This window comes from Jannaschia seohaensis (assembly GCF_900116765.1).
In the GTDB taxonomy this organism is placed as follows: domain Bacteria; phylum Pseudomonadota; class Alphaproteobacteria; order Rhodobacterales; family Rhodobacteraceae; genus Jannaschia; species Jannaschia seohaensis.
Window position 1 is genome coordinate 1 of record NZ_UETC01000014.1, and the last position, 56,922, is coordinate 56,922.

Here is a 56,922-nt window from a genome sequence, read left to right on the forward strand (position 1 = left end):
GCCTCGGCGTATTTTGCGATGGCGGAGCTCGACCGCCGGTCGAAGTGATGGTGGATTTCATCGAGGCGCATCGTGATGCGCATGGGGTCGAGGCGCGCGTTCGTCGCGCCCCTTTCGCGCGCGATCTCGATCAAAGGGCCGTTTTACCGCGCCGGGCTGGCGCGAGGCGACGATGCTGGCATCTTCGGTCATAAGCGTAACGCTCCCTCGGGAGGTTGTGGCAGAGTTCATCACCCGCCTCGATACGCCGCCTACTCAACCCTTATCATCCCTCCTCGGCCCTAGCTCTCGTTTGGCGGAGGAGGCCCAGGCCATTGGGTACGCATTCTCAAGGCCCTGGCCGATCCAGGCGGCCCACCCGGGCCACGTTCCCTTCGCTCAGCTCTCCGCAAAGACCTCGTCAATCATTTGTGCGTAGCGTGCCGCCGAGCCGGGCATCTCTCCTCCGAGCGGGGGGCGGGACCGCGGCGCGCGCGCCAGGACCGCGCGCACCCGATCCACGAAGTCCTGCCGGTCAGAGGCGACCTGGACATCCTCATGCTCCGACATCCCCGAGACCTCGGTGGTCACGACGGGCAGGTTGTAGGCGCGGTACATCTCCAGCTTGAGCGGGTTCATGAACCGTGAGACCTCGTCGTCGAGATGCGGGATGATCGCCACGTCGCAGCGCAGGCACAGCGAGGCGGTCTGAAGCTCTGTGAGCGCGCCCCAGTAGACCACGTTGTTGTTGTCTTTCAGCGCCGCCTCGATCTGCGCCGTGGCGCGACGGCCGCTGCCCGCTATGTGTAGCCGCGCGCCGTCCAGCATCGCGCTCAGCATCTCTATGAGCTTCCAGTCGATCCGGTCGTTCAGATTGCCGCTGTAGAAGATATCGGCGGGGCCCTCAGTCCTGAGAGCGGGCATAGGAAGCGACAGCGCGTCGTCCGGCACCTGATACCAGTTGGGGATCACCGAGAGGCGCGCACCAACCTCGGGGGGCACGAAGCCCGCATCGGAGAAGAAGGTCCGGTTGTTCTCGGAGTTGAACACCGTCCGCCGCGACGACCGCAGCAGGGCAGCGTATTGCATCACGCTGTCGGCATGGGTGTTGGTCTGCCAGGAGAAGTGGTTGTCGACCACGTCCGCGATCACTCGATAATCGTCGAGGATGCGGGCGATGTGCTTGTACATCCTGATGATCGGAAACAGGATCATCACCCCGTTGTCGGGGAAGATCCGCTCCTCCATGAGGTAGTCCGAGAACCTGTCCTCGACCTCCGAAAGTCTGGAGCACGAGATGCTGTGATACTCCACGCCGTCGGTGCCGAACGGCCTGCGCCGGTCCTTGTCACGCATGGCCTGCGCCTGGATGTGGAAGTCTGAGTTGAACTCCCCGCGGCCCGCAAGGAGGCTCTCAGCGGTGGTGTTGTGGCTCAGTTCCAGCACGATAACCCGAGCGGCGGGATCAGTTCGCTTGTAGGAGCGCGCGATCTGGTCGATGCGGCGCCCGTAGATCCCTGCATCGGTCTGCTTCCAGATCAGCAGCACCGTCTTTCGCAGCGGGCCGCGCGTGGGTGTGTCATTGACGGCGAGCGTGTGCAGAAGCTCGGTGCCCCCGCGCGCTGCCTCCGAACCAGCGACGCGCTCGAAGACCTCCGAGGCTCCCTCCACCGAGAAGTCGCGGGGCAGCGTCGGCGGCGTCTTGCGCGAGAGCGCGGCCCCGAGCTGCTGGGTGAAGTCCTGCGGTGAGAACAGGTAGACCCCGTCGATCCCCGCGAGATCGGCCACGCTTTCGGAGCGGGGCACGAGCACCGGCTTGCCATGGGCCAGCCCATCCCCGATTTTGGAAGAAATCTGGTAGGTCTGGACCGCGGCGTCGTCGGCGCTGGTCGGATAGCCGGTCAGCACTGCGTCGAAGGTCGCGATGTTGCGGGAGAGCTCATCATAGGGGATCGTACCCTTGGTCGTCGCACCGAGCTCCTCCAGGGTCTGGCGCAGCGCCGGGGGATTATAGGTCCCATAGATGTGGAGCGCGATCTTGCGCCCTGTCCGCCAGCTGAAGTGCTTGATCGCGCGAGCGGCTTCGATCAGGCCCTTATGCGGGCGCACCGTGCCGATGAAGCCGACTGTCGCGAAGACCTCCTCCTCCGCCTCCTCGGGCATGGCGGGCGCGTTGCTATCTTCGGCGGCGGCCGCCACGCTCTCCTCGGAGTCTGGCGCCGTCTCTGGTGGCTGCGGCGCGGGCTCGGGCGGCGGCAGGTCGGAGATGTCGACCTCGCGGCGCGCGTGGCGCACCAGCTCGGCGCCGCGCTCCTGCGCCAGGGTGGCGCTGGCGGCGGTATGGCAGGCGAACTCGCGCGACAGCACCTCGGTGAGCGGGGTCGTCAGCCGCCCGTAGAAGCGCAGTCGCGCGGCGTTGCTCGACGAGAAATGCGCTTCGTTGTCGTCATGGTCGACGATGACACGGGTGTTTTCGCCAATCAGTTGGCTGGCTAGTTCGAAGGCGGGCAGGCGTTCCTTACTGATCCAGACCGTGTCGAACACGACCCCGCGGGCGCGCAGCGCGCGGTGGAAGACGTGCCGCTCGACCCATGGAATCGCCAGCAGGGTGATGTTCTCGCGCAGTAGCGGCTCCCATATGCGGGTCCCAAACTCTTCGAACTGATAGGTGATCAGCACGGTGGGCCGGGTCTCGCGGGCGATGTCGTAGAGCACCTTGGCCCGCCCGATCGGGTTGTGTCCGCCCTCCCAGCAGACGATCGCCGTTGCGCCGGGTTCGCGCGAGAGGCGCGCGACCTGGTTCAACTGGCTCAGGACGTTCTGGGCGAGTTTGGTGGCCTGGGCGATTTTTTCGGCTATCTTGAGCAGGCGGCCGCCGTCGAACCCGAAGAGTTCGACCCGCTCGCCGGGGGCGATCCGCGAGATTAGGAACTCGAAGCCGCTGTTGGGATGCAGGCCCGTCACTTCTTCGACATCGGGGCGGGGTTGGCCGTGAGCCTGCGGAAAGGCGTAGCGGCCGCCTATCAGCAGCACGGGCGTCACGTTTCCGGTTACCGAGGATATCCAGCCGATGATCCGGTCCTCGCCGATGGCTTCAATACGTCCGTCGACCGAGTTCTCGATAAATTTCTTCAATTCAATCTACCTTCCGAAGAGCCATTCAACGATCCGGGGCCGGCGGATGCGGGGCGCGCCCACGCTTGGCCCGCGTCCGGGACTACGCGGCGGGCTGAGTGGCGGCAACCGCGAAGCGCTGCCTTCGGCCGTGCGCGGGCCTGCATCGCCTCGCATAGGGCCGGGTCGCGGGCGGCGGTTTGGCACCTGCCGCCGGAACTGAGTGCGGCGCGCAGCCGGGCGACGGTACTCTTTGATCCGGCGCGGCCCTCGAACATTCGGCGGTCCTCCTCCTCAATCGTGGCCCGCTTCTGCTCTCGATGGGATTCAAGCATCGTGATGCGCTCCATGACGTCGCGATCGACGGTGTCGGCGCTCTGCTGGTGACACTCGGGCTTGGCGCAGCGGGTCACGTGGACCCGGCGCTGTTCCGACAGATCGGCGTCGGCGGCGCGAAGGCGCGCGACCTCGGGGCGCAACTCCACGAGTTGACCCTGCGCCGCCGCCTCCGTGCTGACGCCCAGCGTGACCAAGCTTTGCGGGCGCAGGTCGTCCATCGGCGAGAACAGCGGCGGAAAATCCGCCTGGAACTCGAAAGCGGCGATGCATTTCCGACGCCAATCGATTTCGCTGCGCGAGACGGGAAGCATGGTGTCCAGGCTGGGCGGCGAGGCTTCCGGCTTGGGTGCGGTCTTGGGGCTCATCTCGCAGGCTCTCGGGCAGAGGGTCTGGGGCAGCGCCCCTTCGAGGAGCGTGCGCATGTCGAGGCATCATAGACGGATATTATGTCGAGGTGCGCAAGGCCTATCTGGGCGCCCATCTGGACCATCACAGGATGCGGACCGAGGGGCGGCGGAGGGGGCCTTGCGCTGGCCCGGCGACCCGGACGAACGGCCCTCTCTAGTGCCCGCGTTGATGCGGCCGGACCACGCCCGCGCGGCAGTCTTCCGCCCACGGCGGACACGTCGTGGTTGGAGAGCAGCCGATCATGGTCCGCGGCCTGAGCAGAAACGCCGACCGCGCTCTCCGGTGAGGGCGCGCGTGTCGATCAGGACTTGCCAGAGGAGGCGAGCGCCGGGCCGCTCCGTCTGCTCAGGCGCTGAACGGGTCTTGCGTCACGGCTTCGCCCTCGAAGGTCACGTGGGGGAAGTGGTCCCGCATGCTGTGCATGTAGACCCCCGAGATTTTACCGTAGTTATTGTCGAGGAGGACCGTCTCGATCCCTGCCAGCCCCGCGGCGATGCCGACATGCAGGCGGTTCGTCCTGACCGTCCGTCCAAGCCTGACGAACTCGGCCAGCATCCAGGCGGCCTTCTCGGCACCTCCGGGCAAGACGCCGAAGCGGAAATAGGTCGAAGCGTCGAAGTTCCGCCCCTGGCGCTTGACCGTCCCTTCGGCGCCACCGCGGATGCAGGACAGGTCCTTGCCGCGCAGCGCTTCGGGCGAGATGCCGGCCTTCTCGGCAACCATCTCGGCAAATTCCCCCGCGAAGCCCTCCGCCTGCGCCTGCGCGTCGAGCAGATCGAGATCAGCATAGAGCCCCAGGTCGTGTCCGAAGTGCACTTGGGCCCGGGCGGCATGACGCCTGGCATGTTCGAAGCTCAACGCCTCGCGGCAGAACAGGACGGTCTCGGGCGGAAGCTCGGCAAGGAGTTCCTCGTTGCCGCGCACCGAGTGCGGCAGCAGGACGACGCGGTTGGCGCGCCCGATGGCGGCGCGCATCAGGGTGGCCATGGTGCTGTAGAGCGGGACGAGGTTTCCGCCCCCGCCCAGGAGGATCGTCCGGCCCTCGACCCGCGCTAGGTGCTGCGGCGCGCTCATGACCTCGTACTCGACGCCGTAAGTCGCCAGCAGCTGGTAGGTCGCCGCGGCGATCAGCGAGTCGCCGGCATTGCCGTGATTGGGGACGTAGATCACTGTCTCGCCCGACAGCTCCTTCAGGAGCGCGACGAGATCGGCGTTCTGATCCTCGAAGCGGGAGCGGAGCGCGGTCATATCACGAGCCCTGTTCGGATGGCTGCACAAGCGACCATTCGTTGACCTGCTTATCCTCCATACCGGGGCGCGACTTCACGTTCATCCAGATGTCGGCGATGCTGCCGACATCGATGGCGATGCCGCCGCGTTGCTTGATGAGGGTGCAGTAGCTCTTCGAGAGGATGCCCGCAGCGACGATGTAAATCGTGCCCGGCGCGGGCGGGGCGATCTCCTCGCAGATCTTCTCGTAGACCTCCGGGTAGTGGCCGATATCGCCGTCCAGGCCCCGGCGGCGCTTGGTCTGGTGAGCGATCGAGGCCTGCATCGGGGTCAGGTGCTCGGTGACGGCCCCGATGTTGCAGCGCGCCTTCATCAACCCGGCCAGTTCCTCGTAGCAGGTGATGAAGCCGACATGCGGCCGGTCGGCGAGCAAGGTGAAGTAATGCGGCAGCAGCGAGCGGCTGACCCAGGTCGAGGTCCAGCTAGCCTGCGACAGTCGGGTCAGGTCGTAGCCCTGGCCGAAATAGTTATAGACCCCGCGGAAGCCGCATTTGCCGCGAACGTCGTAGGTCTCGCCATAGCCCGAGAAGCTCTTCTCGACCGAGTTGCGCTCGGGCGCGCCGATGCCGTCGGCCGCCTCGCAGGCCTCGACCACGATCCGGGTGAAGGTCTCCAGTTTGTCGACCATCAGGTCCTTGTTGCCGAAGTAGATGCTGGAGATCTTGGCCAAGTTGTAGCGCGCCAGATCGGGATAGATCCCGAGGCTGGAGAACAGGACGTTGCCGTCGGCATCGCCCAGCCGGATGTAAGATCCGGGCTCGCCCTTGTCGGCCTTCTCCTGGATCTCCTTGAGATAGGCCACGCCGCTCTGCGCGTTGGGGATCACCGCTCGGCAGGCGGCGTGGACGCGATCGACCTGGGCGAGCGTCTCATCCAGGTCGATCTCCTTTGAATAGGAGAAGAATTGCTCGGCTGCCTTTTCGGGCGGCGGGCCCCAGAGGCCGGTCCCGAGACCATAGCTGTTTGTCAACTGGTTTCTCCTCCCTGGAGGTGTGAAACGTAGGCTCAGACGGGTTGCGCCGTCATTCCCGCATGCCGCGGCCGGAAGAAGGCGGTCGTTCCCGCCCCTCCCCGGAGGCGTGGCGCGCGCGACACAACGGAAATGTCGCCCGGTAAGGCTCCACCCGATCGGGGGCCGGCCACGTCTGCCTAAGTTTCAAGGGTTTGTTCCGTTCGTAGAGGGTGCCTCGACTGCGCGGACACTGGCGTATTGCGGATATGGGGTCAAGTGGCCCCCCCGGGGGGGCGGAGGGCCCTGTCAGAAGGGTGTCCCGACGCCTTCGGGGACGCGACGCAGGAGGTGGGCGACCCGCTCGGCGAGCGCGCGGGGGCGGTCGCCGAGCGGCCCGGCAGGGACGTGGACCCACTGGCCGGAGACGTCCAGCACTGAGATCTCGGCGGCCGCAGGCAGGCCGACGATCAGGCTGTGGCTGAAGCGTCCGTCGAAGGCCGTGTGCACATAGGCGCGTAGGAGCAGGTTCGCGAAGGGCCGGTGCGCGCCGGTCTGCGGGGATCGACTTAGCCGGGAAGGGCTTGACCTCGGCGCTTTCGTCCGACCGCAGAGCGGGCAGGCACCCGTGATTCTGGTCTCGAGCGCGGCCGGCGGCGGCGGCATTCGCATCCGCACACAACCGCCCCCGTTCGCCGTGCGGGTCAGCCGAGTGTCGACCCGGACGGGCGACCCGCCCGGACCGGGCCTCAACTCGGTGGGCAGCCCGTCCTCCAGGACGATCTCGCTCTCGGCGGGACACCGGCCCCTGCGTGCGGGTCGTGCGGCTTGAGGGGGCCGAATTCTGTTTGACCATCCCTCGGACCGATGTCGGGGGAGGGGGCGCCGGGGTCCAGGAGCGCGTGTTGCATCGTCGAAACCCGATCTATACGAGTCGGCCCATGCCGTTCTTTCGCTCGGGCGATAAGCTCATATACTTCATACACGTACCGAAATGCGCTGGGACGTCGGTCGAGTTCTATCTGGCCGAGCGGTTCGGACCGCTGGCTTTCAAGGACTCGGAGCACTACCGCCGCCCCGAACGCGAGCGATGGTCCAAGAGCTCGCCGCAACACGTCTTGCTGCCCGATCTGACCCGGCTCGTCCCGCTCGAGATGTTCGACGCGATGTTCGCGGTGGTGCGCCACCCGGTCGACCGCATGGCCTCGGCCTATCTCTTCAAACGCGAGGTCGAGCGCCAGGTCCCGCCCGAAATGAGCTTCGATGCCTGGCTCGATGGGCTTGAGGCCGTGCGCGCGGAGGATCCCTACGCCCTCGATAACCATGTCTGCGCGGCCGTGGAGTTCGTGCCCGAGGAGGGGGCTGCGGTCTTCCGCCTCGAGGATGGTCTCGGCGCGCTGGTCGAATGGCTCGACACGCAGGTTGGCTCGGCCGACGGGCCGCGCGAGATCGGGCACAAGCAGAACCGCGCCAACTGGTACGCCCGCCGCAACAAGCCCACCGCGGAGTTCTCTGTCGGCCCCGAGGCACGTGCGCGTATCCGCGAGATGTACGCCCTAGACTTCGAGCGCTTCGGCTATGGGATCGACGACGAAACCGCCTACTGAGAGCGCCGATCAAGATCTCGATTGGGGCATTTGGTGGTATCGCCTTTGTCCTTCCTGAGGCCGCCCTGAGTATCACGGTGGGCGCATGATCTGACGGCTCGACTGCTTTGGGTTGAGCTGCCGCTGACCATTACGCTCAAAAGGTATCCCTCGGATGGGGGCGTGACAAAGGTTGGCGGAGCGACTGCAATCCGGCATGCTCGGGCGCGGCAGTCGATCCGCTTTCGCGGCTAGGTTTCCTGTTTGGGTGTGCTGGCGATAGCACGGTCGGGTTGATGCGCGGGTTCGGACTTCGCGGGTGACCCCGCTCGACGGCATCACTTTCGCGACCGGCATCATCGGCTCGGTCGAGTTGACCGCCGAGGCGCTGGGCGTGATGCCCACCGGCGCAACCGATGGCCCCGGCGGACAGACCGCCTATGTCGCGACCGGCTCCCACGGGCTGGCCATCGTGGACACTGCCGGCTTCCGGGCTCCGATCCTCCAGGCCGAGCTCGACCTGCCTGCCATTGCCGAGCAGGTCGCCGTCGATGCGGCGCGATGCCGAGCCTATGTCGCGATTGGCGCGGGCGGATTGCAGGTGATCAATGTGATGCCCTTCAACGCCAGGGGCGTGGGCCCCAGCGTCAGTTTCGATGTCGAGGCCGCGGATGCGGATCCCGGCCGCGCCGGAATCCAGGTCGAGGAGGGCGCGCAGATCTGCCTGTCGCGCGACATTTCCGACGATGTGCAGTTGCGCAATGTCGAGTTGCCGCTCGACGGCCGGGTCTTCGTAAACGACGTCTCTGCGCCGTTCGAGCTGGCCTCCGACGTGCCGACGCTGGCCAGCCTCGCGGATGATCGGATGGAGATCCTGCTGCGGGCGACGGATACCGGCGGCAACGCGACCGTCACTGATTTCGCCACGGTGCTGGTGATCGAGGACATCACCGCGCCCGCGTTGTCGGCGCGACGCCCGAAGGCGAGCAGCTTGTGTTGACGCGGACCGACGCGATCACCGTCGCCTTCTCGGAGCGGATCGACTGGGGCACGCTCGGTGCGGCGGACTTCGCCCTGACCCGCGTGGGCGGACGGGGCCGAGATCGTCGCCAAGGCGGTCGCCTGTCTGGTCGGCCTGCCGGAACGGGCGCTCGGCCGCCATGAGATCACCATCGACCTGGATGGCGTGACCGACCTCGCGGGCAACGAGATCGGCCTGCGGGGTATCCCGCGGCTTCAAGGTCGTGGACGCGACCTCCGTTTGGCAGAGCCCCGCCGGCGGTGTCTGGGAAGACCTGACCAATTGGAGTGGGAACCGCCTGTCCACGGCCGAGGATGTCGTCGCCATCGTTCTCTTGGACGGGGGCAAAGCGAGGCTGCGGACGGAGGCGGAGGTCGCGTGGCTGCGGCTCGACGGCGGGCTGCGCGTCACCAATGGCAGCCTGACGACGACGGACCTGGAAGACGCACGGGGCGCTCTGATCCTGGATGGCGGCGGCCTGGCCCATGCGACCGTGACCGGCCGCAATGGTTTCTCGGTCGAGTTCGAAGGGTTCAGCATCGTGCTCCGGGACGTGACGTCGGAGGTCGACGCGACGGCCGGGCGCAGGACCGAAATCGACATGCTCTATGTCGAGGACTCTATGTCGAGGAGGGTTTGACCGTGAACGGCACGCCCGCGGTCAGGATGGAGGATTCGGTCCCGACCAACCTGCAATTCGAGGGCGCGCAATCGCTGGACGGTGGCGGAGAGGTCCTGCTTCGGGACGACGAGGCCTATGTGTCGCCCAACCGTCAGACGTTCGGCACGCCCGAGCGTCTGGCCATCGGGCCGGACATCGCCGTCCGCGGGGACGGGGCGCTTTTCGTCTACGATGTCGAGGATGCGATCTTGATTCTGGGCGCCGCGGGGGGGCGCGACCCTGGCCAGCCGGGACGCCTTCGTCCTGACCGGCGCGGCGCGGACGGAGATCGGGCTGGATGCGGAGGGGTCGGGACGGCTCGACCTCTCGGGCGCGGCGACCCTGGCGCTGGAGATTGCGGAGAGGGTCACGGCAGTCCTCGGCGACCGGTTCGAGAGCGCGCAGCTCACGGGCGACCGGACGGGTGCGTTCACGTCCTTCGAAGGGTTCGAGCTGGAGGGCGATCTGGCCTGCGTGCTTTTGACCGAGACCGACAGCTTGAGCCTGGAGGTCACGACCTAGACTGCCGCCTTCCTCTGAGCCGAGCTGGGGCAGCGCGCTCGGCCTGCGCATCTCTCCAAGTTTTGTTGATTGACTGGTCAATCAATATCCGGCAGAGCTCTCCGCAGGAGGGCCGCCATGCCGAGAACAGGAACCGAAGCGCCGCGCCGGGCGGCTCTGGTCGATGCGACGATCGCCGAGATCGGCGCTTGCGGGTCGCTCGAGGTCACGGTGGGTTCCATCGCGCGCCGCGCCGGCATGTCCACGGCCCTGGCGCATCACTATTTCGGCTCCAAGGACCGCATCCTGGCCGCCGCCCTGCGCCACCTTTTGGTCGAGCTCGACGCCGCCCACCGCGCCGCCCGCGCCGGCGCCCGCACGCCCCGCGCGCGGCTCGGCGCGGTGATCCGCGCCTGTTTCGCGCCCGAGAGCTTCCGCCCCGACGCGGTCGCGGCTTGGCTGGCCTTCTATGTCTCCGCGCAGGCCGGAGGGGAGGCGCGGCGGCTCCTGCGGGTCTACCGCGCGCGGCTGCGGTCCAACCTAGTGGCGGCGCTCCGGCCCCTGACGGACCGGCCCGAGGACTTGGCCGAGACGGCGGCCGCCTTGATCGACGGCCACTACATCCGCGAGGCGCTGCGCGACGAACCCGCCGACGGCGCCCGGCTCGCGGCGCGGGTGGAGGCGGCCATGGACCGGCTGCTGACATGAGCGGGGGCAGGGGGGCTTTGCCCCCCGTCGGCCGGGGGCCGACTCCCCCCAGAGTATTTTTGGCCAGAAGAAGGAGCATCGGATGATCGCCCAGCCTGTCGCCAGCCATTTCATAGATGGCGCCTATGTCGAGGACGCCACCGGGGCGGAGCTCCTGTCGCTCTACCCGGCCACCGGCGCGCCGGTCGCGCGGCTGCACGAGGCGACGCCGGCCCTGATCGACCGCGCGCTCGCTGCCGCTCAACGCGCGCAGGCCGAATGGGCCGCGACCGATCCGACCGCGCGCGGCCGCATTCTGCGCCGGGCCGCGGATCTGATGCGCGCCCGCAACCGGGAGCTGTCGGAGTTGGAGACGCTCGATACCGGCAAGCCGCTCCAGGAGACGCTGGTGGCCGACGCGACCTCCGGCGCGGATGCGTTCGAGTTCTTCGGTGGCCTCGCGGCGGATCTGCGCGGCGACACGATGGGGTTCGGGGGCGACTGGGCCTATACGCTGCGCCGCCCCTTGGGGGTCTGCGTCGGGATCGGGGCTTGGAACTACCCAACGCAGATCGCCTGCTGGAAGGGCGCGCCGGCGCTCGCCGTGGGCTGCGCGATGGTCTTCAAACCCTCCGAGACGACGCCGCTCTGCGCGCTCAAGGTGGCGGAGATCCTGACCGAGGCCGGGCTGCCGGCAGGGCTCTATAACGTGGTGCAGGGGCGCGGCGAGGTCGGCGCCGCGCTGACCGCCGATCCCCGCGTGGCCAAGGTGTCGCTGACCGGCTCTGTGCCCACGGGACGCCGCGTCTACGCCGCCGCCGCCGCCGAGATGAAGCAGGTCACCATGGAGCTGGGCGGCAAGTCGCCGCTGCTGATCTTCGACGATGCCGACCTGGAGGATGCCGTCTCCGGCGCGATAAACGGGAATTTCTATTCCTCGGGGCAGGTCTGCTCCAACGGCACGCGAGTTTTCGTGCAGGCGGGGCTGCGTGACGCTTTCCTGGCCCGCCTGACCGAGCGGCTGGCGGGCGTCGTCACCGGGGATCCGTTGGATGAGGCCACGAATTTCGGGCCGATGACCACCGAGGCGCAGATGAACATCGTGTTGGACCACCTGGAGCGCGCCCGGGCCGAGGGGGCCCGGGTCGTCGCGGGCGGAGGGCGCATGGAGCGGGAAGGCTGGTGGATCGAGCCCACGGTCCTGACCGACCTGACCGACGACATGATCTGCGTCCGTGAGGAGATCTTCGGGCCGGTCATGTCGGTCCTCAGTTTCGACACCGAGGAGGAGGCCGTGGCCCGGGCCAACGACACGCCCTTCGGACTTTCGGCCGGCGTCTTCACCCGCGATCTGGCGCGCGCGCATCGGGTCGTCGCGCGGCTCAAGGCCGGATCCTGCTGGATCAACCAATACAATCTGACGCCCGCCGGTCTGCCCTTCGGCGGCTCCAAGGCGTCGGGGATCGGGCGGGAGAACGCGCGGGTCACCTTGGATCACTTCACCGAGGTGCAGTCGGTTTATGTCGGCATGGGCAAGGTGGAGTCCGCCTTCTGATGCGGGCCGATTACGTCATCGTCGGCGCCGGCTCCGCCGGTTGCGCCATCGCCTACCGGCTGGCGGAGGCCGGAAAGTCCGTGCTGGTGCTGGAGCATGGCGGCACCGATGCCGGCCCGTTCATCCAGATGCCGGGGGCGCTCAGCTTTCCGATGAACATGGCGCGCTACGATTGGGGCTACCGGAGCGATCCGGAGCCGCATCTGGGCGGCCGCCGTCTTGCCTGCCCGCGCGGCAAGGTCATCGGCGGGTCCAGCAGCATCAACGGCATGGTCTATGTTCGCGGTCATGCCCGCGACTTCGACCATTGGGCGGAGCAGGGGGCCGATGGCTGGGCCTACGCGGACGTGCTCCCCTACTTCAAGCGGATGGAGAACTGGGACGATGGCGGCCATGGTGGCGATCCGGCCTGGCGCGGCACCGACGGGCCGCTGCACGTCACCCGCGGCGCGCGGGAGAACCCGTTGGTGCGGGCCTTCGTCGAGGCGGGGGTGCAGGCGGGCTTCGGCGAGACGCGCGACTACAACGGCGAACGGCAGGAGGGCGTCGGCCCCTTCGAGATGACGGTGAAGGGCGGGCGCCGCTGGTCGGCGGCTAATGCCTATCTGAAACCCGCGCTGCGCCGTCCGAATTGCGACCTGATCCGCGCCTTCGTGCGCCGCGTGGTGATCCGCGAGGGCCGTGCGGTGGGGGTGGAGATTGCTCGGGGCGGCCGCGTCGAGACGGTCGAGGCGGGGGAGGAGGTGATCCTCGCCGCCTCCGCCATCAACTCGCCGAAGGTCCTGATGCTGTCGGGCGTCGGCCCCGCCGGCCATCTGGCCGAGCATGGCATCCCGCTCGTCGCCGACCGGCCTGGCGTGGGCGCCAACCTGCAAGACCACCTGGAGGTCTATGTGCAGCAGGCCGCCAGCCAACCCGTCAGCCTGTTCCGCTACTGGAACCTGCTCGGCAAGGGCTATGTCGGCGCGCGCTGGCTGTTGACGCGCACGGGGCCGGGCGCGTCGAACCAGTTCGAGAGCTGCGGCTTCGTGCGGTCGCGCGCGGGGGTCGACTACCCGGACGTGCAGTTCCACTTCCTGCCCATCGCCGTGCGCTACGATGGGCAGGCGGCGGCGGAGGGGCATGGCTTCCAGATCCATACCGGCCCGATGCGCTCCGAGAGCCGGGGCCGGGTGCGTCTGACCTCCGCCGATCCCGAGGCCGCCCCCTCGATCTTGTTCAACTACATGAGCTGCGAGAGCGATTGGCGCGATTTCCGCACCGCGATCCGGCTGGCGCGGGAGATCATCGCCCAGCCGGCCTTCGACCCGTATCGGGGGCATGAGATCCAACCGGGAGAGGCCGCGCAGTCCGACGCCGAGATCGACGCCTTCGTCCGGGAGCATGCCGAGAGCGCCTATCACCCCTGCGGCACCGCCCGTATGGGGCGCCGGTCCGATCCGGACGCGGTCGTCGATCCGGAGTGCCGGGTGATCGGCGTGGCGGGCCTGCGCCTGGCGGACAGTTCGATCTTTCCGCGGATCACGAACGGCAACCTCAATGCGCCCTCGATCATGGTGGGGGAGAAGGCGGCGGATCACATCCTCGGCCGCGCGCCGCTCTCGCCCTTGAACGCGCAGCCTTGGATCCATCCGGAGTGGCGGACCGCGCAGCGATAAAGACGGGTCAGGTCTCGTCGATGGGGGAAGACGGGCGGGAAGTCGAGCCTTTCCGGGATCGGCCTTCTATCCGCGTTGCGCGGCATGCGTCCCTCCGTCGCCAGCATCTCGGAACGCTTCCAGGTTCGGCTCGCCGCTGTCCCGCGGGCGGGGCAAGCAGCCGCTCCGGGTTCGGTTTCGGGCACGCCTTCGCGCATTGCGGTGAGAGCTCTCTGCCGCGATGACCCGCAGCGACAGGCCGTCGAGCCTGAAGTCATTGAGGATCTCAAGCCAGGCGGCGACCAGGGCTGGTTTGAGAGCCCCGTGGTGACAGGTCTTTCTCCGCAGGCTCGGATGCCTGCACTTTTCTTCGCCCGAGCGGGGACGGCGGCGATGACCGGATGAACTGTGCTGCGCCTGCCGCTGCTCCCGCTCGGCTGAAAGACGGGCCAGGCGTCAGTAGGTCGCCCGACCGCCCGAAAGGTCGAAGGCCGCCCCGGTCGTGAAGGAATTCGCCGGAGAGACCGCCCAGACGATCATCTCGGCGGCTTCCTCGACCTCCAGGAAGCGGCCACGCGGGATCTTGGAGAGCATGTAGTCGATATGCTCCTGGCTCATCTGGTCGAAGATCGGCGTGCGGGCGGCGGCGGGGGTCACGCAGTTCACGGCGATGTCCATGTCGGCCAGCTCCTTGCCGAGCGACTTGGTGAAGCCGATCACCCCGGCCTTTGAGGCGGAATAGGCGCAGGCGTTCGGGTTGCCCTCCTTGCCCGCGACCGAGGCGATGTTGAGGATCCGGCCATAACCCTGCGCGCGCATCCCCGGCACCAGGGCGCGGTTGACGTGGAAGGTGCCGGTCAGGTTGACGGCGACGATGCGCGCCCAGTCCTCCAGCCCATACTCGGCGACGGGCGCGTTCGGCCCCGCGATTCCGGCGGAGTTCACCAGGATCTGGGGCTGGCCCAACGCTGCGACCGTCTCGGCCAGCGCCGCCTCGACCGACGCATAGTCGCTCACGTCGCAGGTCACCGGCACCACGCCTTCGGCGGCGGCGGCCGCGTTGCGCTCGGCATTGGCGTCCCAGGACGCAACGCGCACGCCCTCCGCCCGCAGCCGCGCCACGACCGCAAGTCCGATTCCCTGCGCGCCGCCCGTGACGACCGCCACCTGATCCTTCATGTCCATAGGCTCCTCCGTTTTCGCCGCGACCATAGGCCGGGGGAAATCGGCGGTCGACCGGTGATCGCGCGCCGGCCGGTTCGGGCCTCAGCCTAGGCCCGCGCGCGTCTCGGTGGAGAGACGGTCGATCTCGTCGGTCTGCACGAAGCCTTCCGCGTCGCCGAGGAACAGGCCGATGCGGCGCAGGCGCGGGACGGAGTCGCAGACCACCTTGACGACGATCAGCATCGGCACGGCCACGACCATGCCCATCACCGACCAGATCCAGGCGAAGAACGCCACGGCCAGGAACACCGCCACCACGTTCAGGCGCAGGCGCTGGCCCACCAGGGTCGGCGTCACCAGCTGACCCTCGATGGCGGTCAGCGCGTAATAGGTCGCGCAGATCAGGAGCGCCGTCCACAGGCTGCCCCATTCCACGAAGGCGATCACGGCCACGACCAGCGCGCCGACCACGGCCCCGACGAAGGGAACGAAGTTCAGCGCCATCGCCATCGCGCCGATCATGACGGGAGTGGGCATCCCCCACACCCACATCGCCAGACCGATCACGAGGCCAAGCCCGGCGTTGATCAGCGTGATCGCGCCGAGGTAATTGCCCAGCCGCGCTTCGATCATCCGGATCGTCGTGAGGGTGTTGCGCTTGTCCTCGAACCGGTCGGCCGCCTGAACCGCCTTCTGGATGAACAGATCCCCGGAGGCGACCAGGAAGTAGAGCAGCACGACGGATAGGACGAGCTGGCTGAGCAGGCCGGGCGCCAGGCTCACGACCGAGCCGCCGAGCCCCTGTCCCTCGTTGACGACCTCGACGGCCAGGGGCGCCGCTTCGCCGCGCGCGGACTGCGCCTCGCGCATGGCCGCCTCGGTCGCGTCCGCCGCGCGGGAGAATGGCTCCAGAAAGCCGCCGGGACCCTGCAAGCTGGCGAGGCCCTCCTGCAGGAGGACCGGGATATCGGTCACGAACGCATACATCGGGTCGGCCAGGGCCAGACCGCCCAGAAACAGCGCCGCCACCAGCAGGATCGCGAAGAACGCGGCGGAAACGGCGTCCGGCACGCCCAGACGCGCCAACCAGCGTCGTGGCGCGTTCAGCAGGAAATATCCCAGGATCGACGCGGTGATCGGCACCAGCAGCTCCGACGCGAAGATGAGCGCGTGGATCATCAGAATCCAGAAGATGCCCCAGATCGGAAAGGACAGCCGTGTCAGCCGCCCGACCAGGAGATCGGTCGGATCGGGACGGTCCGGCAGGTCGGGCCGTGGCGGCACGCCGCCGATGTCGTCACTGCGCCGCGCCAAGCTCGCCCGCCTTCCTTGCGCCCCGTTCGCCCCCGGGCGCGTTCGCGCCCACCGTCGTGTCGTGGCGCGTCTGCGCCTCCATTTCCGCATTCACCTCGGCTGCGATCAGCCCGATATGGGCCGACAGCCATATCCAGGTCAGCAGCAGCACTACCCCGGCGAGGGAGCCGAAGGTCTCGTTGTAGCTGTCGAAATGGCCGACGTAGATCGGGACGCCGACCGACATGGCGCGCCACAGGCTCAGCGCCGCCGCGGCCAAGATCCCCAGAAGCACCCTTGGCGTCCACCCGCCCATCTGCGACTCGCTCACGGTCGTCGCCTGGTTCAGCAGGATCGTCGAGACCTCGCCGGGGTCCAGGGGGGAGACGTGCTCCAGGGCGCCGACCACCTCACCGGGGTCCAGCACGAGACCGGCGATGGAGAGCAGAGGGGGCAGTGCGGGGAACACGGCGAGCAGGCCTTAGGACGCAGATCCGGAGGCGCCGAGTTCGACGCGATCAGCTGAAAGCTGGCGCTCCCCGCGCGGCAGGATGCCCTTCCATCCCGGGCTCGGGATCTCGGCCGGCGTGGTCGCGGCGCGGCCGCGAGCCTCCGGGCGTTCATCCAGTCGGATGTTGTGGGAAGGGGCGGCGGAGCGGTCCATGGGGGCCTCGGGATGCGAACGGTCTTCAGGAAACGCTGTTCGGGCCGCGTTGTTCCGTTGCAGGCGGGATTTGGAAATGCTCGCGGAGCAGGGCGACGTTGCGCTGGTTCGACTTCAGCCAGATGTCGAGGAGATCCCCCAGTAGAGGTACGCTGTCCACCAGCCAGTCCAGCGCGGTATGCGCCGCCATCCGTAGCGTGACGCGGGGCGGCGCCCCCATCCGGTGCGCTTCCAGCAGGATGTAGGCGGCCGGACCCAGGGCGGCGGCGTCGCCGATGCCGGGAATCAGGCCGAGCAGCACATCCAAGCCGAAGCGGATGCCCGGGACGCCGAACCGGCTATCCAGAGAGGTGGCTAGTCGGTCCAGGCGGTCGAGACGCCGGGCAAGCGCCTCCTGCGACGGGGGTATGACGGCCTCGGCTTGGGTCATGGAGGCGAGACGACCGGGGGGCTGCCTGCGCATCCCTCCGGGAGTCCGCGCCCACGGACCGGCCGGGGCTAGCGCCGGCCATGCATGCGTTTCAGAACGCTTGCGGTCGTTTGAAATGGTGGGCGACCCTGGATCGCCTACCATCCCAATAAGCCATTGAACCTGTTGCAGCCGCCGAGCGGGCAGGTTGCGATTTGTCCCACCTGTATGGCCCACCGTCCGAATCGAGGCAAATACTACGGCCATCTACTCCAACCTGCCGTTGGACCGGCTGCCGACGAGTGGAGACGATGTCGGTGCGACTTTTCCAGCGAACGTTTGCCGCCGACGGCACGCGACCGTGCAGTAACGGACGCCGTCAACTGAGAGCGCGCGCGCATCCGTGGGCATGGCACTTAGTAGGGGCTTCTTCTCGTCGGATTTTAGATCTTCCCCTTGGTCATGCAGCTTTAGGTGGGCCGATCGGATTGTTCGGCGTTGGGTCATATCCTATCCCGATACCTTCAGACTACCGAGCACCGCGACAGGACAGCCTGCAATGATCCCCACAACTGTGAACTCACCCAACCCTTTGATTGACGGCAATCCCGACATCGCCGCCCTCGCGGATGGCCGGGCTGCGATCGCCTATCAGTCTCGGCGTGCGGACGACGAGTTCGACATCATGCTCCGGCTGCGCGAGGCAGACGGAAGCCTGGGGCCAGAGACGCGGCTGGATGGCGACTGGACGCGGGCGCGGGTGCCCGAAGCGACCACACTGAGCGATGGATCGATCCTGCTGACGTGGACCGCGGACGTGTCTTCGGCGGAGGGGCTCCGGTCTCAGGTGCTGGCCCAGCGCTTCGACGCAGAGACCGGGCTTGGCTTCTCGGGCGTGTTCGTCGTGGCCGACCGCGCCGTGGAGGCCGGGCGCTTCGTCGACATTTCCGTCACTGCTCGGCCCGAGGGCGGGTTCGTGGCGAACCTCACGCAGGAGGTCGACGCGGATACGGTCTTCGCAGTCGATCCCCGCTCGTCCAGATTTCCCGACCGCTTCACCCGGGTCGAGTTCGACGCGGACGATGCGCTCTTCCCGTCTGAGACGGGAAGAGCGCACGAGATCCCGCTCGCGGATGGCGGTCGAGCGACGATCGCAAACATCAAAGCTTGGGACCAGGCGGATCGTGTCTTGATCGCTTCTCCGGATGATGAACCCTATTCCGGAATAAATTACGGTATTTTACCGCGCTATGAGCGGAACCTGACCTGGGAGTACGTGGATACCAGCGATGACGGGGGCTGGCGGGTCCCGTTGCTCGTGGATGTCGATCGCCGCATCGTCGCACTCGACGACGGGACGGCCGTCCTGGTCGTCGACAACCCGATATTGTCGCCCGGGCCCAACTTCGCGTCGTTGCACGCCTTCATCCTGGATCGCGAGGAGCCGGCCTATTGGCAGGACTATAAGTACCCCGCGATCACGTTCATCCCCGAGGATCGCATCCGCCGAGAGCCGATGGAGTCCTATGACGTGGCCCCGCTCGACGGCGGGGGGTTCGCCGCCGTGTGGAGCGACGGCGCTGACATCCGTGCGCAGCTCTTCAACGCGGAGGGCGCCCCGATCGGGGACAACTACGTCGTCGCCGCCACAGACTTCCCCGAGGCCCGGCCTTCGGTTACGCAACTGAGCGACGGCGACCTTCTCTTCGGATGGCAGCAGAACCGGGACGGCGACGTCGACGTTCTCGCCCGCGAGGTGGCCTATACCGACATGGCTGAGGGCACCTATACCGTTGTCGGCGTGCCGTTCCTCGAGGTCGAGGGGGAAATCGTCGGGGTCCCGCGCGCGGAGGAGACCCTTCGCGCCGCGGGCGAGGTCGACACCAACTACGGGATCGCCGGCTTCGAGGCGCAGTGGTTCCGCCGGTTGCCGGAAAATTCCGAGTGGGAGGCGATCTCCGGCGCGACCGAGCTGACCTACACGCTGGGCGCCGCCGATATCGGCCACGTCATCAAGCTGGAGGGCACGGTCTTCGGCAAGACCGGCCTTGAGACGCCCTTCCAGGAGGAGTTCCAGGCGGATGGGCAGCTGGCGGAGATCGGCCCGGCCGCGCAGGTCGTGCAGCGTGTCGTCGAGATCGAGGGCAGCGCCATGCCGGGCGCGACGCTGATGGCCCGGGCGATGCTCGTGGATCCGGACGGCCCCATCGTCGGCCCCTACTTCTATCAGTGGTTCCGCGACGACGCGCCCATCCCTGGCGGGTTTCGCCCGACATACACGGTCACGCCCGATGACGCGGGCGCCGAACTCACGGTCACGATCCGGTTCGAGAGCGAGCCGGGCGAGCGGGAGACGGTCGAGGCGGAGCCGCTCAAGATCGCCGGAGACCCGAGCCCGGACGACGACCTAATCATCGGCAGTGACGGTGCCGATCGGCTCGACGGCCTCGCGGGCGCGGATACGATCGACGGTGGCGGAGGCGACGACGTATTGATCGCGAATGGCGCGGACGTCATGACGGGCGGGTCCGGAGCCGACGTTTTCGCCTTCGTGCTCGGCGCGGATCCGGGACCAGCGCGGATCGCGGATTTTGTGTCGATCGGGCCCGAGGCTGATCGCATCGCCATCGACGACCGCTTCCTGGGTCTCGGCGATGGCTCGGTACAGCCGCGTCCGGTGTCCTGGCCGGAGATCCGCGATGCGCTCGCAGCGGCCCGGCTCGACTGGTCAGCAACCGACGCGTCGCGCACAGAGTTCGTCATGTCGCTCGAGATGGGTGGCTCGGCAGGCGCCGTTACAGTGGCGACGGTGGTGGGCGCGGACGGCGGTCCGATCGACCTCGGGCTGGAGAATGTCCTGATCTTCTGACCGACCTTACGGATTACCTCAGGGCAGCAGTGCCTCTTTTCCTGGGTCTTGCATGTCCGAAGCCAGCGGACGTTGTCCGGCCTTTTTGCGCGGATCCCCTGAGGGACCGAGCGCCTCTTCGGACGGGCAAGCCTAGTGACCATCGTGTGGCGCAGGCAGTGAAACACAAGACCTTTCCCGCCTAGCTCAAGCTCCACAAGCAGGCGTTCGTTAAACCAGCGGCCCGCATTGCGGCCATATCCGTTTTGCCGTGAGTAAGTGAGCGTGGGGAAAAGGCGGGCATGCCCTTGTTCCCTCTGCGACCTGCAAAAGTCGAGGAAGCCTTCCTCCGCAAGTCTGTCATGTACTGGAACGCGGCGCTTTGATGACGCACTCTTGAGGCGCTTATTGTCATCACCGTCTGGCGTAACGTTGATGCACCATACTCCGTCTTTGAACTCGACGTCCTGGGTCTCTAGTTGAGCAATCTCATTGAGTCTCATCCCGGTGAACATGCCGATCAGCGCGGGCCACTTGTGTATATCCTTGCGGACAAGCCTGCTGTTGGGGTCGGTAAGGTTCGTGAAGATGAGCCGGAGTTGGTCGGCCGAGAAGGCCATTCGGCCTTCGCTGCTATTCCGGGATGTCCTTCTAATACGGAGGCCCTGAAACACGTTCTCGGAAGCATACCCATTGCTCAATGCCCAACTAAAGAAATGCTGCATGTGCCCCAGGTACACGTTAACTGTTCGCGCTGAGATGCGTTCAACTCCGGGCAGTTCGAGAATGGCGTCAAGCCGTAGGTCTCTCGTTTTCGGGTTCTTGCTGCGGTTCTTTGGTAGCTTCAATAGCGCAGCCTTCACTTCTTGCGCATCGGTCTTTGACATGAGTGCCGGTGCTTTGTGTTTCGTGAGTTCTCCCATAAGGGCCAATGCGTCCCTCTTCTCACTCTCGGTCTTGGCCGCCAGTCCGCCGGAACGCAGAACCTCTTCGAAGTATCTTGAGAGGACTTCGGAGAGTGGAAGATGATCCGGCGTCGCAGTGGCGTGTACGTCTTTCGTCGGGGCAGTCCCGTTCGCGGCGTGGGGCAACTGATCGAGGCTGAGCGTGTCGAACTCTGCCGTATGCTCTAACGCTCGGGCTATGTACTCACGGTAGCCTTTATGTAGCTCAGTCACGAGCAACTCTGCGGCTCGTCCCTCGGGGACGTCTGGGACCCCTTGTTTAGCACAGAAGGCGCGTACAAGTTCGTCCCTGGTCTGGTACGGCGATAGGTCGAGCCAGTCTTGGATCGACTCGCCAACGATGGCTTCGGAAGTCTTCAGGGATGCCAGTTCGATCCCCTCAACAGGTCCGGCATCCGCGCTCCGCGCGCGGAAGTGACGCAGCATCTCCGTGAAATGCTGCCGGACGTGTTCCCGCATGTCTTCATACCGCATAGCGCGGACCATTGGGTGGCCCAAGACCGCTCGTCCAGCCACCACGAGGCATCTTGCCCAGTCTCGGGCGGAGCTGGGTTCCCTCGTGCTTAGAGATACCTTGATATGCGTCCGCCGCTTCATCGGGTGGCGCGCTGGCGGAATCGGGAAGCGGAAGTAGAAGATGCCGTGTCTTGAGGCGTAGAGATAGGCTGCGAAGCGCACCGTGTGTCCCACCGTTGTGGCCCACCGGCGGACTCAGCAACCTAAGTCTCTGATCTTTCTCAAAATGGTGGGCGACCCTGGAATCGAACCAGGCGTGAGTCGCCTCGAGGGAGTTACAGTCCCCTGCCACACCTTGCGGCCTGTCGCCCACTGCGGCGCGGCTTACCGACCTGACCGGGTGGGGTCAAGCGCTGTTGTGGCCGGAATTCGGACGCGCGATAGAGGGGCGAGCGGAAGCGGCCGATGGGACAAGGCAATGGCGCAGAAACCCAAATGGGTCGTCGATAAGGAACGGGACCGGCGCGCGGCGGCGCAGGCGACTGTCTGGCTGTTCGGCCTGCATGCCGTGCGCGATGCGCTGGCCAACACGATGCGGGAGCGGCTGCGTCTGGTCCTGACGAAGAACGCCGCCGACCGGCTGGGCGAGGCGGTCTCCGCCTCGGGCATGACCCCCGAGATTGCCGACCCGCGCAAGTTCCCCGTGCCGCTCGATCCCGGCTCGGTCCATCAGGGCGCCGCGTTGGAGGTGAAGCCGCTCGATTGGGGCAAGCTGCGCGATCTGGCGCAGCCGGGGCAGGGGGCGCCGCTGCTGGTGCTGCTCGACCGGGTGACGGACCCGCATAATGTCGGCGCGATTCTCCGCTCGGCCGAGGTGTTCGGGGCCCGCGCGGTGATCGCGCCGACCCGCCATTCCGCCCCCGAGACCGGGGCGCTGGCCAAGACGGCCTCGGGCGCGCTGGAGCGGCAGCCCTATCTGCGCGTCGGCAATCTGGGCGATGCGATGGAGACGCTGCGCGACCTGGGCTATCTCACCGTCGGGCTGGACGGAGAGGCGACCGAGACCCTGTCCGAAGCCGCCCCACAGCTACGGGACCGGCCCGTCGCGCTGGTGCTCGGCGCCGAGGGGCCCGGCCTGCGGGAGCGGACGCGCAGCCTCTGCGACCGGATGGTCCGGATCGATCCGGCCGGGGCGTTCGGATCGCTAAATGTCTCGAATGCGGCGGCGGTGGCGCTCTATGCCATGCGGGAGGGGCGCGATGCCTGACCTGAAGGTCGCCACCTGCTGCTATTGCGGCGCGCGCACCACCCTGCGCCCCACGGCGCAGGACGGGCATGGCCTAGCCTGCGGATCCTGCGGAGCGCCGCTCACGCGGATGAAGGCGCTGCGCCCCGAACAGGCCCAGGCCGCCGCGCGCCATCCGACCGCGCCCCATCCCATGCCAATGAAGCCCCCAAAGAAAAAGCGAAAGAAAAAGAAGAGCCTGTTCCATAAACTCGCGAAGGAGGTTTGGGACGAGATCGAGGAAATTTTCGACTGATCCGATCTCAGGGGGGCACGCCTTTCGAGGGTGCCTTTTCTGACACCGCAGGCAAAACGAGAAACGAATTGGGCTTGGGGGCCGGGATGTCCGCAGGTAATGCGGTTTCGTGGAAGCGAAAAAAATCGTTTCGCCAAGGGAACGCCGCCGGGACTCGGGCGTTAACCCTTTGCCTGTAGAGGTCGGGCCTGGAACTCCCGGCTTCGGTTTACTGTCCCTCGTTCCAGACTTCGGCCCGCGTCCTTTTCGGCGCGGGCCGCTTTTTCTCCGAAATCCGAGCGCGGCAGTCCGGGTTTCGGCTCAGGGCTGCGGGCGCAGTCCTCGACCCCCCGACACACCGCCGGGACAGCGCGTCTCGCCCGCGCTTTCACGCCTTTTCGCCTCCGTCCCGCATTGGCCCCGGCCCCCTGCCCATATTTTGGAGCCATCAATTGCTAAGGTAGTAGACGGACCACCGAATCTCTCGTAGCGTCAACCTCGTTCCCATGAGGGCCTGTTTGCAGGTTGGCCGTCGTGGGAATTCGCAAGACGACACGATGGTTCCGCACCCGGAGTGTCGTCTTGCACCCTTTATCGCTCCGAAGAACGCGACGCCTTTTCCGTTAGGCCCGAGACGCCCGAACGGCGGTCCAACTCCGACAGAACCTCGTCGAGCGTCACGCCCCGGGCCGCCAGCATCACGCAGAGATGGAACAGGACGTCGGCGGCTTCCGAGGTGAGCGCGGCCTTGTCGCCTTTCACCGCCTCGATGATCGCCTCGACGGCCTCTTCCCCGAATTTCTCGGCGCATTTCTCCGGACCCTTCGCCAGCAGCCGCGCTGTCCAGCTTTCGTCGGGATCCGCATCGCGGCGGGCCTCCACGGTCTGCCAAAGCCGATCGAGCGGATGGGTCATTCGAGCCTCATGGGGACTCCGGCGGCCGCCATGTAGGCTTTGGCCTCGGCGATTGTGTAGGTGCCGAAATGAAATATGGAGGCCGCCAACACGGCCGATGCGCCGCCTTCGGTGACGCCTTCGACGAGGTGCTGCAGCGTGCCGACCCCGCCCGAGGCGATCACCGGGATCGGAACGGCGTCCGAGACGGCCCGGGTCAGGGGAATGTTGAACCCCGCCTTGGTGCCGTCCCGGTCCATCGAGGTGAGCAGGATCTCCCCCGCGCCCTTCTGCGCGGCCGTCCGCGCGAAAGCCACGGCGTCGATCCCGGTGGGCTTGCGGCCGCCATGGGTGAAGATCTCCCACTTGCCCGGGGCCACGGTCTTCGCGTCGATGGCGCAGACGATGCATTGGCTGCCGAACTTGTCGGCGGCGCGGCTCAGCACGTCCGGGTCGGCCACGGCCGCCGAGTTGAAGCTGACCTTGTCCGCGCCCGCCAGCAGCAGGTTGCGCACGTCCTCCACCGTCCGCACGCCGCCGCCGATGGTCAGCGGCATGAAGCAGGCCTCGGCCGTCCGCGTGGCCAGGTCGTACATCGTGCCGCGATTTTCATGCGTGGCGTGGATGTCGAGAAAGCAAAGCTCGTCCGCGCCCGCCGCGTCATAGGCGCGGGCGCTTTCGACCGGGTCGCCCGCGTCGATCAGATCGACGAAGTTGACGCCCTTGACCACGCGGCCATCGGCCACGTCGAGACAGGGGATGATGCGCGTCTTCAGCATGGGGTCCGTTTGCCTCGGGCCGAAGGGGCTGGCAAGGGCGGCGAAGCGCCCTCGGCACCGAGAGCGCCCGTCAGCGGGCTTTGGAGCCAGAGGCCGGCCCACCCGATGGCGCAGGGAGGGGCGGCGCTGCGCAGGATTTCGCGGTCCCCGCCTCGTTCTCGGCGCCCTGGAGCGACCGGATCGCGGAATCTCGCGCCTGGCGAGCGGATCTGTGCCAGGATGGTCGCGCAGCGAGGGGGACGGCCATGACCGACATGATACGGGAGACAGGGGCGGCAGAGCCCCGCTTCGACCTCTGCATCGTCGGGGCAGGGGCGTCCGGGCTCAACGCCCTATTCGCCGCGACACGGCACCTGCCCGCCGGCGCGCGGATCGCCCTTGTCGACAAGCGCGCGGCGCCAGGGGGCATGTGGAACGACGTCTACGACTTCGTGCGGCTGCACCAGGCGCATCCCATGTTCACCGTGGGCAATATCCCATGGCGGGGGAATGCCCCGCCGCACTACCTAGCTCGCGGCGACGAGGTGCTGGGGCATCTCGGGCATTGCCTCTCGGTGATCGAACGCAGCGCGGACGTGACGCGCCTCTTCGGCCATAGCTTCGTGGAGGCAGAGGAAGACGGCGCGGGCGTGACGGTGCATCTCGACGGACCGGGTGGGCCGAAGACCCTGCGCGCGGATCGCGCGATCCTGTCAAGCGGCTACGAGGTGGAGGCGCTGGACCCGCTGCCTCTGAGTTCCGGCGCGGTCCGATCGACCGCGCCGACGCGGCTCAGCGCCGAGGACAGCGACCCGCAGGCGCCGGTCTACGTGATCGGCGGCGGCAAGACCGGGATGGACACGTGCCATATGCTGATCGGCCGCCATCCGGGGCGGCGCGTGGTTCTACTCAACGGGAACGGGGTGGCGTTCGGCGTGCGCGAAATCACGACGCCCCGGGGGCTGGCGCGGTGGTGGCGCGGCACGCCCATCGCCAAGATCTTCAAGGAGATCTCGCTGGCTTATGACGGCACGAACGCGCGGGAGGTGATCGACGGCCCGGCGGGCCGCTACGTCCATTCGCTCGACGGCCAGGCGCGCAACTTCCTGTTCGGCATCTTGTCGCGCGAGGAGATGACGACGATCCGCAACGGGCTGAGCGAGGTGATCCAGGACCATCTGGTCGACGTGATCGACGGCGCGGACGGGCCCGAGATGAAGCTCCGCTCCGGGGCGTCGCGGGGGATCGAGCCTGGCGCGCTCGTGGTCAACTGCACGGGCCATCTGTTGCGGGGCGCTTTGCCGCCGGCACCGGATTACCTCTCGGAGGGTGGCCGGATCCTGCGGATCACGCCGCGCTCCGCCGTCCACTTCCTCTCGACCGTCTCGGCCTATTTCCTCACGCATCTTTGGTATTACGGAAAGCTCCCGCATCCGGACATTCATGCTTGCGACTTCGCAGCGGTGTTTCAGCACGACCGGGAGCTGGCCCGCGTCCTGGGCGTCGTCGTCTCATTCCAGACGCAATGCGCCTTGGTCCCGAGCCTGCCGTTCAAGGTGTTCGACGAATGCGGACTGGACTTGAACCGGTGGTATCCGCTGCCGCGCCGCGTACCGATTCTGATCGATCTCAAGCGCAACGGCCCCGCCTATGTCGCGCATTGCCAGACCGTGCTCGATCGGGTCGCGGCCCAGACCGGCCTGCGGATCGGGCCGTTGATGCCCCGCCCGGTCCCGGCCTGACAGGCCCGCTCAGCGCGTCCGCGACAGGCCCACGGCGAGGAAGACCGCGACCCCCAGAAGCAGCGGCAGCGCCGTGTCCCAGCCCATACCGGTCAGGTCGCGCACCAGCTGTCCCGTCTCGTCCAGGCAGGGCCAGGCCCAGCCGGGCCACCACGCCGTTGGCGGGCGGCAGGCGAAAGCGTCGGCCAGAACCCGGCCCGTGCCCCAGGTGACGAGCCCCGTCACCACCCCCGCAAGCGCCGCAACCAGAAGGCGCGGCGGCCGCCTCATGCGCGGAGCGCCGCCAGCGCCTCCGCCAGATCGATGGCGCCGTCATAGAGCGCCCGGCCTGAGATCGCGCCGGCGATGGTGCCTTGGGCCTTGAGCCGCAAGAGATCGTCCAGCGAGGACACGCCGCCTGAGGCGATGACCGGGATCGAGACCGCCCGCGCCAGCGCGTCGGTCGCCTCGACATTGGGGCCGCCCATGGCGCCGTCCCGGTCGATATCGGTATAGACGATGGCCGCGACGCCCGCGTCTTCGAAGCGCCGGGCGAGGTCGGTCGCGGTCACCGAGGTCTCTTCGGCCCAGCCCTTGGTCGCGACCATGCCCTTGCGCGCGTCGATGCCCACGGCGACCTGGCCCGGGAAGGCGCGCGACGCCTCGCGCACCAGATCCGGGTTCTCCACGGCGACGGTGCCCAGGATCACCCGCGCGAGCCCCTTTTGCAGCCAGCCCTCGATCGTCGCCATGTCTCGGATGCCGCCGCCCAGTTGTGCCGGCACGGTGAGCCGCGACAGGATCGCGTCGACCGCCGCCCCGTTCACCGGGCGGCCCGCGAAGGCCCCGTTCAGATCGACCAGATGCACCCAGTCGCAGCCCGCGTCCTGGAAAGCGAGCGCCTGCGCGGCGGGGTCGTCGTTGAAGACGGTCGCCGACGACATCTCGCCATGGACGAGACGGACGGCCTGGCCGTCTTTCAGATCGATGGCGGGGTAGAGGATCATGGGCCTGCCTTCCGTTCCGTTTCGCCCGCGCTTCTGCCGCAATGGGGCGCGAGGTGAAATGCCGAAACGTCACGCTTGCAGCGATGCGGGGCGGGGTCCCGGGGGCGCGCTCCTCGGGGAGAGACCATCAATGACATGTCTCGCCCTGGCCTTGGCGTCCGCGCTCGACGGTGGCAGCTTCGCCGGTGTCACTATCGCGCTCTGCGGCGGCAGAGTCTGCGGCGCGATCGCGCGGAGCTTCGATTCGGACGGAGAGGATCGCTGCCCGAGGATAGGAAAGCGGATCCTTCGCGAGATGGCCCCCCAGGGTGGCGGCGCATCTGAGGGGCGCGTCCGGCGGCCGTCGAACGACAGGGGTTCTCTCGGACAGGTCCAGCGGAAGGGCGACCGGAGGGCGAGGCCCCGCGGCGGGCGGGCTGCGTTGCGCGCGGCAGATTTGGGTGAAGATCCGGTATGGAGGGGAATTTGCGGCGCGGGGGGAGGGGGGCTCTGCCCCCCGCCTTCGGCCCCCCCGAGGTATTTCCGGCAAGATGAGAGCCGGTCCCGGGGACGGCGCGGCGTCACCGCGTCAGGGGGTCCAGGTCAGGAAGTTGCCGATCAGGCGCAGGCCGGTGCGCTGGCTCTTCTCCGGGTGGAATTGGGTGCCCACGATATTGTCCCGGGCGATGATGGCGGTGATGTCGCCGCCGTAATCCACATAGGCCAGCCGGTCGGCCGGATCGGCCATGGTCATCGCGTAGGAATGCACGAAATAGGCGTGGTCGCCGGTCGCGATGCCCTCCAGCACCGGATGGGCCTGGGTCAAGACAAGGTCGTTCCAGCCCATATGCGGCACTTTGAGCGCGGGATCGGATGGCACGATCCGCTCCACCACTCCGCCGATCAGATCGAAGCCCGCGACCTCTTCGTATTCCAGCCCTTTGGTGGCGAGCATCTGCATTCCGACGCAAATGCCCAGGAAGGGGGCGCCGGAATGGACCCGCTCCAGCACCGCTTCCTCCAGGCCGTCGAAGCTTTGCAGGCCCCGGCGGCAGGCGGGAAAAGCCCCGTCGCCCGGCAGGACGAGCCGTTCGGCCCGCGCGACCACCTCCGGGTCGCTGGTCACCGTCACGGCGCCCGCGCCGGTCTCCCGGGCCATGCGCTCGAACGCCTTCTGCGCGGAGTGCAGGTTGCCGCTGTCGTAGTCGACGATAACGCAGGTCACAGGCTGCCCTTTGTCGAGGGAATCGCATCGGATTTGCGCGGATCGGTGTCGAGCGCATCGCGCAGCGCGCGGGCGACGGCCTTGAAGGCGGCCTCGGCGATATGGTGGCTGTTGACGCCGCGCAGCCCGTCGACATGCAGCGTGATCCCGCCATGGGTCGAGAACGCCTGGAAGAACTCGCGCACCAGTTCGGTGTCGAAGCTCTTGATCTGCGGTGCCGTGAACGGAACCTCCCACACCAGATAGGGGCGGCCCGACAGGTCGAGCGCCGCGCGCACCAGCGCGTCGTCCATCGCGAGATAGCAGTGCCCATAGCGGCGGATGCCCCGCTTGTCGCCCATCGCCTGCGCCAGAGCCTGGCCCAGGGCGATTCCGACATCTTCGACGGTGTGATGGTCGTCGATATGCAGGTCGCCGTCGCAGCGCACTTCCATGTCGATCAGCGCATGGCGCGCCAATTGGTCGAGCATGTGGTCGAAGAAGGCCGCGCCGGTCCGGTTGTCATAGGTGCCGGTCCCGTCGAGGTCGAGCGTGACCGTGATGTCGGTCTCGGCGGTCTTGCGGGCGATGGTGGCGCGGCGCATGGGCGGCTCCGGTCGGTTGGGGTCGGGGCCTCTTAGCCGAGCCGTCGCGGGCAGGAAAGATCGCGCGCGCGCCGGAGACCGGGGCGAGTGCCACCGAAGTAGGTAAGGCGCTGAATGCTGGGAGAACTGACCGAATTGGAGCGGGCGATGAGATTCGAACTCACGACCCTTACCTTGGCAAGGTAATGCTCTACCCCTGAGCTACGCCCGCCCCGTTTCGGTGAGGCGGAGATATGGGAGCGCTCGGGCGGCTGCAAGAGGAAAATCCATGTCGCGGGGCAGAATTTGACTGCCCTTCATTTGGGCCATGGTGGCAGCGCGCGCTTGCCCATGCGGAAACGGATCCAAAGGGGATTCTACCCTCCGCCGTGCACCCGGCGGAGGTTCGAAGGCCCGGTCCGGGGCGGGCCCGGGCATCCCGTCCGGCCGCCACGGCGCGTCAGCTCGCGCGGAGGGCGTCCATGCGGGCCTTCGTCTCGGACGCTTCTTCGGAGATCCAGTCGACGAAGCGGGTCACGGCTGGACGGGCCAACGCTTCGGGCCGGACCCTGATCCGGTATGGATAGGGGGAGACGAGGCTCTCGCGCGCCGGAAAGGGGAGGCTCAGCGCGCCCCGGTCGAGATCGTCGAGGATGCAGGACAGGCCGCAGACCAGAAGCCCGGCATTCGATTTGACCCCCTCGATGGCGTTCTTCACGAGCGCGTATCGCACACCCCGTTCGGGCGCGGTGCGGTCATAGGGGTAGCGGGCGAGCCAATCGCGCCATCCCGGCGTCTCGGGCGCATCCGCGCGCGGTTTGATGTGCAGGAGCGGATAGCCTTCGAGGCTCCCGCCTTCGGTGTGCCACCACATGCGCGTCTGATCGCTCAACCTGCCTACTGGAAGGGTGTGATCCAGTCCGACCTCCTTCCAGATCGAACGCGGGTCGCTGAATCGTGCGGCGATTTCGGGGGATCCCACCGGCAGAAAGATTTCCTCGTAGAGCGGCGCGCCCTCCGCCGCGCGACCGAAGGGATCGCGGTCGACGATGATGTCGGCGGCGCCGAGCCGCATCGGGACGTCGCCCTCGCCATTCACGTTGAACTGAATGTTTGGATGCTCGGCGCCGAAGGCCTCCAGCCGGGGCAGGAGCCAGAGGTCCGACCAGTCGGGGTCGGCGACGATGTGGATCTCGGCGCTTCGCTGAAAGTCGAGCGTATCGGTCACCCGGTCGAGCGCCTCGAACGCGGTGCGCAGATCGGCCAGGGCCGTTTGAAGCGCCGGGGTTGGCTGGAGGCCCGACCGCCCCCGTAAGAGAAGATCGGTATCGAGATACTTCTCCAGCGCCCGAATCCGCTGACCAACGGCTGCGGGCGTAATACCGAGCCGTTCCGCCGCTGCCTGAAGCGAGCCCTCGCGGGTGGCCATTTCCAGGGCCTGCAGCGCGTTCAGATGGGTCACGCGGGCGATTGACTAAAGATTATCTTTCAAAATCCGAAAATTTTCAATCAAGAGGAAAGAATACCTTCGGTTTACTAAGATTTTCTTAGTTAGGTGCTGCGCGTCGCTCCGTGCAAGCTGGTCTCGTCACAGTCGAGAGGAGAGACCCATGACCCAGTTGAAGCGGTTCATCATCGAGCGCGACGTCCCCGGAATCGGTGAGATGTCGGTGACCGAACTCTGCGGCGCGGCGCGCGCCTCCAACCAGGCGCTGGAGCAGATCGGCACCATGATCCAGTGGCAGCATAGCTACGTCGCAAGCGACAAGACGTTCTGTATCTATCTCGCGGATAGTGAAGACGCGATCCGCAAGCATTCCGAACTGTCGGGCATCCCGGTCTCGTCGATCACCGAGGTGCCGCAGGTCATCGGTCCGCTAACCGCCAACAATTGAGCCGGGAAGAGGCCCCGCGGGGCGGGCCGTCCCGCGGGATTGGCGCGCCCTTTCTGGGGGGTGCCCGCTGGGATCGGGCGCGGCTGGCTTTACCCGGATTCCGGCTAAAGGACCGGCTGCCAAGCTGCAAAGCGTCACCGTCGAGCGAGCCCATCACGAGCCTGTCGAAGGAAACCTCGCGACAGCCGATGCCGTTGGCCGGGTGGGCCGCCCGGTTGACCGAGCCGGTCGCGCCTGATCCCGAACTCGGTCCGCACGCCATGGGCGAACCAGCCCCGCAGGCTCCGGCGTCGCGCGATGCGCGACGCCGGAGGCCAGATCAGGACAGCTCGATCAACAGGTCTTTCGCGTCGATCTGCGCGCCGGGTTGCACGTGGATCGCCGCGATGGTCGCGTCGCGCTCCGCATGCAGTCCCGTCTCCATCTTCATCGCTTCGATCGTCAGCAGCAGGTCTCCCTGCTTGACCTTCGCGCCGACCGAGACGGCGACCGAGGCGACGACACCGGGCATGGGCGCGCCGACATGATCCGGGTTGCCGACATCGGCCTTGGGCATCTTGACCGCCGAGCCGGCGATGCGCCGATCCGGTACGCGGATGACACGGGGCTGGCCGTTGAGTTCGAAGAACACCCGGCGGTCGCCGTCCTCATGTGTCTCGCCCATCGCGACGCAGCGGATTTCGAGCGTCACGCCCGGGTCGATCTCGGCATGGGTCTCGTCGCCGGGCTCCATCCCGTAGAAGAAGACCGGCGTCGGTAGGGTGCGGACGGGACCGTAGGTCTGATGGCGCAGGGCGTAGTCGGTGAAGACCTTGGGATACATCAGGTATCCGTTCAGATCCTCGTTATCGACGCTCTCGCCGATCTTGGTCTCCAGCTCCTTGCGGGTGGCCTCCAGGTCGATCGGCTTGAGATGCTTGCCCGGCCGGTCGGTGAGGGGCTTTTCGCCCTTGAGCGCCTTCTTCTGGATCGCCTCCGGCCAGCCGCCAGGGGGCTGGCCCAGATTGCCCTTCATCATGTCGACCACGCTGTCGGGGAAGCTCACCTCGACCTTGGGGTCGGCGACCTGCTCGGTCGTCAGGCCCTGCGCGACCATCATCAGCGCCATGTCGCCCACGACCTTGGAAGAGGGCGTGACCTTCACGATGTCGCCGAACATCTGGTTCACATCGGCATACATCTGCGCCACCTCGTGCCAGCGCTCCTCCAGCCCCATCGACCGGGCCTGCGCCTTGAGGTTGGTGAACTGCCCGCCCGGCATCTCGTGCAGATAGACCTCGGAGGAGGGCGCCTGCATGCCGGACTCGAAGGCGGTGTATTGCGCGCGCACCGCGTCCCAGTAGTCGTCGATGCGGCGCAGGGCGGTCATGTCGATGCCGGTATCGCGATCCTGGCCCTTGAGCGCGGAGACGATCGTCCCGAAGGTCGCCTGCGAGGTGTTCCCCGACAGCGCGTCCATCGCCACATCGGCGGCGTCGACCCCTGCATCGGCGGCGGCGAGGATCGTCGCCGAGGCCACGCCCGCGGTGTCATGGGTATGGAAGTGGATCGGCAGGCCGATCTCTTCCTTGAGGGCCTTGATGAGGATCCGCGCCGCGGCGGGCTTCAGCAGGCCCGCCATGTCCTTGAGGCCCAGGACATGGGCGCCGGCGGCCTCCAGTTCCTTGGCCATGGAGACGTAATATTTCAGGTCGTATTTCGCCCGATCCGGGTCGAGCAGATCGCCGGTATAGCAGACCGTCCCCTCGCAGACCTTCCCGGTCTCGATCACGGCGTCCATCGCGACGCGCATGTTCTCGACCCAGTTCAGGCTGTCGAAGACGCGGAACACGTCGATGCCGGTCTCGGCCGCCTGACGCACGAAGCTCTGCACCACGTTGTCGGGATAGACGGTGTAGCCCACGCCGTTCGACGCGCGCAGCAGCATCTGGGTCAGCAGGTTCGGCATCGCCGCGCGCAGGTCGCGCAGGCGCTGCCAGGGGCATTCCTGCAAGAAGCGATAGGCCACGTCGAAGGTCGCGCCGCCCCAGCATTCCATCGAGAAGAGTTGCGGCAGGTTCGCGGCATAGGCCGGCGCGATCAGCTTCATGTCGATGGAGCGCATCCGCGTGGCCAAGAGCGACTGATGCCCGTCGCGCATTGTCGTGTCGGTCAGCAGCAGACGGTCCTGCGCGGTCATCCAGTCGGCGAGCGCCTTCGGCCCCTCGCGGTCCAGGATCTGCTTGGTGCCGTCGGGGGGCGTCTCGACCAGCAAGTCCGGGACGACGGGGGTGCGCACATCGGCGGGGGGACGGGCACGGCCCTCGGTCTCGGGATGGCCGTTGACGGAAATGTCGGCGATATAAGTCAGGATCTTCGTCGCCCGGTCGCGCCGCGGCTTGAAGTCGAAGAGCTCCTCGGTCTCGTCGATGAACTTGGTCGTGTATTCGTTGTTGAGGAAGGTCGGGTGCTTCAGCAGGTTCTCGACGAAGGCGATGTTGGTCGAGACCCCGCGCACCCGGAACTCCCGCAGGGCCCGGTCCAAGCGGGCGATCGCCGCTTCGGGCGTGGGGGCCCAGGCGGTGACCTTTTCTAGAAGCGAGTCGTAGTAGCGGGTGATGACCGCGCCGGAATAGGCCGTCCCGCCATCGAGCCGGATGCCCATGCCCGTGGCCGAGCGATAGGTGGTGATCCGGCCGTAATCGGGGATGAAATTGTTCTGAGGGTCTTCGGTCGTCACCCGGCACTGGATCGCGTGGCCCGAGAGTTCCACGTCATATTGCGTGGCCACGCCGGTCGCCTCGACCAGGCTCTTGCCCTCGGCGATCATGATCTGGGCGCGGACGATGTCGATGCCGGTGACCTCCTCGGTCACGGTATGCTCGACCTGAACGCGGGGGTTCACCTCGATGAAGTAGAACTCGCCCGTCTCCATATCCATCAGGAACTCGACGGTGCCGGCGCATTCGTAATTGACGTGCTCGCAGATCTTCTTGCCGAGATTGCAGAGCTTTTCGCGCTGGGCGGGGGAGAGATAGGGGGCCGGGGCGCGTTCCACCACCTTCTGGTTGCGCCGCTGGACGGAGCAGTCCCGCTCCCAGAGGTGATACATGTTCCCGTGCTTGTCGCCGAGGATCTGAACCTCGACATGGCGCGCGCGGGTGATCATTTTTTCGAGATAGCCCTCGCCATTGCCGAAAGCGGCCTCGGCCTCGCGCCGGCCTTCCAGCACCTTCTCCTCGACTTCTTTCTCAGAGAAGATCGGGCGCATCCCGCGCCCGCCGCCGCCCCAGGACGCCTTGAGCATCAGCGGATAGCCGATCTCCTTGGCCTCCTTCTTGATGGCTTTCATGTCGTCGCCCAGCACCTCGGTGGCGGGAATGACCGGCACACCCGCGTCGATGGCGACGCGGCGGGCCGAGGCCTTGTCGCCCAGCTTGCGCATGGTCTCGGCGCGCGGGCCGATGAAAGTGATCCCGGCCTCGGTGCAGGCATCGACGAAGTCCGGGTTCTCCGAGAGCAGGCCATAGCCCGGGTGGATCGCATCCGCGCCCGACAGCTTGGCCACGCGGATGATCTCGGGGATCGAGAGATAGGCCGCGACCGGCCCCAGCCCCTTGCCGATCTGATAGGCCTCGTCCGCCTTGAAGCGGTGCAGGCCCAGCTTGTCCTCTTCCGCATAGACGGCGACGGTGCGTTTTCCCATCTCGTTGGCGGCGCGCATGACGCGGATGGCGATCTCGCCGCGGTTCGCGATCAGGATCTTCTTGAAGTCGGCCATAGAGGTCCCCTCGGGCAATCGTTACGATTTCGTAACGGCAACGCCGCGGCGCGGCAACCGCGGCGCTTGGGGCGAGGACATTAACACAGGGCGTCGAGAACACAGGGCGTCGAGCGATCTGATGTTCAAGCAAGGAAGTCTCCCCTAGGGGCATAACGAATTGTGGGGTTAGGCATGGCAATTTCAGAGAGAACGCGGGCCGCGGCGTTCTGTACGCTCCTGGCCGGGGTCGGGCTGACTGGGACACATGCGCCCGCGGGGGTGGTATTCTCGATCAGCGAGGAAACGAGCGGTGTCGAGATGAACTATTCGGGGGAGATCGACCTTACTGGATTGGTTTTCCTCGGTTCGGGTGCAGGCTCCGTAGCCGGTCTCAATTCCTCCACTGGTACTCTGGTCAACCAGGTTGGACCTTTTGACAGTTACGTGCCCGGTGCACCTGTTTCCTTCGGCACGGGGGGGCTGACGGTTGCGTCGTCCGCGACAGGCGATGTCTTCGGACTGGTCGATGGCGTGGACGTTGCCGGTCAAGACGAGCTTCAGCTTCCTGTCGGCTACGTATCAGGAGCGCCGATTTCGGGTTCTTTTTCCTTCGCGGGGGCGTCCTTCACATCGCTCGGTCTGACATCGGGGACTTCGTTCCTGAACACGCTGTCCAATGGCGACACCATCCGGATCGACGTGGGGATCTCTGCTGCGGTTCCCCTGCTGGCGACCTTGCCGCTGCTTTTGGCCGGGATCGGAGCGATTGGCTGGGCGGCACGGCGCAGACGCACCTGATCTCCGCTCGACCGAGAAATCAGGCGCTGCGGCGCAGGAGAGCCAGACCGCCAAGGGCCGCGAGCATCAGCCAGACCGCCGCAGGCAGCGGAACCGCGGCTACGAACTCACCGCCGGCCGCCTCGATGAAATTGCGCGCCTCTGTGTGACTGACGTCGGTCCACCAGGAGATGTCGCCATAGGCGCTGGTCGACGTGGTGCCGCCCAGTAGAATACCTGCGACCGTCCACTCGCCGTTCCGCTTGACCAGGAGCGGACCGCCGCTGTCGCCTGGGGCGGTGGTGCCCTCGTAAAGGATCGCGTCGGGCGAACTGTTGAAGACCCCGCCGTCCAAGGTGTTCGAGGTGCCGTCAGGGCTATCGAAATCCGTGCTGATAATATTGGCGCCAGCGGCATAGAAGGTTCCCCCTTCGCCCCCAGGCGCGCCGATCCAATCGACCACGTTGTCCGCCGCCCAACGAGCCCCGTCAGTCGTGCCCTGATGGCCCACATCGCCCGTGCCGTTCGCACCGTAGCCGACCATCCGTGCCACCTCTCCGACCACGAGGTCGGCGGCGAGTTTGAAGGGGGTGTAGCCGACGATGGCCTGGGTCATGCGGACGATCGCGAGATCGGTGCCGTAGAAGTCAGAGGGAGGGCTGCTCATATAGCTGATTTCCGAGACGCTTCGCGATGCCTGCGTCGCCCCGGCCCCGTTCGTGAAAAGAACCTCGAGTGCGCTCGGGCTGGCGGTGTCGAAGCAGTGTTTTGCCGTCAGCACGGTCGTGGTCGAGATCAGCGCGCCAGTGCAGAACGGGGAGAAGCCGTTCAAGCTGAAGGTCACGACATTGTCGAAGGGATCACCGAGCGCCTTCGAGGTCGCGATGCCATCGACGCTGTTGATGACGATGGCCGGAGCCATCGATGTCGTCAAAACCAAAACGGCGGCGGCGGCGCGGACACGCCGGAACAGGTTTGCGATCGTCTTCAAGGCTCCGGGGCTCCCTTGTTGCGGTCCCAGACGACAGGCGCGCGCACCGAACTCGTCATAGGAAAGAGGCTAGCGAGAGACTTGCCCTACCGGCAAGCGGTCTCTTGGCGATCCGGAGAGAGTTTTCCCGAGAGTGGCGCGAGGGCGCATGGGGAACGCAGCGCGAACACCGGCCTTCCCTCGCCCCCTGGCCCGGTCTATCTGTCCTCTATGACCCAGTTCGACGACTCAGACGCCTTCGAGGCCGCCAGCCTCTCCGCGCGCGCGATGCAGGCGCGGCCCGCGCCCTATCTCGACGGTCTCAACCCCGCGCAGCTTCGAGCGGTTCAGACGCTCGACGGCCCCGTGCTGATGCTGGCGGGCGCGGGCACGGGCAAGACCCGCGCGCTGACCGCACGCATCGCCCATCTGATGGCGCAGGGCCGCGCCCGCCCGAACGAGATCCTGGCTGTGACCTTCACCAACAAGGCCGCGCGCGAGATGAAGGAGCGGCTGGGCCGGATGATGGGTCAGGCCGCGGAGGGGATGCCTTGGCTCGGCACCTTCCACTCGGTCTGCGTCAAGCTGCTCCGCCGCCACGCGGAGCTGGTGGGCCGCACGATCCATATCAACGGCGAGCCGCGCGAGCTGCATCTGCGGTCGAACTTCACCATCCTCGACACGGACGACCAGAACCGCCTGCTCAAGCAGCTGATCGAGGCGGCCGATATCGACCCCAAGCGCTGGCCGCCCCGGATGCTGGGCGGGATCATCGACCATTGGAAGAACCGCGCCTGGACGCCTGACAAGGTTCCGACGCATGAGGCCGGGGCCTTCGACGGCAAGGGCATCGCGCTCTACCGCCAATATCAGGACCGGCTGCTGACGCTGAACGCCTGCGATTTCGGCGACCTGCTGATGCATGTCATAGACATCCTCCAGCGCCATGAGGACGTTCTGGCGCAGTATCGCCGCTGGTTCCGATATATTCTGGTCGACGAGTATCAGGACACCAATGTCGCGCAGTATCTGTGGCTGCGGCTGTTGGCGGGCGGGCACAAGAATATCTGCTGCGTGGGCGACGACGATCAGTCGATCTACGGCTGGCGCGGGGCGGAGGTCGGCAACATTCTCCGCTTCGAGCAGGATTTCGAGGGCGCCGAGGTCATCCGGCTGGAGCAGAATTACCGCTCCACGCCGCATATCCTGGCTGCTGCTGCGGGCGTGATCCAGGGCAACAAGGGGCGGCTGGGCAAGACGCTCTGGACCGAGCTGACCGAGGGCGAGAAGGTCCGCCTGATCGGCCATTGGGACGGCGAGGAGGAGGCGCGCTGGATCGGCGAGGAGGCCGAGGCGATGACCCGCGGGACGCGCGGCCTCGACCCGTTCAGCCTGGACGGCATGGCGATCCTGGTCCGGGCGGCCCATCAGATGCGGGCCTTCGAGGACCGGTTCCTGACCATCGGTCTGCCGTATCGCGTGATCGGCGGCCCCCGCTTTTACGAGCGGCTCGAGATCCGGGACGCGATGGCCTATTTCCGCCTCGTCGTCAGCCCCGACGACGACCTCGCCTTCGAGCGGATCGTCAACACGCCCAAGCGCGGCCTGGGCGACAAGGCGCAGCAGACGATCCAGGTCATGGCCCGGTCGAACGGTGTGTCGCTGTTGGAGGGCGCGCGGCTCTGCGTCCGCTCCAAGACGATCGGTGGCAAGGGCGGCCGCGCGCTGGGGGAGCTTTGCGACGGGCTCGCGCGCTGGCGGGCCGAGATGCTGGATGGGCGCGACCACATCCATCTGGCCGAAGAGATCCTGGACGAGTCGGGCTATACGGGCTTCTGGCAGAACGAGAAGACGCCCGAGGCCCCCGGCCGGTTGGAGAACCTCAAGGAACTCGTGAAGGCGCTTGAAGCCTTCGAGAACCTCCAGGGCTTCCTGGAGCATGTCAGCCTCATCATGGACAACGACTCCTCCGGCGAGGAGGAGCCGAAGATCACGCTTATGACCCTCCACGCCGCCAAGGGGCTGGAGTTTCCGGTCGTGTTCCTGCCCGGCTGGGAGGACGGGCTGTTCCCGTCGCAGCGCTCGATGGACGAGAGCGGCGTCAAGGGCCTGGAGGAGGAACGTCGGCTGGCCTATGTCGGCATCACCCGCGCGGAAGCGGTCTGTACCATCAGCTTCGCCGCCAATCGCCGCGTCTATGGGCAGTGGCAGTCGGCCCAGCCTTCCCGCTTCATCGACGAGTTGCCCGCCGAGCATGTCGAGGTGCTGACGCCTCCCGGTCTCTATGGCGGCGGCTTCGGCGCGACCGGCATGGCGGCAGCGCAGCAGATGGCAATGGGCGGCGGCATGGCCTCCGACCTGACGGACCGCGCGGCCAAGGCCGATGTCTACAATTCGCCGGGCTGGCGGCGGCTGCAATCCAACGCGACCCGCACCCTGCGGCAACCCGCCGAGGCGAAGAACCTCGTGATCGATGCGACGGCGGTCAGCGCCTTCGGCCCGGGCGACCGCGTCTTCCATCAGAAGTTCGGCTATGGCGAGGTGATGGGGGTCGAGGGCGACAAGCTGGAGGTCGAGTTCGACCATGCCGGCACCAAGAAGATCGTGGGGCGCTTTCTGCTCCCGGCGGATCAGGCGGGCGACACGCCCTTTTAGTCTTAGCCCCCCAAAGAAGCGGCGGCGCCCGAGGGGATGAGGGGGGGCGCCGCCGCGCTTGGGACGTCGCGCCGATGGGCGACTGTCGGCCACATGTCGCTCCGGTCGATGGCGATGAGGGACACCACGCGCCGGAGACTGGAGGGGAAACGGCGCGGTCCCGTTTCGGTTCCCGGCGTCATCGTGAAAGAAGAGAGACAGGTTCCGGCGATGCCCTCAGGGAGGAGGAGGAGGGCATCGCCGGCCCGTGGTGTTCGGCAGCCCCGGGGAGGCGGGGCGCCGAGGGCCGGTCCGATGGAGGAGGGGACCGGCCGGTCACGGCGACGCCCCAAGGGAGGAGGAGGCGGCCGCGATCCGAGTATCTCGTGCTTTGGGCCCGGCAGGTCCCTCCGAGGAGGGCCGCCGGGCCGGCTGCACAGCGCCTTTGAGGGCGCCGGGGCCTCTCCCACGGCAGGACGGGACAGGCCGGGAGCGGTCGGGCAAAGGAACGTCATGCCACGGACCGCGCCAAAAATCTTGGCGGGTTCCGGCGACGCCCCCAGGGAGGAGGAAAAGGAGCGCCGCCGGCCCGTCTGGTCGGCCTCTCCGGGAGGGGAGAGACCGGGGCCGATCCAATGGGAGGAGGGATCGACCCGGTGCGTCGCGACCCAAATGGGAGGAGGGGGCCGCTTCGCGTCCCGGTCTCGCGTCTAGGGAGGAGACGACGCGATACCGGGTATCTTGTCAGCCGCGCTTGCCGTATGCGGCGTCCATGGCGATCGATTTGATCATCGAACGGTTCAAGCCGAGATCGGCGAGATCGCGGTTCGACAATTTGGACAGCTCGGCATGGGTCCGGCGATACAGGCGCCAGCGGCCCCAAGCCTCGCGCAGCGCGCTCAGGCGGGCGCCGAAGTCGTGGCGCAGGGCGTCGGTGCGGATCGAAGAGCCGAATGCAGTATTGGCCATGATATTTTCCTTTCGCGTCTGGGGGCGTCCGGCCCCCCGGTTCGCAGCCTGGCCGGATTGCCGGGGCCGCCGTGTTTCGTTGATCCCAAATTGGTGCCGATGCTGCGGTTGCACAACTGTCCCGATGGTCAATGCTGCCATGCAGCATGTGCATGGCCCGGCAGGGAACTTTACGTTGAGGCAAGACGTCTAGACGCATGTCCGCTTTTTCTCATCCCGGCTTCCGGGCCTATTTCCTCGCCGCCGTCCCTCTCGTCCAAGCGCTCTGGGCGCAGCGCGTCACGCTGGGCTGGCTCGCCTGGGAGGCATCGGGATCGGCCGCCTTCGTCGGGCTGGTCGCCGCGCTGACGCTGGCGCCGATGCTGATCTCGGGGCCGGTCTTCGGAGTGCTGGTCGATCGGACCGACATCCGTCGGGCGATCCGCACGACCTCGGGGGCGATGGCGATGCTCATGGTGGTGGCGGCGCTCCTGGCGGGCGGTCCGGGTCTGAGCCAGGCGATGCTCGTGACCTTGGCGCTGGCGATCGGGGTGGTGTCTTCGGCCCATCACCCGGTGCGTATGTCGCTGGCCCCCCGGCTGGTTCCGGTAGGCGAGGTGCAGAGCGTCGTGGCGCTGACGGCGCTCAACTTCAATCTCGCGCGGCTGGTGGCGCCGGCCCTGGCGGGGCTGGCCCTGGCCAGTGTGGGTCCGGTGGCGACGCTCTGGGCTGCGGCCGCGCTTTATGTCCCGATGCTGGTGGCGGTGCGGTGGATGGCTCCGCGGCCGCTGCCCGTCACCGGCACGCGGGGGTCGATCCGCGAGGGCTTGCGGGACGCGGCGCGCTTCATCTGGGTCACGCCCGTCGCGCGGCAGGCGATCGTGCTGACGGCGGTCATGGCGGTGCTGGTGCGCGGCTATCTCGAATTGCTGCCGGTCATGGCCGAGGGCATCCACGGCCGCGGGGCCGAGGGCCTAGGGCTCCTGACCGCCTCGGCCGGGGCGGGGGCGCTGCTGGCCGCGCTGGCCAAGACGGCCGGCCACGGGCAGGTGCGCGACGGCGTGCCTGGCCTGATGCGGGTGATCCTGGTGATCGGCGTGCTGGGCCTGGCCCCTCTGGGCCTCGTCGAGGCGTGGTGGGCCGCGATGGTCTGGACCGCGCTCGCGGGGTTCTCTTCGACCTTCTGCGGCGTGACGCTCCAGGCGATGGTGCAGATGGAACTGCCCGACGATCTGCGCGGGCGCGTGATGTCGCTTTGGGTCGTCGTCGGGATCGGGGCGGTCGCGCTCGGCTCCGGCGGGCTGGGCTGGTTGGCGGGACTGTTCGGGCTACCGGCGGTCCTGGTCGGGGCGGGGCTGGCCGGAGGGGCGGTCACTGCGGCGATGGTCTTGCCTTCCCGGAGCGGGCGGCCCACGTAGCCCCCGCAGACAAACGGGGGGACACTCATGGCAACGCGCGACGACATTATGGCGGCCCTTTCGCGCATTTCGCTGCCGGTGGGCGGGGATCTGGTCTCGAAGGACATGGTGCGCGCCGTGACTGTTTCGGGCGATTCGGTCAGCTTCGTGATCGAGGCGCCCGCGCCGGAGATCGCGCGCCAGATGGAGCCGATCCGCAAGGCCGCCGAGGCCGCCGTCGCCCGCCTGCCCGGCGTGGGCCGTGTGCAGGTCGTGCTGTCGGCGCCGACCGAGACCAAGCAGCCGCCCTCGCTCAAGATCGGCGGCCACCCCAAGCCGCAGGAGGGCCCGGCCCGCGTCGCCGGGGTCAAGCGGGTGATCGCAGTGGCCTCGGGCAAGGGCGGCGTGGGCAAGTCTACCGTTTCCGCTAACCTCGCCGTGGCGCTGGCGCGGCAGGGCCGCAAAGTCGGGCTGCTCGATGCCGACATTTACGGGCCGAGCCAGCCGCGCATGATGGGCGCCAATAAGCGGCCCGCCTCGCCCGACGGCAAGACGATCCACCCGCTGATCGCCCATGACGTCACGCTGATGTCCATCGGTCTGATGCTGGACCCCGACAAGGCGGTGGTTTGGCGGGGGCCGATGCTGATGGGGGCGCTCCAGCAGATGTTGGGCCAGGTGGCCTGGACGCATCACACCGGGGGCGCCCCGCTGGACGTGCTGATCGTCGATCTGCCGCCCGGCACGGGCGATGTGCAGCTGACGCTCTGCACCAAGGCGGTGGTGGACGGGGCCATCGTCGTGTCGACGCCGCAGGACGTGGCGCTGCTCGATGCGCGCAAGGCGCTCGACATGTTCGCGACGCTGAAGACGCCCATCGTCGGACTGATCGAGAACATGAGCCTCTTCCACTGCCCGAACTGTGGACACGAAGCCCATGTCTTCGGTCATGGGGGCGTCAAGGCCGAGGCGGAGCGGTTGGGCCTGCCGTTCCTGGGCGCGCTGCCCATCGATCTCGACACCCGGCTCGCGGGAGACGCGGGCCGCCCGGTGGCTGCGGGCGAGGGCGTTGTTGCCGACGCCTTTGCCGATCTGGCCCGAGACCTGGTCGCGCGCGACCTCGCTTGAGCCTTCACGGCGCCTGCGCGGGGCGAATCACGATCCTGTGATTCGCTCAGGCGCGCGGATTCCCAACAAGTATCAGAAAATTATCCTCTTTTCAGGGAGGAGGTCGCAGGCTGCCGCGCTGTTGCGCGGTTGGCCCAATTTTCGTGCGGTGTCCGACTGCGGCCTTCGGTGTGATCCTTGCGCCACGCGGCGCGTCACGATGGAAGGATATTGGGCATTCTTGGGCATCTATAAGTTCTTAATTTCTCTTAATAGAGCACTACATCTTGTGTCTTCTGGGGGATATCCACCGGTTTTCCACATTCTGTGGATAAGATTTTGCCGGTCCATCCCATTTTTAGGGTATTCAGCCCAATCTGCTTCTGGCAGGAAAGGTGCACGGAAGATGAGGGATCACAGGGGCGCCAAACGACCCCGATCCGGCAACCAAAAATGGGCAGGACATACAGGCACTCTCACATCTCCAGACGATGAAGACCCTTCTCGCGGACGCGCACATTCATCCCCCCCAGGTGACGCGTGAGGAGGCAGCCCAACGATAGGGGCAGGGCGGCGGTCCGGGTTGGCAGACCCCGGATCGCCGTTCCCGTTTCCAGGGCACCACATTTCGCGCGGGGTACGCGGGGCGAAAGGAAGACGGCACGGTGGACGACCTCTTCAGAGGCAAGCACCACGTCAAAGTCGACGGGAAGGGGCGGGTCTCCGTCCCGCCTGGATTCCGTCGCGCCCTTGAGGCCGCTGATCCGAATTGCGGCCCCGAGCGCAACGCCACGGTCTATATCGCCCATTGGGACGGCGAGCCGTTCCTGACCTGCATGACCGTCCGCGGCATGCAGGAGATGACCGAACAGGTCCGCGCCATGCATCCCGGCGACCCCGATCGCGAGGCGCTGGAAGAGTTCCTATATGAGAACGTGGAAGAGCTCCGACTGGACGACACGCACCGCATCACCATGCCCAAACATTTGCGCGACGCCGCCGGCCTGGAAGGCGAGATGATCTTCGGCGGGCGCGGCGACCGCTTCCGCATCTACTCGCCCGACGTGCCCAAGCCCGCTGTCAGCCGCCTGGCGCAGCAGATGTCGACGCGCCCCGCTGGCACGTCGCCTTTCGCCTTGCTGCCCGACCGGCCGCGGCCGCCGGCGCCGGGGCCGCGGCCGGGCGAGTGATGGGGGGCTCGAATATGGCCGCCGCCCCGCATGTTCCTGTTCTTCTGCAACCGATCCTCGACGCGGTCGGCACGCCTCACGGGACTTGGATCGACGCCACCATGGGCGCCGGCGGCTATACGCGCGCGTTGCTCGAAGCCGGAGCCGACCGGGTGATCGGTCTCGACCGCGACCCGTTGGCCCACGAAATGGCGGCGGAGTGGGGCGCGGTGTGGCGCGAACGACTCGTTACCGTGAAGACCATCTTCTCGCGCATGGACGAGGTCGCCACGGGAGTCGACGGGGTGGTACTCGATCTCGGTGTGAGCTCGATGCAGCTCGACCGGGCCGAGAGAGGATTCAGCTTCATGAAGGACGGACCGCTCGACATGCGCATGGGGGACGAGGGGCCGACCGCCGCCGACATCGTCAACCAGGCGCCCGAGGGCCTGCTGTCCGACATCCTCCACCGCTACGGAGAGGAGCGCGCCGCCCGGCGCATCGCTCGGGCCATCGTCCGCGAGCGCGCCACCACGCCCTATACCACGACCGCGCAGCTGGCCGAGACCGTCGTCGCCAACCTGCCGCGTTCGAAGCCGGGGCAGAGCCACCCGGCCACCCGCGCGTTCCAGGCGATCCGCATCGCCGTCAACGACGAGTTCGGCGAGCTGGCCGAGGGGCTGCAAGCGGCCGAGCGGGCGCTGGCCCCGGGCGGCTGGCTGGCCGTCGTCACCTTCCATTCGGTCGAGGACCGCGCGGTCAAACGCTTCCTCGCCGCCCGCTCCGACACCGGGGGCGGCGGCTCCCGCCACCTGCCGGAGCGCGCGGCCCGCGAGCCGGCCTTCGTGCTCCACGGCAAGGCGATCTCCCCGTCCGAGGCCGAGATCGCCGCCAATCCCCGCGCCCGCTCCGCCCGCCTGCGGCTGGCGCGGCGCACCGATGCTCCCGCCGCTCCGGTCGCCCGCCGCGACCTGGGGCTCCCTGAAATCACGCTGCCCCGGAGGTCCTGAATGCGCGGATTCATCTATACGGTGTCCACGGTGATCGTCGTCCTTCTGGGCGTTTGGGCCTATCACGAGGGCTATGAGACGCGCGCCACCGAAAAGGCCGTCGCCCAATTGGAGCGTGAGATCGGTCAGCGCCATCAGGAGCTGTCGATGCTGCGCGCCGAATGGGCCTATCTCAACCGCCCCGACCGGTTGCAGGCCCTGGCGGAGATGAATTTCGAGCGGCTTGAACTGATGCCGCTCTCCTCCGACCACTTCGCACTGATCGAACAGGTCGGCTATCCGCTGCCGGTGCTGGTGGCCGAAGCGCCGGTGGTCGCGGCCGAGGATTTCTCGGACGTCATCATCATGAACCACCGCTATGGCGCCGACACCCAGCCCCGCGTGATCGCGCCGCCCACCCTGGCCGACGATGGGGAGCAGTTGCCATGATCTTCCGCCGCCGCCCACGCCCGGAGCCGACCGACCCGTTTCAGCCGGTTCCGACCCGCGTGCCCCGCGCCGCGCCCGCGCCGGTGGCGCAGGCTCCCCGCGAGAACCCGGAAAAGGTGCGCCTGCGCGCCGAACGGCGGCTCAAATTCACCGCCGCGTGTTTTGTGATGGGCTTCGCCACCGTCGCGGTGAAGATGGGCGCCATCGCCGCCTCCGAGGCGCGGGAGCCGTCGACCGGATCGCTCTCCGGCGCGACCATCGTCAACGCCCGCGCCGATATCACCGACCGCGAGGGGCGGGTGCTTGCGACCAATGTGACCGCCACCGCGCTCTACGCGCAGCCCCACAAGATGCTGGACCCGGTCGCCGCCGCCGAGGGGCTTGCGCGGATCTTCCCCGACATGGACGCGGAGACCTGGGCCCGGCGCTTTACCTCCGGCTCCAAGTTCTTCTGGCTCAAGGGGAATATCTCGCCCGAGCAGCAGCAGGCGGTCCACGATCTGGGCGAGCCGGGGCTGCTGTTCGGCAGCCGGGAGATGCGGCTCTATCCCAACGGCCCGCTCGCCGCCCATGTCCTGGGCGGCGCCCGCTATGGCGCGCAGGACGTGCGCGCGGCCGAGATCGTGGGCGTGGCCGGGGTGGAAAAGACCTTCGACGCCTATCTCTCCGACCCCGCGCAGGAGGGCGCTCCGCTGCGTCTCTCGCTCGACCTGCCGATCCAGGCCGCGGTGGAGCATGTGCTCGATGGCGGCATGAAGCTGATGAACGCCAAGGGCGCCGCCGCGATCCTGATGGACATCAAGACGGGCGAGGTCATTTCCCTCGCCTCCCTGCCGGATTTCGACCCGAACTCCCGCCCGCGCCCGGCGACCGAGGGCGATCCGGCCGACAGCCCGCTCTTCAACCGCGCCGTGCAGGGTGTCTACGAGTTGGGCTCCACCTTCAAGATCTTCACCACGGCGCAGTCGCTGGAACTGGGGCTGACCAATGCGGGCACGATGATCGACACGCGCGGGCCGCTGCGCCAGGGTCGGCACAGCATTCGCGACTTCCGCAATTACGGGCCGCAGCTGTCGGTCGCGGACGTGATCCGGCACTCGTCGAATGTCGGGACCGCACGCATGGCGCTCGATATCGGGGCGACCCGGCAGAAAGCCTTCCTGGAGAGCCTCGGCTTTTTCGAGCCCACTCCCCTGGAGATGGTCGAAGCGGCGTCCGGGCGTCCCATCGTGCCCGAGCGTTGGCCCGACATCACCACCATGACCGTCAGCTACGGGCACGGTCTCTCGACCTCGCCGCTGCATTTGGCGGTGGGCTATGCCTCGGTTCTCAATGGCGGAACCCGGGTGACGCCGACCCTGATGGCGCAGGAGACGCCGCCGCCCCTCGGCCCGCGCATCGTGTCTGCCCGCGTCTCCGCCGAGTCGCGGCACATGCTGCGCCGGGTCGTCACCGATGGAACGGCCTCCATGGGCGAGGTGCCGGGCTACCATGTCGGCGGCAAAACCGGGACGGCGGACAAGCCGAAACATACGGGCGGCTACTGGGAGGATAAGGTGATCGCCACCTTCGCCTCGGTCTTCCCAGCCCATGACCCGAAATACGTGCTGATCGTGACCCTGGACGAGCCAGAGATCCGCGCCGCCGGAGAGGATCGGCGCACCGCCGGCTGGACCGCCGTGCCGGTCGCGTCCGAGATCGTGCGGCGGGTCGCGCCCCTGCTCGGCGTACGGCCGGATTTCGATCCGGCCAAGGACGATTTCGGTGCATATCTGACACAGATGGCGCGGCGCTGATGGACGAGGCGGGCCGGCCGGTCTAAGGGGACAGGCCGAGGCATCTGCGCAAGAGTGGGGGGCGTTGGATGAGGACTCTCTCCGAATTGGGGCTGGCGGGGCCGGACGGACTGAGCGTGTCGGGCCTTGCCGTCGATAACCGTCTGGTGCGTCCCGGCGACCTGTTTGCCGCACTGCCCGGAACCAATGTGCATGGCGCGCGCTTCGCGGCCGACGCCTTGGCGCGCGGGGCCGTGGCGGTGCTGACGGACCGGGCCGGGGCCGCGATGTTGCCCGAGGGCACGCCGATGGTCGTCGTCGAGGAGCCCCGCGCCGCGCTCGCCTTCGCCGCCGCGCTGATGGCGGGCCGTCAGCCCGAGACCATGGTCGCCGTCACCGGCACCAACGGCAAGACCAGCGTGGCCAGCTTCACCCGCCAGATCTGGGAAGCGCTGGGCCTGCAAGCCGCCAATCTCGGCACGACGGGGGTGGAGGGCGCCTTCCACGCGCCGGCGCTTCACACCACGCCCGAGCCGATCACGCTGCACGCCCTGCTGGCGGAGATGGCCGAGCATGGCGTGACCCATGCGGCGATGGAGGCGTCGTCCCACGGGCTCGACCAGCGGCGGCTGGAGGCGGTGCGGCTGGCCGCCGCCGGCTTTACCAACCTGACCCAGGACCATCTGGATTATCACGGCACGATGGAGGCCTATTTCGAGGCCAAGGCGGGACTCTTCGATCGGCTCTTGCCGGGGGAGGGCGTGGCCGTTGTCAATATCGACGACCCTTACGGGCTGGAATTGGCCGCCCGCTGCGAGGGGCGCGGGCAGGAGGTGATCGGCGTCGGCCGGGCGGAGCAGGCGCGGCTGCGCCTGACCGGCCAGCGTTTCGACGCGACGGGGCAGGAAGTCTTGTTCCGTTGGCAGGGGGCCGCCTCTTCGGCCCGGCTGGGCCTCATCGGCGGGTTCCAGGCGGCGAACGCGCTGCTGGCGGCGGGGTTGGTGATCGGTGCGGGGGAGGAGCCCGAGGCGGTCTTCGCCGCCCTGCCCAAGCTCATGGGCGTGCGCGGGCGGATGCAGCTGGCCGCGACGCGGGACAGCGGCGCCGCCGTCTTCGTCGATTACGCCCACACGCCCGACGCGGTGGCGACCGCGCTCAGGGCGCTGCGCCCGCATGTCATGGGCCGGATCGTCGCCATCGTCGGCGCCGGCGGCGACCGGGACCGGGGCAAGCGGCCGCTGATGGGCGCGGCGGCACAGGAACACGCCGACGCCGTCATCGTAACCGATGACAATCCGCGCTCCGAGGACCCCGCCGCGATCCGCGCTGCCGTTCTGGCTGGCGCGCCCGAGGCGGTCGAGGTGGGCGACCGGGCCGAGGCGATCCTGCGGGGCGTCGACATGCTGGAGGCGGGCGACGCGCTCCTGGTGATGGGCAAGGGGCACGAGACCGGGCAGACGGTGGGCGATATGGTGCTTCCCTTCGACGATGTGGAGCAGGCCTCGATTTCGGTCGCCGCGCTGGAGGGGCGGGCATGACGCTCTGGACGGCGGCGGAGGCGGCGGCGGCCACCGGGGGCGAGACTCGGGGTGACTGGTCCGTCACAGGGCTCAGCATCGACACCCGCACACTCCGCCCCGGAGAGCTGTTCGTCGCGCTGAAGGCCGCGCGGGACGGGCACGATTTCGTCGGCCAGGCCATCGCTGCCGGGGCGGGGGCCGCGCTGGTCTCCCGCGTGCCGGAGGGCTGCGAGGACGCGCCGCTTTTGCTGGTGGAGGACGTCCAGCGCGCCTTGGAGGATCTCGGCCGCGCCGGGCGCGCCCGCAGCCGCGCCCGCGTTATCGCCGTCACCGGAAGCGTCGGGAAAACCTCCACCAAGGAGATGCTGCGCCACGTCCTGGCGCCCCAAGGCCAGGTCCATGCCGCCATCAAGAGCTTCAACAACCATTGGGGCGTGCCGCTGACGCTGGCCGCCATTCCGCCCGAGGCCGACTATGCGGTCGTCGAGATTGGCATGAACCATCCCGGCGAGATCGCTCCCCTGGCCGAGATGGCCGCGCCGCATGTCGCCATGGTCACGATCGTTGCCCCCGTTCACCTGGAGGCCTTCGACGACGGCATCGAGGGGATCGCCCGCGAGAAGGCCGCGATCTTCACCGGGCTCGGGCTGGACGGCGTCGCGATCTACAACGCCGATGTGGAAACCGCGCCGATCCTGGCGGAGCGGGGCAATGTGTCCTTCGGGACCGGTCCCGCCGATTGGCGTCTGCTCCAGGTCGAGGCGCAGCCCGACGGCACCTCCTGCCGGGCGGAGACGCCGCTGGGCGAGGTCGCCTATCGCATCGGCGCGCCGGGGGCCCATTTCGCGCTCAACGCGCTGTCGGTTCTGGCGGCGGTGCATCACGCAGGGGCGGATGTGGCGCGCGCCGCCATCGCCCTGGCGAACTGGGCACCGCCCGATGGGCGCGGCCGCCGCCACGCGGTGATGCTGGACCGCGAGGCGCCGCCGCTCGATCTGATCGACGACGCCTATAACGCGAACCCGGCCTCGGTCGGGGCGGCGCTGGCCCTCCTGGCCGGCACCGAAGTGCCGCGGCAGGCGCGCCGGATCGCCATCCTGGGCGACATGAAGGAACTTGGGCCGACCGGCCCGGACCTGCACGCCGCGCTCGCGGAGCACCCGGCGATGGGCGCGCTCGACACCGTCCACACGGTCGGCCCGGTGATGCGGCATCTCCACGACGCCCTCCCGCCCGCCCTGCGCGGCCGCCATGCCGACACGTCGGAGGCGCTGGCCGCCAGCCTGCGGGAGATCGTGGCGCCGGGCGACGCGGTGCTGGTCAAGGGGTCTCTTTCGATGAAGATGGCCGTCCTGGTGGACGGCCTGCGCGCCTTGGCGCGTCAGGAGTGATGACATGCTCTATTGGCTGACGACTTTCTCGGACGGGGGGGATTTCTTTAACCTCTTCCGCTACATCACCGTCCGGGCGGGCGGGGCCTTCTTCGTGGCCCTGGTCTTCGGGTTCATCTTCGGCCGACCGCTCATCGACCTGCTGCGCAAGCGTCAGGGCAAGGGCCAGCCGATCCGTGCGGACGGACCCGAGACGCATTTCGCCAAGGCGGGCACGCCGACCATGGGCGGGGTGCTGATCCTCGGGGCGGTGACGGTCTCAACGCTGCTCTTCGCGCGGCTCGACAACCCCTATGTCTGGCTCATCCTGGGCGTGACGATCAGCTTCGGCGCGATCGGCTTCATCGACGACTATGCCAAGGTCTCGGCGGGCAACACCAAAGGCGTCCCGGGCCGGGTCCGGCTGGCCTTGGGCTTCGTCATCGCCGCCATCGCCGGGCTGGTCGCGATCTGGGCCCACCCGCCGGAGTTGGAGCGGGCGCTGGCCTTTCCGCTCTTCAAGGACGCGCTGTGGAATATGGGGCTGCTCTATCTGCCCTTCGTGATGCTGGTGATCGTGGGCTCGGCCAATGCGGTGAATCTGACGGACGGGCTGGACGGGCTGGCGATCATGCCGGTGATGATCGCCGCCGGAACGCTGGGCGTGATCGCCTATGCGGTCGGCCGGGTCGACTTCACCGACTATCTGGAGGTGCATTACGTCCCCGGCACCGGAGAGCTTCTGATCTTCGCCGCCGGGCTGATCGGGGGCGGTTTGGGCTTTCTGTGGTATAACGCGCCGCCCGCCGCCGTCTTCATGGGCGATACCGGGTCGCTGGCCCTGGGCGGCGCGCTCGGCACGGCTGCCGTCGTCACCAAGCATGAACTCGTCTGGGCCATCATCGGCGGCGTCTTCGTGCTGGAGGCCGTGTCGGTCATCGTCCAGGTCCTCTACTTCAAGGCGACCGGCAAGCGCGTCTTCCTGATGGCGCCGATCCACCACCATTTCGAAAAGAAGGGCTGGGCCGAGCCGCAGGTGGTGATCCGCTTCTGGATCATCGCGCTGATCCTGGCGCTGATCGGGCTCGCATCGCTCAAGGTCCGATGAGCCGCGTCACCGGAACCGCGATGATCGCGGAGATGAACCCGCACCGCCATCCCGGGGCCTGGGTCTTCGTCACCTGTCCCGAGGATCGGCCGGATCTGGTCGCGCGGGCCATCGCCACCATGCGCGAAGGCGAGGGGCTGTCGCTGATCCTGCCCGATGGCGCGCTGCCTTTCGCAGAGGGGCCGCGCATGGCCTGGATCGAGCTCAGGGTGAATTCGGCGCTGGACGGGGTCGGGCTGACGGCGGCGGTGGCGACGGTGCTCGCCGGGGCCGAGATCCCGTGCAATGTCGTGGCTGGGCACCATCACGACCACCTCTTCGTGCCCGAGGACATGGCGGATCGCGCCCTGGCCCTGCTCCGGGCGCGCGCCCGAGAGGAGAGGGCATGACGACGGCGCTCGTGACCGGTGGAAATCGCGGCATCGGCCTGGCCATCGCGCGCGCGCTGCACGCCGAGGGGATGGATGTTTGCCTCGCCGCCCGCTCCGGCGGAGAGGCGGCGGCGCAGGAGATCGGCTGCCGGTTGGTCGAGATGGACCTCGCCTCGGACGCTTCCATCGAGGCTGGGCTCGCGGCGGCGGGGCCGGTCGATGTGCTGGTCAATAACGCAGGCGTCCTCTGGGAGGAGGGGCTGTGGGACGATCCCGGCCATTTTGACGAGAGCTTCGCCGTGATGGTGCGGGCACCCTTCCGCCTGATGCGCGCGCTGGTCCCCGGGATGGGGCCGGAGGGCCGGGTCGTGAACGTCTCCTCGGGCTGGGGCAGCTTCGACGAAGGGCTGGGCGGCGGCGGCGCCTATGGCCCGGCCAAGGCCGCGCTGAACGCGCTGACGGTCCGCGCCGCGGAAGAGGCCCCGGAGGGCGTCAAGATCAACGCGATGTGCCCGGGATGGGTGCGAACGCGCATGGGCGGGCCGGGCGCCAACCGTTCCCCCGAACAGGCCGCCGGCGCCGCTGTCTGGCTCGCCACCTTGCCGCCGGACGGGCCAACGGGAGGCTTTTTCCGCGACCGGAGGCCGATCCCATGGTGAAGCTGCGCAACCCGCTCATCGCCCGCGAGGGGCCGCCGGTCGCGCTTAACGTGCGGGCGGCGCGCTGGGGCGCCTTGGCCTGCGTCGCGGCCGTGGCGGTGATGGCCGGGCCGATCCTGCGGGGCCATGGCGATGCCGAGGCCTGGCTCGCCGCGCGCCCGGAGGCCTGCGGCACCCGTCCCGAGGCGCGGGTCGCGCCGCCGGATGCCTCCGATTTGCGCGCGGCGTCGGCGCTCTGGTTCATTGAGACATGCGAGGTTGCCGAATGATTCCCGTCCGAGGCTATGAGGGGGCCACCATTGCGGTGCTGGGCCTGGGCCGCTCCGGCTTGACCGCGGCGCGTGCGCTCCGCGCCGGCGGCGCCGAGGTGATCGCCTGGGATGACGGCGCCAAGGGGCGGGAGGCGGCGGAGGCCGAGGGCTTCACCCTGCGGGAGCTTTCCAAGCCCGGCGCGCTGGACGGCGTCGCGACGCTGATCACCAGCCCGGGCATCCCGCATCTCTACCCCGCGCCGCACCCGGCCATCGCCGCCGCGTGGCGCGCGGGCGTTGCGGTCGACAACGATGTCGGCCTGTTCTTCCGCTCGCTGGGTTGGGACGACAGCGCCCCGCGCGTCGTCGCCATCACCGGCTCCAACGGCAAGTCGACCACGTCGGCGCTGCTGCATCACATCCTGGTCGAGGCGGGCAAGCGGGCGCATCTGGCGGGCAATATCGGGCGTGGCGTGCTGGATCTGGACCCCCCGGAGGAGGACGAGATCATCGTGCTGGAGCTGTCGAGCTACCAGACCGAACTCGCACGCTCGCTGACGCCCGACGTGGCGGTCTTCACCAACCTCTCGCCCGACCACCTGGACCGGCATGCGGGCTTCGGCGGCTATTTCGCGGCCAAGCGCCGGCTTTTCGCCGAGGGCGGGCCGGACCGCGCTGTGATCGGGGTGGACGAGAACGAGGGGCTGTTCCTCGCCAACCAGCTTCAGGAGGCCGCGGTGGACGACCGGGTGATCCGGGTCGCGTCGGGGAAGCTGGAAGGCCCGGGCTGGACGGTGACGGCGCGCAAGGGCTGGCTGGCGGAGACCCGCAAGGGACGGCAGGTCGCTTCGGTAGATCTGCGCGACATCGCGGGCCTGCCCGGCAAACACAACCATCAAAACGCCTGCTGCGCCTGGGCTGCCGCGCGCAGCCTGGGTTTGGGGCCGCGGGAGATCGAGGCGGGGCTGCGCTCCTATCCTGGCCTGCCTCACCGGTCCCAGCGGATCGCGGAGCGGGCGGGCGTGGCCTATGTCAACGACTCGAAGGCGACGAATGTCGACGCGGCGGTGCAGGCGCTCCAGGCTTTCGAGCGGATCCGCTGGATCTGCGGCGGTTTGCAGAAGGAGGGCGGGCTGGAGGCGCTGCATCCCCACCTGTCCTGCGTCGCCAAGGCCTATGTGATCGGACGGGAGGCCGCGGGCTTCGCGCTGGGCCTGGGTCAGGGCGTGGAGGTCGAAGTCTGCGGCGACATGGCGACCGCGGTCGCTGCCGCCGCGCGGGACGCGCAGCCGGGCGAGACGGTGCTACTGGCCCCTGCGGCGGCCAGCTTCGACCAATATGACAGCTTCGAGCGGCGCGGCGAGGATTTCGCCGCCCGGGTCGCGGCTCTGGATTGAGCCGGCCCCCTGATCCTGGCGGAGGCACGCCACGGAAGCGGGGGAGGGGGGCTCTGCCCCCCGTCGGCAAAGCCGACTCCCCCCGGAGTATTTTTGGCCAGAAGAAGGAGGGACGGGCGCGCAGGGCGGCTGCCCATCGGCCCTGAGCCGTGGCAGAATGGACAGACAGCAGATCAGGAGGATGCCATGCCCCTTTCCAACATCCGTGTCGAGGATGAGGTCTTCACCGCCGAGGGCGACGTCGGTCTCGGCGCCGTCCGGGAGATCCTGCCCGATCACCTATGGGTCAGTATCGAAGGCTATGGCGACATCCGCATCGACCCCGAGCAGATCGTCGCGGCCCATGACGGCAAGGTCGTGCTCGATGTCACGAAGCTGCCGGAGCACCTTCAGACGTTGATTGCGCATGTTCATGACGGAGAGGTGCAGCAGCCGTCGGAGGCATCCGAAGGCTAGGTTCGGGCCTCGTAGCGCGTCTGGACGGTGGCTGCGAGGACGGCTGCGGCGTGCAGGGGCGCGCCGCGTCCTCCGGTGCATCCCCCAGGCCCCGGAGCGCGGGACAGGAACGGCCCTGATCCCCCGGCGGTCACTGCGCATCAGGCCGCGCATATCCGGGGCAAGAGCGGGTCCAGTTGGCCCCCCTTTCCGTCACTTGGCCTGACGGGAGCCCAATTCAGCCTCCGCCCCCCGGCCGGACCCACCGGAGAGGGCCTACGGATGAGGGGCGGGCGGTCCCTCGGTCGCTCCCTGCGCCACCCATGTCGCGTCCTTCCCGGGACGCGCGGCGATTGGCTCAGCGGCCTCGGATCGGAGGCCCCCGCATTGCGCGCGCTTGATCCGGACCGTCCGGCAGCGCATCGTCGCGGCGGGAGGAGCACATGGCGGACAGGACCCCACAGGCCGTCGTCATCGGCGGCACCAGCGGGATCGGCGCGGGGGTCGCCGCGGCCTTGCTCGACCGCGGCTGGGACGTGCTCGCGACGGGGCTGTCCGAAGCGGAAGCGGCAGGCTTCGCGGCGGCGGAGCCCCGTGCGCGGACGGCCGCGCTCGACGTGACGGACGGGGCGGCGGTGGCCGGGCTTTTCGCCGCGCTGGACCGGCTCGACGGGCTGGTCTGTTGCGCGGGCATGATCGCGCGGGGGGCGGAGTTCGAGATCGAAACCTTCGAGAAAGTCATCGACGTGAACCTGACCGGCACCATGCGCTGCTGCGTGGCGGCCCGCCCTCTGCTGGCCGCGTCCGGGGGCGCCATCGTCACCACGGCCTCGATGCTGAGCTATTTCGGCGGCCCCCTGGTGCCCGCCTATTCCGCCTCCAAGGGCGGCGTGGCGCAGTTGACCAAGGCGCTGGCCGTTGCCTGGGCGGCCGAGGGCATTCGCGTCAACGCCATGGCCCCCGGCTGGATCGAGACCGAGATGACGGCGCCGCTGCGCGCCGACGCGGCCCGCGCGGAGCCGATCCTGGCCCGCACGCCCCAGGCGCGTTGGGGCCGGCCCGCAGAGGTCGGCGCGCTGGCCGCCTGGCTTCTCTCCGACGACGCTTCCTTCGTGACCGGAAGCGTCTATCCCGTGGATGGCGGCTATGCCGCGATGTGAGGACCGATGCCCCTAGAGACCCCCGACGCCGACGAACGCACCCCCTACCAGCTGCCCTTTCCGCAGGATGCGCTGCCCGAGATCGTGATCCCCGACGCGATCCCGGAGGATGAGCGTATCTGGGTGCCGCAGACCGAGACGGTCAGCTTCCGGCCGCTCTGCCTCAACCGCTCCCAGGGCTATTGGATGAACCTGCTGCGGGTGCGGCAATCGGGCGTCCTGTCCCGCCACCGCCATCCGCAGCCGGTGCATGGCTTCGTGCTCAAGGGCCGCTGGCACTATCTGGAGCATGACTGGACTGCCGAGGCCGGATCCTACGTGATGGAGAGCCCGGGCGAGACGCATACGCTGGTTGTCCCCGACGATGTCGACGAGATGATCACGATGTTCCAGGTGAACGGGGTGATGCTTTATGTCGATCCGTGGGGGAAGACGATGGGCTATGAGGATGTCTTCACCAAGATCGAGATGTGCCGCAAGCACTATGCGTCCGTCGGACTGGGGGCCGACTATGTCGACCGGTTTGTGCGCTGAGATGACAGCGCAACAGCGTCCAGCCGTCCGATCGCGGGCGGCCCCTAGATGACCGGACCGGACTCCATGCAGGTCTTGCTGCGCCGCCTGCTGGCCCTGGGCGGCTTCGTGGCGGCGCTTTGGGCGATCCAGGGCCTGAACTTGGTGCTGGGCTATCGCCTGAACCCGGCCTTCGGGCTGATCCCGCGCGAACTGGCCGGGCTGGACGGGATCGCGGCGATGCCATTGCTGCATGGAAGCATGGCGCATCTGTCGGCGAATACGCCGCCGCTTCTGGTGATGGGGGCGCTTTTGGCGGCGACGGCGACGCGGGCGCTGCTGACGGTGAATGTGGTGATCGTGGGCTTGGGCGGGGCGCTGGTCTGGCTGCTGGGCAGCACGGCGATCCATATCGGTGCGTCCGGGCTGGTCTTTGGCTGGCTCGGCTTTCTGATGGCGCGCGGGCTGGTGGATCGCTCCCCGGTCACGCTGACGGTCACCGGTATCGTCGGGTTTCTATACGGCGCGATGTTTTGGAGCGTGCTGCCCGAACAGCCCGGCATTTCCTGGGAGGCCCACCTCTTCGGGGCTCTGGCGGGGGTCGCGGCGGCGCTGGCCATCCGCACCCATGTGCATGCGCCACGGCTGCGGCGGGTGGAGCGGCGCTAGGCCGGGCCTCGCCTCAGCGGACCAGGATCGCGCCGTCGGGGGCTTCGTCGGCGGGCTTGTTGCCGGGATAGACCAGCCCGGCCGAGATCACGAGCTTCGCCGCGTCCTCGACCGACATGTCGAGCAGGACGACGTCCTCCTCGGGGACGAAGAGCAGGAAGCCGGAGGTTGGGTTCGGCGTGGTCGGCAGGAACACCGACATCATCGGCACGGCGGCCCGCGCCGCGATCTCGCCCTTGGCCGTGGTCGAGATAAAGGCGATGGCCCAGATCCCCTTGCGCGGATATTCGACAAGGCAGGCGCGCTCGAAGCTTTGCTGATCCTGGCTGAGGATCGTCTCGGCGATCTGCTTGAGACCGCCATAGACCGAGCGGATCACCGGTGTCTTCTGCACCAGGTTCTCGCCCCAGCGAAGGATCGAGC

At 67.8% G+C, this 56,922-nt stretch carries 50 protein-coding genes, 2 tRNA genes, 1 pseudogene and 1 other annotated feature (1 of these 54 only partly in view); of the genes and pseudogenes, 30 read left to right on the forward strand and 23 right to left on the reverse strand.

Translation table 11 applies throughout. The features are described from left to right. The first annotated feature begins 5 nt into the window (after positions 1–5). Positions 6–113: a sequence feature (AL1L pseudoknot), on the forward strand. 265 nt (positions 114–378) lie between these two features. From DTQ71_RS19270 to DTQ71_RS19290, 5 genes are all read right to left on the reverse strand, one after another. Continuing rightward, positions 379–3,114 (reverse strand): glycosyltransferase, encoded by a 2,736-nt coding sequence (locus tag DTQ71_RS19270; protein ID WP_109565936.1) that lies wholly within the window; start codon positions 3,112–3,114, stop codon positions 379–381. Then, positions 3,111–3,854, reverse strand: coding sequence for a hypothetical protein (locus DTQ71_RS19275; protein ID WP_109565937.1), 744 nt, complete (start codon positions 3,852–3,854; stop codon positions 3,111–3,113). Before DTQ71_RS19275 ends, DTQ71_RS19270 begins: the two co-directional genes overlap by 4 nt. 331 nt (positions 3,855–4,185) lie before the next feature. Further along, a complete protein-coding gene (locus DTQ71_RS19280; RefSeq protein ID WP_109565938.1) occupies positions 4,186–5,088 on the reverse strand; it encodes a polysaccharide pyruvyl transferase family protein in 903 nt (300 codons plus the stop codon). 1 nt (position 5,089) lies between these two features. Next, positions 5,090–6,100 carry a hypothetical protein gene (locus tag DTQ71_RS19285; protein ID WP_109565939.1) on the reverse strand — a complete coding sequence of 337 codons (1,011 nt, stop codon included), beginning with the start codon at positions 6,098–6,100 and terminating at the stop codon, positions 5,090–5,092. Between the two features lie 288 nt (positions 6,101–6,388). Beyond that, positions 6,389–6,589, reverse strand: coding sequence for a hypothetical protein (locus DTQ71_RS19290; protein ID WP_109565940.1), 201 nt, complete (start codon positions 6,587–6,589; stop codon positions 6,389–6,391). Positions 6,590–7,020: 431 nt separating this feature from the next. Here DTQ71_RS19290 and DTQ71_RS19295 point away from each other — a divergent pair, with 431 nt between their 5' ends. From DTQ71_RS19295 to betA, 6 genes are all read left to right on the forward strand, one after another. Beyond that, a complete protein-coding gene (locus DTQ71_RS19295; protein ID WP_109565941.1) occupies positions 7,021–7,686 on the forward strand; it encodes a sulfotransferase family protein in 666 nt (221 codons plus the stop codon). 298 nt (positions 7,687–7,984) lie between these two features. Further along, positions 7,985–8,665 (forward strand): hypothetical protein, encoded by a 681-nt coding sequence (locus DTQ71_RS19300; RefSeq protein WP_109565942.1) that lies wholly within the window; start codon positions 7,985–7,987, stop codon positions 8,663–8,665. 244 nt (positions 8,666–8,909) lie between these two features. Continuing rightward, a complete protein-coding gene (locus DTQ71_RS19305) occupies positions 8,910–9,326 on the forward strand; it encodes a hypothetical protein (RefSeq protein WP_109565943.1) in 417 nt (138 codons plus the stop codon). Between the two features lie 660 nt (positions 9,327–9,986). Beyond that, complete coding sequence (gene betI / locus DTQ71_RS19310) at positions 9,987–10,556, forward strand: transcriptional regulator BetI (RefSeq protein WP_109565944.1); 570 nt, start codon at positions 9,987–9,989, stop codon at positions 10,554–10,556. A gap of 82 nt (positions 10,557–10,638) precedes the next feature. Continuing rightward, complete coding sequence (gene betB / locus DTQ71_RS19315; RefSeq protein ID WP_109565945.1) at positions 10,639–12,090, forward strand: betaine-aldehyde dehydrogenase; 1,452 nt, start codon at positions 10,639–10,641, stop codon at positions 12,088–12,090. Further along, positions 12,090–13,748, forward strand: coding sequence for a choline dehydrogenase (gene betA / locus DTQ71_RS19320; RefSeq protein ID WP_109565946.1), 1,659 nt, complete (start codon positions 12,090–12,092; stop codon positions 13,746–13,748). Before betB ends, betA begins: the two co-directional genes overlap by 1 nt. Before the next feature lie 435 nt (positions 13,749–14,183). Here the strand turns inward: betA and DTQ71_RS19325 are convergent, their stop codons facing one another. From DTQ71_RS19325 to DTQ71_RS19340, 4 genes are all read right to left on the reverse strand, one after another. Then, positions 14,184–14,912 carry an SDR family NAD(P)-dependent oxidoreductase gene (locus DTQ71_RS19325; protein WP_109565947.1) on the reverse strand — a complete coding sequence of 243 codons (729 nt, stop codon included), beginning with the start codon at positions 14,910–14,912 and terminating at the stop codon, positions 14,184–14,186. 81 nt (positions 14,913–14,993) lie between these two features. Beyond that, positions 14,994–16,205, reverse strand: a complete 1,212-nt coding sequence (locus tag DTQ71_RS19330; RefSeq protein ID WP_170125506.1) for an AI-2E family transporter — start codon at positions 16,203–16,205, stop codon at positions 14,994–14,996. Beyond that, on the reverse strand, positions 16,189–16,653 hold the full coding sequence (locus DTQ71_RS19335; RefSeq protein ID WP_245947662.1) for a YhjD/YihY/BrkB family envelope integrity protein: 465 nt from the start codon (positions 16,651–16,653) through the stop codon (positions 16,189–16,191). Before DTQ71_RS19335 ends, DTQ71_RS19330 begins: the two co-directional genes overlap by 17 nt. A gap of 220 nt (positions 16,654–16,873) precedes the next feature. Continuing rightward, positions 16,874–17,278, reverse strand: coding sequence for a DUF4112 domain-containing protein (locus DTQ71_RS19340; protein ID WP_109565949.1), 405 nt, complete (start codon positions 17,276–17,278; stop codon positions 16,874–16,876). A 538-nt stretch (positions 17,279–17,816) separates the two neighbouring features. On the opposite strand from DTQ71_RS19340, the gene DTQ71_RS24695 reads away from it, so the two are divergent. Then, entirely contained in the window at positions 17,817–20,126 is a 2,310-nt protein-coding gene (locus tag DTQ71_RS24695; RefSeq protein WP_170125507.1) for a hypothetical protein, read from the forward strand. 134 nt (positions 20,127–20,260) lie between these two features. Here DTQ71_RS24695 and DTQ71_RS24975 read toward each other — a convergent pair. Beyond that, positions 20,261–21,667, reverse strand: a pseudogene (locus DTQ71_RS24975) (hypothetical protein); the annotation flags it as partial. Positions 21,668–21,813: 146 nt separating this feature from the next. Next, a tRNA-Tyr gene (locus DTQ71_RS23660) sits at positions 21,814–21,897 on the reverse strand. Positions 21,898–22,004: 107 nt separating this feature from the next. Between DTQ71_RS23660 and rlmB the strand changes: the two genes are divergently transcribed. Both rlmB and DTQ71_RS19355 read left to right on the forward strand, forming a co-directional pair. Next, complete coding sequence (gene rlmB, locus DTQ71_RS19350) at positions 22,005–22,793, forward strand: 23S rRNA (guanosine(2251)-2'-O)-methyltransferase RlmB (RefSeq protein ID WP_109565950.1); 789 nt, start codon at positions 22,005–22,007, stop codon at positions 22,791–22,793. Continuing rightward, positions 22,786–23,067, forward strand: coding sequence for a hypothetical protein (locus DTQ71_RS19355; RefSeq protein WP_109565951.1), 282 nt, complete (start codon positions 22,786–22,788; stop codon positions 23,065–23,067). The genes rlmB and DTQ71_RS19355 overlap by 8 nt, the downstream gene beginning before the upstream one ends. Positions 23,068–23,637: 570 nt before the next feature. Here DTQ71_RS19355 and DTQ71_RS19360 read toward each other — a convergent pair. Beyond that, positions 23,638–23,961, reverse strand: coding sequence for a phosphoribosyl-ATP diphosphatase (locus DTQ71_RS19360; protein ID WP_109565952.1), 324 nt, complete (start codon positions 23,959–23,961; stop codon positions 23,638–23,640). Beyond that, a complete protein-coding gene (gene hisF / locus DTQ71_RS19365; protein WP_109565953.1) occupies positions 23,958–24,719 on the reverse strand; it encodes an imidazole glycerol phosphate synthase subunit HisF in 762 nt (253 codons plus the stop codon). The genes DTQ71_RS19360 and hisF overlap by 4 nt, the downstream gene beginning before the upstream one ends. A gap of 245 nt (positions 24,720–24,964) precedes the next feature. Here hisF and DTQ71_RS19370 point away from each other — a divergent pair, with 245 nt between their 5' ends. Then, positions 24,965–26,440: an FAD-dependent oxidoreductase gene (locus DTQ71_RS19370; protein WP_109565954.1), complete on the forward strand. Its 1,476-nt coding sequence runs from the start codon at positions 24,965–24,967 to the stop codon at positions 26,438–26,440. Between the two features lie 9 nt (positions 26,441–26,449). On the opposite strand, the gene DTQ71_RS23665 is transcribed toward DTQ71_RS19370, so the two are convergent. The 6 genes from DTQ71_RS23665 to DTQ71_RS19400 form a co-directional block, all read right to left on the reverse strand. After that, entirely contained in the window at positions 26,450–26,710 is a 261-nt protein-coding gene (locus DTQ71_RS23665; protein ID WP_170125508.1) for a hypothetical protein, read from the reverse strand. Then, a complete protein-coding gene (gene hisA, locus DTQ71_RS19380; protein ID WP_109565956.1) occupies positions 26,707–27,426 on the reverse strand; it encodes a 1-(5-phosphoribosyl)-5-[(5-phosphoribosylamino)methylideneamino]imidazole-4-carboxamide isomerase in 720 nt (239 codons plus the stop codon). The genes DTQ71_RS23665 and hisA overlap by 4 nt, the downstream gene beginning before the upstream one ends. Positions 27,427–27,994: 568 nt before the next feature. Continuing rightward, positions 27,995–28,630 carry an imidazole glycerol phosphate synthase subunit HisH gene (gene hisH / locus DTQ71_RS19385; RefSeq protein ID WP_109565957.1) on the reverse strand — a complete coding sequence of 212 codons (636 nt, stop codon included), beginning with the start codon at positions 28,628–28,630 and terminating at the stop codon, positions 27,995–27,997. Further along, positions 28,627–29,214, reverse strand: a complete 588-nt coding sequence (hisB, locus tag DTQ71_RS19390) for an imidazoleglycerol-phosphate dehydratase HisB (protein ID WP_109565958.1) — start codon at positions 29,212–29,214, stop codon at positions 28,627–28,629. The genes hisH and hisB overlap by 4 nt, the downstream gene beginning before the upstream one ends. 136 nt (positions 29,215–29,350) lie before the next feature. After that, positions 29,351–29,425, reverse strand: a tRNA-Gly gene (locus DTQ71_RS19395). A gap of 228 nt (positions 29,426–29,653) precedes the next feature. After that, entirely contained in the window at positions 29,654–30,655 is a 1,002-nt protein-coding gene (locus tag DTQ71_RS19400) for a LysR family transcriptional regulator (RefSeq protein ID WP_109565959.1), read from the reverse strand. A gap of 148 nt (positions 30,656–30,803) precedes the next feature. Between DTQ71_RS19400 and DTQ71_RS19405 the strand changes: the two genes are divergently transcribed. After that, positions 30,804–31,088, forward strand: a complete 285-nt coding sequence (locus tag DTQ71_RS19405) for a DUF4242 domain-containing protein (protein WP_109565960.1) — start codon at positions 30,804–30,806, stop codon at positions 31,086–31,088. A 319-nt stretch (positions 31,089–31,407) separates the two neighbouring features. On the opposite strand, the gene pyc is transcribed toward DTQ71_RS19405, so the two are convergent. Next, a complete protein-coding gene (pyc, locus tag DTQ71_RS19410) occupies positions 31,408–34,848 on the reverse strand; it encodes a pyruvate carboxylase (protein WP_109565961.1) in 3,441 nt (1,146 codons plus the stop codon). Positions 34,849–35,109: 261 nt separating this feature from the next. Here pyc and DTQ71_RS19415 point away from each other — a divergent pair, with 261 nt between their 5' ends. Next, on the forward strand, positions 35,110–35,628 hold the full coding sequence (locus DTQ71_RS19415; protein ID WP_146204902.1) for a hypothetical protein: 519 nt from the start codon (positions 35,110–35,112) through the stop codon (positions 35,626–35,628). 19 nt (positions 35,629–35,647) lie between these two features. Here DTQ71_RS19415 and DTQ71_RS19420 read toward each other — a convergent pair whose 3' ends face one another. Further along, positions 35,648–36,598 (reverse strand): trypsin-like serine protease, encoded by a 951-nt coding sequence (locus tag DTQ71_RS19420; RefSeq protein ID WP_109565963.1) that lies wholly within the window; start codon positions 36,596–36,598, stop codon positions 35,648–35,650. Between the two features lie 210 nt (positions 36,599–36,808). Between DTQ71_RS19420 and DTQ71_RS19425 the strand changes: the two genes are divergently transcribed. Next, positions 36,809–39,232 carry an ATP-dependent helicase gene (locus tag DTQ71_RS19425; protein ID WP_109565964.1) on the forward strand — a complete coding sequence of 808 codons (2,424 nt, stop codon included), beginning with the start codon at positions 36,809–36,811 and terminating at the stop codon, positions 39,230–39,232. A 723-nt stretch (positions 39,233–39,955) separates the two neighbouring features. Here DTQ71_RS19425 and DTQ71_RS24785 read toward each other — a convergent pair. After that, a complete protein-coding gene (locus tag DTQ71_RS24785) occupies positions 39,956–40,321 on the reverse strand; it encodes a DUF1127 domain-containing protein (RefSeq protein ID WP_342768143.1) in 366 nt (121 codons plus the stop codon). A gap of 56 nt (positions 40,322–40,377) precedes the next feature. Here DTQ71_RS24785 and DTQ71_RS19435 point away from each other — a divergent pair, with 56 nt between their 5' ends. From DTQ71_RS19435 to DTQ71_RS19515, 17 genes are all read left to right on the forward strand, one after another. Further along, complete coding sequence (locus DTQ71_RS19435) at positions 40,378–41,577, forward strand: MFS transporter (protein ID WP_109565966.1); 1,200 nt, start codon at positions 40,378–40,380, stop codon at positions 41,575–41,577. A gap of 27 nt (positions 41,578–41,604) precedes the next feature. Continuing rightward, positions 41,605–42,684 carry an Mrp/NBP35 family ATP-binding protein gene (locus DTQ71_RS19440; protein WP_109565967.1) on the forward strand — a complete coding sequence of 360 codons (1,080 nt, stop codon included), beginning with the start codon at positions 41,605–41,607 and terminating at the stop codon, positions 42,682–42,684. Between the two features lie 644 nt (positions 42,685–43,328). Continuing rightward, a complete protein-coding gene (locus DTQ71_RS19445) occupies positions 43,329–43,853 on the forward strand; it encodes a division/cell wall cluster transcriptional repressor MraZ (protein ID WP_109565968.1) in 525 nt (174 codons plus the stop codon). Between the two features lie 14 nt (positions 43,854–43,867). Then, a complete protein-coding gene (rsmH, locus tag DTQ71_RS19450; RefSeq protein ID WP_245947663.1) occupies positions 43,868–44,842 on the forward strand; it encodes a 16S rRNA (cytosine(1402)-N(4))-methyltransferase RsmH in 975 nt (324 codons plus the stop codon). Continuing rightward, the gene (ftsL, locus tag DTQ71_RS19455) at positions 44,843–45,271 is read left to right on the forward strand and encodes a cell division protein FtsL (protein ID WP_174900366.1); all 429 of its coding nucleotides are present in this window, start codon (positions 44,843–44,845) and stop codon (positions 45,269–45,271) included. Beyond that, entirely contained in the window at positions 45,268–47,067 is a 1,800-nt protein-coding gene (locus DTQ71_RS19460; protein WP_109565970.1) for a peptidoglycan D,D-transpeptidase FtsI family protein, read from the forward strand. The genes ftsL and DTQ71_RS19460 overlap by 4 nt, the downstream gene beginning before the upstream one ends. 68 nt (positions 47,068–47,135) lie before the next feature. Then, positions 47,136–48,584, forward strand: coding sequence for a UDP-N-acetylmuramoyl-L-alanyl-D-glutamate--2,6-diaminopimelate ligase (locus tag DTQ71_RS19465; RefSeq protein WP_109565971.1), 1,449 nt, complete (start codon positions 47,136–47,138; stop codon positions 48,582–48,584). Next, the gene (locus DTQ71_RS19470; RefSeq protein ID WP_109565972.1) at positions 48,581–49,957 is read left to right on the forward strand and encodes a UDP-N-acetylmuramoyl-tripeptide--D-alanyl-D-alanine ligase; all 1,377 of its coding nucleotides are present in this window, start codon (positions 48,581–48,583) and stop codon (positions 49,955–49,957) included. The genes DTQ71_RS19465 and DTQ71_RS19470 overlap by 4 nt, the downstream gene beginning before the upstream one ends. Positions 49,958–49,961: 4 nt before the next feature. Then, positions 49,962–51,044 (forward strand): phospho-N-acetylmuramoyl-pentapeptide-transferase, encoded by a 1,083-nt coding sequence (gene mraY, locus DTQ71_RS19475; RefSeq protein ID WP_109565973.1) that lies wholly within the window; start codon positions 49,962–49,964, stop codon positions 51,042–51,044. Continuing rightward, complete coding sequence (locus DTQ71_RS19480; RefSeq protein ID WP_211317163.1) at positions 51,041–51,433, forward strand: ACT domain-containing protein; 393 nt, start codon at positions 51,041–51,043, stop codon at positions 51,431–51,433. The genes mraY and DTQ71_RS19480 overlap by 4 nt, the downstream gene beginning before the upstream one ends. Further along, positions 51,430–52,074, forward strand: a complete 645-nt coding sequence (locus DTQ71_RS19485) for an SDR family NAD(P)-dependent oxidoreductase (RefSeq protein ID WP_109565974.1) — start codon at positions 51,430–51,432, stop codon at positions 52,072–52,074. The genes DTQ71_RS19480 and DTQ71_RS19485 overlap by 4 nt, the downstream gene beginning before the upstream one ends. After that, positions 52,068–52,343, forward strand: a complete 276-nt coding sequence (locus DTQ71_RS19490; protein ID WP_109565975.1) for a hypothetical protein — start codon at positions 52,068–52,070, stop codon at positions 52,341–52,343. The genes DTQ71_RS19485 and DTQ71_RS19490 overlap by 7 nt, the downstream gene beginning before the upstream one ends. Continuing rightward, the gene (gene murD, locus DTQ71_RS19495; RefSeq protein ID WP_109565976.1) at positions 52,340–53,722 is read left to right on the forward strand and encodes a UDP-N-acetylmuramoyl-L-alanine--D-glutamate ligase; all 1,383 of its coding nucleotides are present in this window, start codon (positions 52,340–52,342) and stop codon (positions 53,720–53,722) included. Before DTQ71_RS19490 ends, murD begins: the two co-directional genes overlap by 4 nt. 186 nt (positions 53,723–53,908) lie before the next feature. Next, positions 53,909–54,178, forward strand: a complete 270-nt coding sequence (locus DTQ71_RS19500) for a hypothetical protein (RefSeq protein ID WP_109565977.1) — start codon at positions 53,909–53,911, stop codon at positions 54,176–54,178. Positions 54,179–54,600: 422 nt separating this feature from the next. Next, positions 54,601–55,317 carry an SDR family NAD(P)-dependent oxidoreductase gene (locus DTQ71_RS19505; RefSeq protein WP_109565978.1) on the forward strand — a complete coding sequence of 239 codons (717 nt, stop codon included), beginning with the start codon at positions 54,601–54,603 and terminating at the stop codon, positions 55,315–55,317. 6 nt (positions 55,318–55,323) lie between these two features. Continuing rightward, positions 55,324–55,851 (forward strand): 2,4'-dihydroxyacetophenone dioxygenase family protein, encoded by a 528-nt coding sequence (locus DTQ71_RS19510; RefSeq protein WP_109565979.1) that lies wholly within the window; start codon positions 55,324–55,326, stop codon positions 55,849–55,851. Positions 55,852–55,899: 48 nt separating this feature from the next. Continuing rightward, positions 55,900–56,499: a rhomboid family intramembrane serine protease gene (locus DTQ71_RS19515; RefSeq protein WP_245947664.1), complete on the forward strand. Its 600-nt coding sequence runs from the start codon at positions 55,900–55,902 to the stop codon at positions 56,497–56,499. Positions 56,500–56,512: 13 nt separating this feature from the next. Here DTQ71_RS19515 and DTQ71_RS19520 read toward each other — a convergent pair whose 3' ends face one another. Next, positions 56,513–56,922 carry the 3' portion of a DUF502 domain-containing protein gene (locus DTQ71_RS19520; protein ID WP_109565980.1) on the reverse strand. It continues 301 nt past the right edge of the window, so the window shows 410 of its 711 coding nt (coding positions 302–711); the start codon falls outside the window, past its right edge — the gene reads right to left on this strand; the stop codon is at positions 56,513–56,515.

Bases quoted from the DNA above. Each gene is read 5' to 3' on its own strand.
- hisF (WP_109565953.1), bottom strand. From the start codon at position 24,719: ATGCTGAAGACGCGCATCATCCCCTGTCTCGACGTGGCCGATGGCCGC.
- DTQ71_RS19280 (WP_109565938.1), bottom strand. From the start codon at position 5,088: ATGACCGCGCTCCGCTCCCGCTTCGAGGATCAGAACGCCGATCTCGTC.
- DTQ71_RS23665 (WP_170125508.1), bottom strand. From the start codon at position 26,710: ATGAGGCGGCCGCCGCGCCTTCTGGTTGCGGCGCTTGCGGGGGTGGTG.
- hisA (WP_109565956.1), bottom strand. From the start codon at position 27,426: ATGATCCTCTACCCCGCCATCGATCTGAAAGACGGCCAGGCCGTCCGT.
- DTQ71_RS19370 (WP_109565954.1), top strand. From the start codon at position 24,965: ATGACCGACATGATACGGGAGACAGGGGCGGCAGAGCCCCGCTTCGAC.
- DTQ71_RS19355 (WP_109565951.1), top strand. From the start codon at position 22,786: ATGCCTGACCTGAAGGTCGCCACCTGCTGCTATTGCGGCGCGCGCACC.
- DTQ71_RS19515 (WP_245947664.1), top strand. From the start codon at position 55,900: ATGACCGGACCGGACTCCATGCAGGTCTTGCTGCGCCGCCTGCTGGCC.
- DTQ71_RS24695 (WP_170125507.1), top strand. From the start codon at position 17,817: ATGATCCCCACAACTGTGAACTCACCCAACCCTTTGATTGACGGCAAT.
- DTQ71_RS19460 (WP_109565970.1), top strand. From the start codon at position 45,268: ATGATCTTCCGCCGCCGCCCACGCCCGGAGCCGACCGACCCGTTTCAG.
- DTQ71_RS19275 (WP_109565937.1), bottom strand. From the start codon at position 3,854: ATGCGCACGCTCCTCGAAGGGGCGCTGCCCCAGACCCTCTGCCCGAGA.
- hisB (WP_109565958.1), bottom strand. From the start codon at position 29,214: ATGCGCCGCGCCACCATCGCCCGCAAGACCGCCGAGACCGACATCACG.
- ftsL (WP_174900366.1), top strand. From the start codon at position 44,843: ATGCGCGGATTCATCTATACGGTGTCCACGGTGATCGTCGTCCTTCTG.
- DTQ71_RS19500 (WP_109565977.1), top strand. From the start codon at position 53,909: ATGCCCCTTTCCAACATCCGTGTCGAGGATGAGGTCTTCACCGCCGAG.
- pyc (WP_109565961.1), bottom strand. From the start codon at position 34,848: ATGGCCGACTTCAAGAAGATCCTGATCGCGAACCGCGGCGAGATCGCC.
- DTQ71_RS19340 (WP_109565949.1), bottom strand. From the start codon at position 17,278: ATGACCCAAGCCGAGGCCGTCATACCCCCGTCGCAGGAGGCGCTTGCC.
- DTQ71_RS19440 (WP_109565967.1), top strand. From the start codon at position 41,605: ATGGCAACGCGCGACGACATTATGGCGGCCCTTTCGCGCATTTCGCTG.
- betA (WP_109565946.1), top strand. From the start codon at position 12,090: ATGCGGGCCGATTACGTCATCGTCGGCGCCGGCTCCGCCGGTTGCGCC.
- DTQ71_RS19485 (WP_109565974.1), top strand. From the start codon at position 51,430: ATGACGACGGCGCTCGTGACCGGTGGAAATCGCGGCATCGGCCTGGCC.
- DTQ71_RS19425 (WP_109565964.1), top strand. From the start codon at position 36,809: ATGACCCAGTTCGACGACTCAGACGCCTTCGAGGCCGCCAGCCTCTCC.
- rsmH (WP_245947663.1), top strand. From the start codon at position 43,868: ATGGCCGCCGCCCCGCATGTTCCTGTTCTTCTGCAACCGATCCTCGAC.
- DTQ71_RS19505 (WP_109565978.1), top strand. From the start codon at position 54,601: ATGGCGGACAGGACCCCACAGGCCGTCGTCATCGGCGGCACCAGCGGG.
- betI (WP_109565944.1), top strand. From the start codon at position 9,987: ATGCCGAGAACAGGAACCGAAGCGCCGCGCCGGGCGGCTCTGGTCGAT.
- DTQ71_RS19295 (WP_109565941.1), top strand. From the start codon at position 7,021: ATGCCGTTCTTTCGCTCGGGCGATAAGCTCATATACTTCATACACGTA.
- mraY (WP_109565973.1), top strand. From the start codon at position 49,962: ATGCTCTATTGGCTGACGACTTTCTCGGACGGGGGGGATTTCTTTAAC.
- DTQ71_RS19405 (WP_109565960.1), top strand. From the start codon at position 30,804: ATGACCCAGTTGAAGCGGTTCATCATCGAGCGCGACGTCCCCGGAATC.
- DTQ71_RS19510 (WP_109565979.1), top strand. From the start codon at position 55,324: ATGCCCCTAGAGACCCCCGACGCCGACGAACGCACCCCCTACCAGCTG.
- DTQ71_RS19325 (WP_109565947.1), bottom strand. From the start codon at position 14,912: ATGGACATGAAGGATCAGGTGGCGGTCGTCACGGGCGGCGCGCAGGGA.
- DTQ71_RS19465 (WP_109565971.1), top strand. From the start codon at position 47,136: ATGAGGACTCTCTCCGAATTGGGGCTGGCGGGGCCGGACGGACTGAGC.
- DTQ71_RS19490 (WP_109565975.1), top strand. From the start codon at position 52,068: ATGGTGAAGCTGCGCAACCCGCTCATCGCCCGCGAGGGGCCGCCGGTC.
- rlmB (WP_109565950.1), top strand. From the start codon at position 22,005: ATGGCGCAGAAACCCAAATGGGTCGTCGATAAGGAACGGGACCGGCGC.
- DTQ71_RS19360 (WP_109565952.1), bottom strand. From the start codon at position 23,961: ATGACCCATCCGCTCGATCGGCTTTGGCAGACCGTGGAGGCCCGCCGC.
- DTQ71_RS19470 (WP_109565972.1), top strand. From the start codon at position 48,581: ATGACGCTCTGGACGGCGGCGGAGGCGGCGGCGGCCACCGGGGGCGAG.
- murD (WP_109565976.1), top strand. From the start codon at position 52,340: ATGATTCCCGTCCGAGGCTATGAGGGGGCCACCATTGCGGTGCTGGGC.
- DTQ71_RS19435 (WP_109565966.1), top strand. From the start codon at position 40,378: ATGTCCGCTTTTTCTCATCCCGGCTTCCGGGCCTATTTCCTCGCCGCC.
- betB (WP_109565945.1), top strand. From the start codon at position 10,639: ATGATCGCCCAGCCTGTCGCCAGCCATTTCATAGATGGCGCCTATGTC.
- DTQ71_RS24785 (WP_342768143.1), bottom strand. From the start codon at position 40,321: ATGGCAGCATTGACCATCGGGACAGTTGTGCAACCGCAGCATCGGCAC.
- DTQ71_RS19480 (WP_211317163.1), top strand. From the start codon at position 51,041: ATGAGCCGCGTCACCGGAACCGCGATGATCGCGGAGATGAACCCGCAC.